At 34.9% G+C, this 57671-nt stretch carries 50 protein-coding genes (1 of these 50 running past the window's edge); 19 read left to right on the forward strand and 31 right to left on the reverse strand.

Features of this window, described 5'->3' with window-relative positions:
- Positions 1-65: 65 nt before the first annotated feature.
- Positions 66-905 (forward strand): endonuclease/exonuclease/phosphatase family protein, encoded by an 840-nt coding sequence (locus tag MJQ71_RS03260; RefSeq protein WP_238804399.1) that lies wholly within the window; start codon positions 66-68, stop codon positions 903-905.
- Positions 906-955: 50 nt separating this feature from the next.
- Here the strand turns inward: MJQ71_RS03260 and MJQ71_RS03265 are convergent, their stop codons facing one another.
- The 11 genes from MJQ71_RS03265 to MJQ71_RS03315 all read right to left on the reverse strand — a co-directional run bounded on the left by MJQ71_RS03265 (position 956) and on the right by MJQ71_RS03315 (position 15363).
- Positions 956-1462, reverse strand: a complete 507-nt coding sequence (locus MJQ71_RS03265) for a GNAT family N-acetyltransferase (protein WP_238804401.1) — start codon at positions 1460-1462, stop codon at positions 956-958.
- Positions 1463-1493: 31 nt separating this feature from the next.
- The gene (locus MJQ71_RS03270) at positions 1494-2366 is read right to left on the reverse strand and encodes a transglutaminase family protein (RefSeq protein WP_238804403.1); all 873 of its coding nucleotides are present in this window, start codon (positions 2364-2366) and stop codon (positions 1494-1496) included.
- Positions 2356-4923 (reverse strand): circularly permuted type 2 ATP-grasp protein, encoded by a 2568-nt coding sequence (locus MJQ71_RS03275; RefSeq protein ID WP_238804405.1) that lies wholly within the window; start codon positions 4921-4923, stop codon positions 2356-2358. Before MJQ71_RS03275 ends, MJQ71_RS03270 begins: the two co-directional genes overlap by 11 nt.
- A 143-nt stretch (positions 4924-5066) precedes the next feature.
- Positions 5067-8468, reverse strand: coding sequence for a transglutaminase family protein (locus tag MJQ71_RS03280; protein WP_238804407.1), 3402 nt, complete (start codon positions 8466-8468; stop codon positions 5067-5069).
- Between the two features lie 317 nt (positions 8469-8785).
- On the reverse strand, positions 8786-9739 hold the full coding sequence (locus MJQ71_RS03285) for a TIM barrel protein (RefSeq protein ID WP_238804410.1): 954 nt from the start codon (positions 9737-9739) through the stop codon (positions 8786-8788).
- 48 nt (positions 9740-9787) lie between these two features.
- The gene (locus MJQ71_RS03290) at positions 9788-10684 is read right to left on the reverse strand and encodes an SMP-30/gluconolactonase/LRE family protein (RefSeq protein WP_238804412.1); all 897 of its coding nucleotides are present in this window, start codon (positions 10682-10684) and stop codon (positions 9788-9790) included.
- 124 nt (positions 10685-10808) lie between these two features.
- Positions 10809-12986 (reverse strand): xanthine dehydrogenase family protein molybdopterin-binding subunit, encoded by a 2178-nt coding sequence (locus MJQ71_RS03295; protein WP_238804414.1) that lies wholly within the window; start codon positions 12984-12986, stop codon positions 10809-10811.
- A 5-nt stretch (positions 12987-12991) separates the two neighbouring features.
- Positions 12992-13480: a (2Fe-2S)-binding protein gene (locus MJQ71_RS03300; protein WP_238804416.1), complete on the reverse strand. Its 489-nt coding sequence runs from the start codon at positions 13478-13480 to the stop codon at positions 12992-12994.
- 45 nt (positions 13481-13525) lie between these two features.
- Complete coding sequence (locus tag MJQ71_RS03305; RefSeq protein ID WP_238804417.1) at positions 13526-14185, reverse strand: NAD-dependent epimerase/dehydratase family protein; 660 nt, start codon at positions 14183-14185, stop codon at positions 13526-13528.
- On the reverse strand, positions 14182-14745 hold the full coding sequence (locus MJQ71_RS03310) for a TetR/AcrR family transcriptional regulator (RefSeq protein WP_238804418.1): 564 nt from the start codon (positions 14743-14745) through the stop codon (positions 14182-14184). Before MJQ71_RS03310 ends, MJQ71_RS03305 begins: the two co-directional genes overlap by 4 nt.
- Before the next feature lie 75 nt (positions 14746-14820).
- Positions 14821-15363 carry a pyridoxamine 5'-phosphate oxidase family protein gene (locus MJQ71_RS03315; protein ID WP_238804419.1) on the reverse strand — a complete coding sequence of 181 codons (543 nt, stop codon included), beginning with the start codon at positions 15361-15363 and terminating at the stop codon, positions 14821-14823.
- Positions 15364-15477: 114 nt separating this feature from the next.
- Between MJQ71_RS03315 and MJQ71_RS03320 the strand changes: the two genes are divergently transcribed.
- Positions 15478-16551: a GNAT family N-acetyltransferase gene (locus tag MJQ71_RS03320; protein ID WP_238804420.1), complete on the forward strand. Its 1074-nt coding sequence runs from the start codon at positions 15478-15480 to the stop codon at positions 16549-16551.
- Positions 16552-16648: 97 nt separating this feature from the next.
- Positions 16649-18289, forward strand: a complete 1641-nt coding sequence (locus MJQ71_RS03325) for an ABC-F family ATP-binding cassette domain-containing protein (protein ID WP_238804421.1) — start codon at positions 16649-16651, stop codon at positions 18287-18289.
- Between the two features lie 109 nt (positions 18290-18398).
- Here MJQ71_RS03325 and MJQ71_RS03330 read toward each other — a convergent pair whose 3' ends face one another.
- The 3 genes from MJQ71_RS03330 to MJQ71_RS03340 form a co-directional block, all read right to left on the reverse strand.
- Positions 18399-18776: a hypothetical protein gene (locus MJQ71_RS03330; RefSeq protein WP_238804422.1), complete on the reverse strand. Its 378-nt coding sequence runs from the start codon at positions 18774-18776 to the stop codon at positions 18399-18401.
- Positions 18777-19009: 233 nt separating this feature from the next.
- Positions 19010-21187: a xanthine dehydrogenase family protein molybdopterin-binding subunit gene (locus MJQ71_RS03335; RefSeq protein WP_238804423.1), complete on the reverse strand. Its 2178-nt coding sequence runs from the start codon at positions 21185-21187 to the stop codon at positions 19010-19012.
- A gap of 21 nt (positions 21188-21208) precedes the next feature.
- Positions 21209-21697: a (2Fe-2S)-binding protein gene (locus tag MJQ71_RS03340; protein WP_238804425.1), complete on the reverse strand. Its 489-nt coding sequence runs from the start codon at positions 21695-21697 to the stop codon at positions 21209-21211.
- A 96-nt stretch (positions 21698-21793) separates the two neighbouring features.
- Here MJQ71_RS03340 and MJQ71_RS03345 point away from each other — a divergent pair, with 96 nt between their 5' ends.
- Both MJQ71_RS03345 and MJQ71_RS03350 read left to right on the forward strand, forming a co-directional pair.
- Positions 21794-22816, forward strand: coding sequence for a threonine aldolase family protein (locus MJQ71_RS03345; protein ID WP_238804427.1), 1023 nt, complete (start codon positions 21794-21796; stop codon positions 22814-22816).
- Positions 22817-22911: 95 nt separating this feature from the next.
- The gene (locus tag MJQ71_RS03350) at positions 22912-23691 is read left to right on the forward strand and encodes a DUF3575 domain-containing protein (protein ID WP_290370154.1); all 780 of its coding nucleotides are present in this window, start codon (positions 22912-22914) and stop codon (positions 23689-23691) included.
- Between the two features lie 62 nt (positions 23692-23753).
- Here the strand turns inward: MJQ71_RS03350 and MJQ71_RS03355 are convergent, their stop codons facing one another.
- From MJQ71_RS03355 to MJQ71_RS03365, 3 genes are all read right to left on the reverse strand, one after another.
- The gene (locus MJQ71_RS03355) at positions 23754-25742 is read right to left on the reverse strand and encodes a hypothetical protein (RefSeq protein ID WP_238804431.1); all 1989 of its coding nucleotides are present in this window, start codon (positions 25740-25742) and stop codon (positions 23754-23756) included.
- Positions 25743-25812: 70 nt separating this feature from the next.
- Positions 25813-26814: a FecR family protein gene (locus MJQ71_RS03360; protein ID WP_238804433.1), complete on the reverse strand. Its 1002-nt coding sequence runs from the start codon at positions 26812-26814 to the stop codon at positions 25813-25815.
- A gap of 4 nt (positions 26815-26818) precedes the next feature.
- Positions 26819-27403: an RNA polymerase sigma-70 factor gene (locus MJQ71_RS03365; RefSeq protein WP_238804434.1), complete on the reverse strand. Its 585-nt coding sequence runs from the start codon at positions 27401-27403 to the stop codon at positions 26819-26821.
- Positions 27404-27625: 222 nt separating this feature from the next.
- On the opposite strand from MJQ71_RS03365, the gene MJQ71_RS03370 reads away from it, so the two are divergent.
- On the forward strand, positions 27626-28345 hold the full coding sequence (locus MJQ71_RS03370) for a head GIN domain-containing protein (RefSeq protein ID WP_238804435.1): 720 nt from the start codon (positions 27626-27628) through the stop codon (positions 28343-28345).
- A 39-nt stretch (positions 28346-28384) separates the two neighbouring features.
- On the opposite strand, the gene MJQ71_RS03375 is transcribed toward MJQ71_RS03370, so the two are convergent.
- On the reverse strand, positions 28385-29035 hold the full coding sequence (locus MJQ71_RS03375; protein WP_238804436.1) for a hypothetical protein: 651 nt from the start codon (positions 29033-29035) through the stop codon (positions 28385-28387).
- 74 nt (positions 29036-29109) lie between these two features.
- On the opposite strand from MJQ71_RS03375, the gene MJQ71_RS03380 reads away from it, so the two are divergent.
- The 3 genes from MJQ71_RS03380 to MJQ71_RS03390 all read left to right on the forward strand — a co-directional run bounded on the left by MJQ71_RS03380 (position 29110) and on the right by MJQ71_RS03390 (position 34361).
- A complete protein-coding gene (locus tag MJQ71_RS03380; protein ID WP_238804437.1) occupies positions 29110-31455 on the forward strand; it encodes a TonB-dependent receptor in 2346 nt (781 codons plus the stop codon).
- A 35-nt stretch (positions 31456-31490) separates the two neighbouring features.
- Positions 31491-33449 carry a M1 family aminopeptidase gene (locus MJQ71_RS03385; RefSeq protein WP_238804438.1) on the forward strand — a complete coding sequence of 653 codons (1959 nt, stop codon included), beginning with the start codon at positions 31491-31493 and terminating at the stop codon, positions 33447-33449.
- A 66-nt stretch (positions 33450-33515) separates the two neighbouring features.
- Positions 33516-34361, forward strand: a complete 846-nt coding sequence (locus MJQ71_RS03390) for a sugar phosphate nucleotidyltransferase (protein ID WP_238804443.1) — start codon at positions 33516-33518, stop codon at positions 34359-34361.
- 47 nt (positions 34362-34408) lie between these two features.
- Here the strand turns inward: MJQ71_RS03390 and MJQ71_RS03395 are convergent, their stop codons facing one another.
- On the reverse strand, positions 34409-35647 hold the full coding sequence (locus MJQ71_RS03395) for an MFS transporter (RefSeq protein ID WP_238804445.1): 1239 nt from the start codon (positions 35645-35647) through the stop codon (positions 34409-34411).
- Between the two features lie 199 nt (positions 35648-35846).
- Here MJQ71_RS03395 and MJQ71_RS03400 point away from each other — a divergent pair, with 199 nt between their 5' ends.
- Genes MJQ71_RS03400 through MJQ71_RS03410 form a run of 3 tightly spaced genes read left to right on the forward strand, consistent with a single transcriptional unit; the run spans position 35847 to position 39169 of the window.
- Positions 35847-36953, forward strand: a complete 1107-nt coding sequence (locus MJQ71_RS03400) for a plastocyanin/azurin family copper-binding protein (RefSeq protein ID WP_238804449.1) — start codon at positions 35847-35849, stop codon at positions 36951-36953.
- On the forward strand, positions 36950-38476 hold the full coding sequence (locus tag MJQ71_RS03405; protein ID WP_238804451.1) for a DUF7133 domain-containing protein: 1527 nt from the start codon (positions 36950-36952) through the stop codon (positions 38474-38476). Before MJQ71_RS03400 ends, MJQ71_RS03405 begins: the two co-directional genes overlap by 4 nt.
- A 45-nt stretch (positions 38477-38521) precedes the next feature.
- Positions 38522-39169: a hypothetical protein gene (locus MJQ71_RS03410; protein ID WP_238804456.1), complete on the forward strand. Its 648-nt coding sequence runs from the start codon at positions 38522-38524 to the stop codon at positions 39167-39169.
- A gap of 67 nt (positions 39170-39236) precedes the next feature.
- Here the strand turns inward: MJQ71_RS03410 and MJQ71_RS03415 are convergent, their stop codons facing one another.
- From MJQ71_RS03415 to MJQ71_RS03430, 4 genes are all read right to left on the reverse strand, one after another.
- Entirely contained in the window at positions 39237-40760 is a 1524-nt protein-coding gene (locus MJQ71_RS03415; protein WP_238804457.1) for a lytic transglycosylase domain-containing protein, read from the reverse strand.
- Positions 40761-40919: 159 nt separating this feature from the next.
- Positions 40920-42338 carry an Asp-tRNA(Asn)/Glu-tRNA(Gln) amidotransferase subunit GatA gene (gene gatA / locus MJQ71_RS03420; RefSeq protein ID WP_238804458.1) on the reverse strand — a complete coding sequence of 473 codons (1419 nt, stop codon included), beginning with the start codon at positions 42336-42338 and terminating at the stop codon, positions 40920-40922.
- 128 nt (positions 42339-42466) lie between these two features.
- Positions 42467-42643 (reverse strand): Sec-independent protein translocase subunit TatA/TatB, encoded by a 177-nt coding sequence (locus MJQ71_RS03425; RefSeq protein WP_064197905.1) that lies wholly within the window; start codon positions 42641-42643, stop codon positions 42467-42469.
- 251 nt (positions 42644-42894) lie between these two features.
- Positions 42895-43323: a YkvA family protein gene (locus tag MJQ71_RS03430; protein ID WP_238804459.1), complete on the reverse strand. Its 429-nt coding sequence runs from the start codon at positions 43321-43323 to the stop codon at positions 42895-42897.
- Positions 43324-43689: 366 nt separating this feature from the next.
- On the opposite strand from MJQ71_RS03430, the gene MJQ71_RS03435 reads away from it, so the two are divergent.
- Complete coding sequence (locus MJQ71_RS03435; RefSeq protein ID WP_238804460.1) at positions 43690-44634, forward strand: malate dehydrogenase; 945 nt, start codon at positions 43690-43692, stop codon at positions 44632-44634.
- A 150-nt stretch (positions 44635-44784) separates the two neighbouring features.
- Positions 44785-45522 (forward strand): hypothetical protein, encoded by a 738-nt coding sequence (locus MJQ71_RS03440; protein WP_238804461.1) that lies wholly within the window; start codon positions 44785-44787, stop codon positions 45520-45522.
- Positions 45523-45567: 45 nt separating this feature from the next.
- On the opposite strand, the gene MJQ71_RS03445 is transcribed toward MJQ71_RS03440, so the two are convergent.
- Positions 45568-45960, reverse strand: coding sequence for a DUF2141 domain-containing protein (locus MJQ71_RS03445; protein ID WP_238804471.1), 393 nt, complete (start codon positions 45958-45960; stop codon positions 45568-45570).
- A gap of 61 nt (positions 45961-46021) precedes the next feature.
- Between MJQ71_RS03445 and MJQ71_RS03450 the strand changes: the two genes are divergently transcribed.
- The gene (locus MJQ71_RS03450) at positions 46022-47728 is read left to right on the forward strand and encodes a PHP domain-containing protein (protein ID WP_238806398.1); all 1707 of its coding nucleotides are present in this window, start codon (positions 46022-46024) and stop codon (positions 47726-47728) included.
- A 65-nt stretch (positions 47729-47793) separates the two neighbouring features.
- Here the strand turns inward: MJQ71_RS03450 and MJQ71_RS03455 are convergent, their stop codons facing one another.
- The 3 genes from MJQ71_RS03455 to MJQ71_RS03465 are packed head-to-tail and all read right to left on the reverse strand — an operon-like array spanning position 47794 to position 50922.
- On the reverse strand, positions 47794-49185 hold the full coding sequence (locus tag MJQ71_RS03455; protein WP_238804472.1) for a TlpA family protein disulfide reductase: 1392 nt from the start codon (positions 49183-49185) through the stop codon (positions 47794-47796).
- Between the two features lie 13 nt (positions 49186-49198).
- The gene (locus tag MJQ71_RS03460) at positions 49199-50296 is read right to left on the reverse strand and encodes a hypothetical protein (protein ID WP_238804473.1); all 1098 of its coding nucleotides are present in this window, start codon (positions 50294-50296) and stop codon (positions 49199-49201) included.
- Complete coding sequence (locus tag MJQ71_RS03465; protein ID WP_238804474.1) at positions 50293-50922, reverse strand: ABC transporter ATP-binding protein; 630 nt, start codon at positions 50920-50922, stop codon at positions 50293-50295. The genes MJQ71_RS03460 and MJQ71_RS03465 overlap by 4 nt, the downstream gene beginning before the upstream one ends.
- A gap of 479 nt (positions 50923-51401) precedes the next feature.
- Between MJQ71_RS03465 and MJQ71_RS03470 the strand changes: the two genes are divergently transcribed.
- Both MJQ71_RS03470 and MJQ71_RS03475 read left to right on the forward strand, forming a co-directional pair.
- Positions 51402-51815: a hypothetical protein gene (locus MJQ71_RS03470; protein ID WP_238804475.1), complete on the forward strand. Its 414-nt coding sequence runs from the start codon at positions 51402-51404 to the stop codon at positions 51813-51815.
- Positions 51816-51886: 71 nt separating this feature from the next.
- Positions 51887-52294, forward strand: coding sequence for a T9SS type A sorting domain-containing protein (locus MJQ71_RS03475; protein ID WP_238804476.1), 408 nt, complete (start codon positions 51887-51889; stop codon positions 52292-52294).
- Positions 52295-52392: 98 nt separating this feature from the next.
- On the opposite strand, the gene MJQ71_RS03480 is transcribed toward MJQ71_RS03475, so the two are convergent.
- The 3 genes from MJQ71_RS03480 to MJQ71_RS03490 all read right to left on the reverse strand — a co-directional run bounded on the left by MJQ71_RS03480 (position 52393) and on the right by MJQ71_RS03490 (position 53965).
- Positions 52393-53187, reverse strand: a complete 795-nt coding sequence (locus MJQ71_RS03480) for a thymidylate synthase (RefSeq protein ID WP_238804477.1) — start codon at positions 53185-53187, stop codon at positions 52393-52395.
- A 118-nt stretch (positions 53188-53305) separates the two neighbouring features.
- Positions 53306-53488, reverse strand: a complete 183-nt coding sequence (locus MJQ71_RS03485; RefSeq protein WP_238804478.1) for a hypothetical protein — start codon at positions 53486-53488, stop codon at positions 53306-53308.
- Positions 53489-53545: 57 nt separating this feature from the next.
- Positions 53546-53965, reverse strand: a complete 420-nt coding sequence (locus MJQ71_RS03490; protein WP_238804483.1) for an OsmC family protein — start codon at positions 53963-53965, stop codon at positions 53546-53548.
- Between the two features lie 371 nt (positions 53966-54336).
- Between MJQ71_RS03490 and MJQ71_RS03495 the strand changes: the two genes are divergently transcribed.
- Entirely contained in the window at positions 54337-54627 is a 291-nt protein-coding gene (locus MJQ71_RS03495; protein ID WP_238804485.1) for a hypothetical protein, read from the forward strand.
- Between the two features lie 233 nt (positions 54628-54860).
- Positions 54861-57488 carry an ATP-dependent chaperone ClpB gene (gene clpB, locus MJQ71_RS03500; RefSeq protein ID WP_238804486.1) on the forward strand — a complete coding sequence of 876 codons (2628 nt, stop codon included), beginning with the start codon at positions 54861-54863 and terminating at the stop codon, positions 57486-57488.
- 49 nt (positions 57489-57537) lie between these two features.
- Here the strand turns inward: clpB and MJQ71_RS03505 are convergent, their stop codons facing one another.
- Positions 57538-57671, reverse strand: partial view of a DUF6503 family protein gene (locus tag MJQ71_RS03505; RefSeq protein ID WP_238804487.1) — the final stretch only. It continues 580 nt past the right edge of the window; the window shows 134 of its 714 coding nt (coding positions 581-714); its start codon lies beyond the right edge, outside the window; the stop codon is at positions 57538-57540.

Consider the following 57671-nt stretch of genomic DNA (forward strand, 5'->3'; position numbering starts at 1 on the left):
AATTATTTTACATTTGCAAAGAAAAAACTTCGACAAAAAATTATTTAACAAAACCCTCTAAAACTATGAAATTTTACTTCATTTTAACGCTAAATTTTTTGATAGCGACCCAAGCCTTTTCTCAAAAACATAACCCAATAACCATTGCTTCGTATAACTTGAGATTTAATACAAATAATGATGGAATTAACGCTTGGCCAAATCGAAAAGAACTTGTAAAAGGATTGATACGTTTTCATGAATTTGATATTTTTGGAATTCAAGAAGGGCTACGTGACCAACTTGATGATATTGCCGAATTGACGGATTTTACTTTTGTTGGAAATGGTCGTGATGATGGTAAAAAAGGGGGCGAACATTCATCTATTTTTTACAAAAAAACTCGCTTTACACTCTTAGAATCTGGTGATTTTTGGTTGAGCGAAACGCCCGATGTACCAGGAAAAGGTTGGGATGCAACTTGTTGTAATCGTATTTGCTCTTGGGCAAAATTCAAAGATGTAACCACTAAGAAAAAGTTTTATGTTTTTAACGTACATTTTGACCATCAAGGTGTAGTTGCTCGTCGTGAATCAGGAAAATTAATGGTAAAGAAAATTCAAGAAATAGCAAAAGATGCAATGGTTATTTTGACTGGTGATTTTAATTCTACGCCAGAAACTGAGCAAATTCAGCACATTCAAACATTATTGAGCGATGCAAAACAAGTAACACTATCACCAGCTTATGGCCCAGAAGGAACATTCAACGGCTTTAAGTTTGACGCACCACTAAAAAACAGAATTGATTATATTTTTACGAGCAAACAAGTGAGTGTTTTGAAATATGGTGTTCTGACTGATTCTTATGAACAACGTTATCCATCTGATCACCAGCCAGTTATGGCAAAAATAGTGCTTAATTGATAAAGTTATTTTTCAAAAACTCCGTAGCACAAAAGTGGATGTTACGGAGTTTACTTTACTTTTATGCTCCAATTTATGATTGTCCCTGATTCGCCGATTTGGGCAAAATTATTTTTTCTAAGAATGCTATGTGAACTGGTATTTATCTTTTCGGTAGAAGCTAAAACTTTAAGTACATTTGGTTGATTTTTAGCCCATTCCAGCATTCCGCCAACGGCTTCTGTCATATAGCCTTTTCTCTGAAAAGTGGGGTAGGTGCCATATCCAATTTCGATTTCCCCATCAATATTTGGTTCACCCATAAAGCATAAATCACCAACCATTTTGTTTTGTTCTTTCAAAATGAGCGTCCAAAGCGTTGAATAAAGGTAATTTTTATTAAAATCTGCTACGTTTGGAATAATTGCTACTTCGAGGGCTTCTTTGAGTTCGGGTGGAATAGTTCTTGAAGTTTTATTTAAGTTTAGTTCAATTTCTAAAGAATTATCTGCTTTAATGTATTTTAATAACTGTTCGTAAGTTAAAGGCATTAAAGTTAATCGTTCGGTTTCTATCATTTTTATGATGAAATTAAAATTAATAGTTTAGTCAATTTTCTTTCCCAATTACATCTACTTCGACGCTCACTTTATGTTCGCCCGAACTAAAAATGACACCTTTGAGAGGAGCAACATCGGCATAATCTCTGCCATAAGCTGTAATAATGTGTTTTTCTTGAGGAATAATATTATTAGTAGGGTCAAACTCGCACCAGCCCATTTCTGGAATATAAACCGAAATCCAAGCATGAGAAGCATCCGAACCTTGCAGTTTTGGCTTTCCTTTGGGAGGAAGAGTTTCGATATAACCACTCACATAACGTGCTGCCAAACCCATGCTTCGTAAACAGGCGATGGCTAAATGAGAAAAATCTTGGCAAACGCCTTTTTTTTCTTTAAGAACTGTTTTGAGCGGCGTATTTACACTTGTAAAACCAGATTTAAACTGAAATTCCTTGAAAATCTTAGTTGATAATTGACTTACTCCTTCAAAAAGTGGCTTAGTAGGAGCGAGACAATCTTGGGCAAAAGATTTTATTTCTTCGTCCCAATCAATAAAATGGCTTGGCAACTGAAATTGTAAAAGTTCTATTTTTAAACTTTGCTCATTTTTAAATTTTTCTCGTGCTTCCCCGCAAGTAATCGAACTTATTGGCGGCAATATTTTAGGCAAAACCTCAATATCGCTCGTTGCCACGACTTTCAATGTTTTATGTGGTTCATGGAGCGAAAAATAGTGTTGGATATTCCCGAAAAAGTCTTTTCTTGGATAAACTTTTGTTGGACTCGGCTCAATACTTAAATCAAAATTATGGCAAATTTGGTTTGGCAAAGTTTGGGGTTGCAAACAGAGGACACTGTGGTAATTATCAACAGAATTTACATAAGAATAGATGGTTTGATGCCTTAGCTTATATCTCATCAGAATTTATTTTTTCTATTGTTTCTAAAAACGAATGTTGTATGACTGAATGATTAAAATAGAGACTGGTAAGATTGCTCGTAACTGCCGAAATTAAATCGAAAACTTGTGCTAAAGTTTGGTCTAATTCTGGTCTATATTGCGTGTCTCCGTCTGCCTTGATTAAACTTTCAGCATCAATTAATTTTATTTTTGTACTTGCCTCTAAAACTGTTTTTTCGGCTAAGTTCAAGCGGTTTGGTTCAATACTTTTAGGTAATTTCGATAAGCAGTTTGAAAGTGTATCCAACAAAAACGATAGCGTATAAGGCAAGTTTTTTTCCAAGAAAATCATGTTCAAAACTGTCACCAAACTAATATGAGATTTGTAAATATTGCGATATTGGGCTAGCAAATGGTGATTTTCTAAGACCGCTTCCATCAGTACGTTTTCTACCTCTTCATTATTTTTGAAGCTAAAAGCCGAACGCAAAACTGACACAAGCGAGAGAATCCGTTCGATGTTTTTGCCTGCTTCGAGTAAATAAAATCCGTTATCTCTTGGCAAAGTTTCAAAGATATTTCCGTAAAAAGCAAAAAGGCGTGTATAAAGCATATCTAGCCCATGAGTGGCTTGATTGATGTTTGCAGAGCTAGAACTTTTAATGGAAATCAAGCTTTCTTCTATCAAATTAATAATTCTACGGGTATCATAGTTCCATTTCTCACTGACTTGTTGGGTTGTACGGAGCAAAGTCTGAATATCATAAGCCACAGAACCTCTTTTTTTAACATCACTAATCAAACTGAATAATTCGGTTGTTGGGTTTTCAAAAATTGAGGTATCTTCTTCTTCCGTAAAACCTGGATAAGTGAGCGTTAAATGCGTTAATGATTTGAACAAAACCACCAAGTATTCAGGCTGTTTTTGTCCTTTGTCATTTACATTTTCGTTGAGTCGGTCAAGAATAATTTTCAAGAAACTCGTTAAGGCCATGGTGCGTTCCAACAAACGACCTACCCAAAAAAGATTTTCGGCATTCCGACTTGTCAATGAGTTATTATGTTGATTGGAGGTGTTTTTACGCACCACAATTCGTTCATAATGCTCTGTTGGAGTGTCGGTTACAATCCAAGTATCTTTTGATAAACCACCTAATTGATTTGAAATTACAAATTTATCTTTGACTGGAGAACTGCGAGTAAGCCCACCTTGCATTACTTTATAGTCATTGCCATCCGAAACCAAAAATGCTCGCATGGCAGCAAAACGAGGTACCAATTTGCCATCTATGAACGAAGGTGTGGTTGATAAACTTACTTCTTGTTGAGCTACAAAATCTTTTGGATTTCGTCGAATCATCGTTTGTAATTCGAGCAATTGGTCTTTGGTCAACATTCTACCATAAATTGACTTGAAACCTTGTTTTCGATTGGCTTTTTTGATGATTAACTTCGGAATATTCTCAAGAACAAAATTTAATTCCTTGGGCTGACCGCACCACCAAGTTGCTACCGAATTCATTAGTAATGGTTCATCTAGCAAAAATTTACAAGCATTTTGCATAAATGCCATCAAACCATAATTTTCTACTACGCTCGTTCCAGGAGGATTCAAGACCGCCACATTTCCCAAACGCATCACTTGTAATAAGCCTGGAACGCCTAAAAGTGAGTTTTCTTTCAATTCAAGTGGGTCACACCATTCGTCATCTACTCTTCGGATAATCACATCTACTCGCTCTAATTGGTCAATTGATTTTAGCCAAACAAAACCATCCCTTACCATCAAATCGCTGCCTTGAACGAGCGTATAACCAAGATAAGAAGATAAATAAACGTGTTCAAAATAGGTTTCATTGCCTGGCCCTGGCGTGAGGAAAACAACATTTGGATTTTCGTTTGAAATATTTCCAAGTGTAGCAACAGTTTGCTGTAAATGATTAAAATAGGGTGAAAGCCGATTACGGTAGATATTTTTGTTTAATTCTGGAAAAACCTTGGCCATTACAGTACGGTTTTCAAGTGCATAACCTGAGCCAGATGGCGATTGCGTGCGATTATCCAATAACCACATTTTTCCATCGGGGCCACGAGCCATGTCACAAGCGTACAAAAGTAGTTGATTTTGCAGTTTTTGCTTTATATCAAAACATGGCAAAAGAAAGCCAGAATTATCAAAAACTAGCTCGGCAGGAATAATAGATTTTTTTATTAATAACTGTGGGCCGTAAATATCTCGTAAAATAAGGTCTAACAAATGAGCTCTTTGTTTGAGCCCTTTTTCAATGGTTTGCCATTCTTTTTGATGGATCAAAAATGGAATCGGGTCAAGTTTCCAAGGTCTGTTTATTCCGTTATTATTATCATAAACGTTATAAGTTACGCCATTTTCTTTTAATTTATTGATGATTTCTTGGTTACGCACTTCAAGTTCTTCAATGCCAATTGACTCCAAAGTATCAAAAAGACTTTGCCAATAAGGTTTCACCAGACCATTATGGTCGATTACTTCATCGTAAGAGTTAATTACTTTTTTATATGAATTAAGAAGGCTCAAAGATATATCTTTCGTCATTTGTTGATTTTATAGGGTTGATGCTCCATCTTTCACAAAATAATGCTTTTTAACTGTAAAAACCCAATAAATTCTTGAATTAAGCGTAAAAACTAATCCCCGATGCTTTAAGTATTTTTACTCAAAGCATCGGATTGAAAATTTCAGACTTTGGCTTTCCAATAGTGTCTTAAATCTAATGTACTCGGATATTCAGGGTTTACTAGCTCAATAGGTGTGTCAGGCTTGAGGTCTGATTTATTTTGAGCCACAAATCTCGATACCGTTGGCGTATTAATAACTGGAGCAGTTTGCTCAATGGTGCTTGACGGCGTATGACCAAAATCCCAAAAACGGCTGATTTTTCTAGATTCTGCTTCGTAGCTATTTACAGGATAAGTATCAAAACTTCTACCTCCAGGATGAGAAACAAAGTAAGTGCAACCGCCTAAAACCCGATTATTCCAAGTATCAACAATGTCAAAAACAAGTGGAGCATCAACACCAATATTTGGGTGCAATGCCGAGGGCGGATTCCATGCTTTGTAGCGAATTCCAGCCACATATTCTCCTTTTGTTCCTGTACTTCTCAACGGAATTCGGCATCCTTTACAGAGCAAAATATGGCGTTCTGGAATAATTCCCGAAACTTTTACTTGTAATCTTTCGAGTGATGAGTCAACAAAACGAGCCGTACCCGAATTTGATAATTCTTCACCCAAAACGTGCCATGGCTCGATTCCTAAGCGAATTTCTAGCTGAATATTATCAACCGTGATTCCGCCATGATGTGGAAATCTGAATTCAAAGAATGGATCAAACCACGAAATATCAAAGTCATAACCAGCATCTTTGAGGTCATTTACCACATCAACCATATCCAAATAAGCAAAATGTGGTAATAAAAATTTATCGTGTAATTCTGTTCCCCAACGGATAAGCTTTTTCTTATAAGGGTTTTTCCAGAATTTTGCCACTAACGCCCGCACCAATAAGGTTTGTACCAAATTCATGTGTTTGTGAGGCGGCATATCAAAAGCTCGCAATTCTAAAATTCCTAGTCGCCCAGTTGATGAATCGGGCGAGTAAAGTTTATCAATACAAAATTCAGTTCGATGTGTATTTCCTGTAATATCTGTCAATAAATTCCTAAAAATTCTATCGACTAACCAAAAAGGAACTTCGCCTTTTTCTGGAATTTGGTCAAAGGCTATTTCCATTTCATAAAGGCGTTCATCACGCCCTTCGTCAATGCGTGGAGCTTGACTTGTTGGGCCAATAAATGGTCCTGCAAAAAGATAGCTCAAAGCAGGATGATGTTGCCAGTAAGTAATAAGGCTACGCAATAAATCTGGACGTCTGAGCAAGGGACTATCTTCTGGTTTTGATGCTCCAAGTGTTACGTGGTTGCCTCCGCCAGTACCAGTGTGACGCCCATCAACCATGAACTTGTCAGTTCCAAGGCGAGCAAAAAAGGCCTCTTCGTACAAAGCAGAAGTATTATCAACGATTTCTTGCCACGATTTGGCAGGATGAACGTTTACCTCAATAACTCCAGGGTCTGGGGTTACCATCATTTTCTCAATCCGATAATCAGATTTTGGCTGATAACCTTCAATTCTCACGGGAATTTGCAATTTTTCAGCAGTGGTTTCAACTGAGGCAATTAAATCGAGATAGGTTTCGAGATAATCTGTTGGCGGTAAGAAAACGTAAATAATTCCGTCACGTTCTTCAACACACAAAGCTGTTGCAAATGTATCAACTTCAAAAAGTAAATTTTCTTTTTCAGCAGTTTCTTCTTCTGCAACCTTTTTTTCAGGTGCTTTATAATTGGGTGAAGTTTTACCATATCGCTCCTCAACAGTTTGAGCATAATCACCCAAAGGAGGTAATTCTTCAAATAAACTTCTTTCTACTGGATATTCACGTTTTTGTTTTGAAGTTTTGGGCAAAGACTCTAAAGGTAAACGTAAACCGATTGGTGAGTTTCCAGGAATTAAATAACATTGCTGACGGCGGAATTCCCAAACACAACTTGTCCAATTGGCAGTTTCATGTATCCATTTCAAAGGCAGAACAAACCCTGAAGGGTTATTTAAGCCTTTTTCAAGTAATTTTGCTAGTGTATGTCGCTGAACAGAATCTTTTAAATTTACCGCTAAAGGGTCGAGATTAACAGGTAATTTACCTTCTTCCAATGCCCAATAAATAGGGTCTTCGTAAGTAGGAGTAATATTTTTTATGTCGATTCCAAGATACTTTGTAAGTTCGATAGCGAAGCGTTCGGCATCATGGAAAGTAAATTTTGTTTCGCCTTCTTTTGCTACTAAATCATCGTTTTTCCAGATTGGTAGTCCATCTTTTCTCCAATAAAGTGCATATTGCCAACGAGGAAATAATTCGCCAGGATACCATTTGCCTTGTCCAAAATGTAATAATCCTCCATGTGCAAAACGTTGTTTTAATCGTAGAGCTAAATCATACGCAAGTTTGCGTTTGAGTGGGCCATCTGCAGTTGAGTTCCATTCTGGCGACTCAAAATCATCAATCGAAACGAAAGTTGGTTCTCCACCCATAGTAAGCCTTACATCGCCTTCGATTAAGTCTTTTTCTACCACATTTCCTACTTGCATTACCTTTTCCCATTGTTGTTCGGTATAAGGTTTTGTCACTCTTGGGTCTTCATGAATCCGAAAAACACTATTATCGAACTCAAAACTTACTTCACAAACATCGGTTGCTCCTGTAATTGGTGCAGCACTTGCATAATCAGGTGTGCAACTAAGTGGAATATGTCCTTCACTTGCAAAAAGTCCTGATGTTGGGTCAAGTCCAATCCAGCCTGCACCTGGAACATAAGTTTCTACCCAAGCGTGTAAATCAGTAAAGTCTTTTTCGGGGCCAGACGGGCCGTCCAATGATTTTATATCCGAAGTGAGTTGTACCAAATATCCCGATACGAATCTTGTTGCTAGGCCAAAGCTTCGTAAAATTTGTACCAAAAGCCACGCAAAATCTCGACAAGAACCGCTTCCAATAGTTAGGGTTTCTTCGCAATTTTGAACACCAGTTTCTAATCTAATATTGTATTTGAGTGCATTGTAAACTTGTTGATTGGCATAAACCAAAAAATCGACAATATTAATATCTTTTTTGATAAACATTTGGTCGATGAAATGCTTGGTTTTTTCACCAACATCTTTTACTTCTAAATAGGGAACAAGCTCTTTTTGAAGCGTTGTTTCGTATTTAAAAGGAAATTTTTCAGCGTATTCTTCTACAAAAAAATCGAAAGGATTAATTACTTGCAATTTGGCAATAACTTCTACTTCGATGCGTAATTCGGTAGTTTTGTCAGGAAAAACAACCCTTGCTTGGTAATTACCGAAAGGGTCTTGCTGCCAATTAATAAAATGGTTTTCGGGAAAAATCTTGAAAGAATAACTTTCAATTTGTGTTCGTGAATGAGCAGCAGGTCTTAACCGAAAAATATGAGGTGAAAGATTAACACTCCTATCAAATTTATAGGCTGTTTTATGCGAAATGGCAACTTTTATAGACATAAGTATTTTTTAGCTTAGAATCAACTATCCTAAATATAGAACTAAAAAAAATATTTTGTAACAGTAGTTTAAATTAAATCATAAAAACCCTTGAAAAATAAAATTTTTTGGTGGATTAATGCAAGAAAATAATTTTAATCTCTGAATACTTGGAGAGAACTTTTCAGTCGAAGAAAAAATGTTTTATGAAAGTTTCGTTTTAACCTTACTATATTTTCAGCAAATATTAATCAGCAAGAATGAAATAAAAAATTCTTGGTAGAACTGCCATATAATGACTTATCTACCAGGAAAATAATGATTTTTTTTGCAAAAAATTAAGCTCCAACAGCTTTTGCAACCGAAGCTTTCATTTTCTCAAGGCCGATTTTCGCAGCGTCGAAAGCAGGCATTTTCCAATAATCTTCGTTGAAAAGCTCTAAAGAAAGCACAATTGGGGTGTTTTTTTGGTTTAAAATCTGAAATATTTGGTCGAGTGGAGCAACGCCATCACCTGGGAAAACTCGGTAACTGTCATTGATTTTTTCTCGTGAAAGGTTGGCTGGATAATCATTGACGTGAAACATCTGCATGCACTCACCGTTGAGCATTTTTAAGGCATTAAAATCCGAACCGCCTTTGTATAAATGATAAACATCTGACAACACAACTGCTTTTGGGTGTCCAGTTTCTGAAGCAACAAAAAGAGCTTCACCGAAAAGATGTAAATTTGCCGAAAATCCCCACATTTCTAATTGTGGTAACACGCCCATTTCATCACCCAAGTCGAGCATTTTTCGGTATCTTGCAGCAGCTTTTTGTAAGTCAATACCCGATTTATTGGTTGCCCCAAATGGTGGAGCGGCAATGCGTTTACAACCGATTTCGGACAACATTCCCATTTCTCTTTTGGTTTGTTCTAAAGCTTTAGCACGTTGATTTGGGTCATCAACAATCCAAGTCGCAAAACCAATGGCATCCTCAATTTGAATACCTAAATCTTTGACTTTTTGTCGAACATCTTTCAGATTACCACCTTTGGCAACGTAAGATTCTAGTGTATTTATCCAAATTTCAATGCCAGTGTAGCCAACTTTTGCTGCTAGTTCAATTTCGGCCATCAAACCGAGATTTTGCTTACGAATTGTACTTGTATTGAGACAAAAACTAAAATTATGTTTAGCAGCATTTTGTGGTTTAGCGGTTACACTTTCAAGACCAAGTGCCAAGCCCGCTCCAGTTGCTAGGGTTGATTTAATCAGATTTCTACGAGAAATATTGGAAGATTCCATGAGTTATGAATGAGATTAGAGATAAGATGATTCAAAGAAAAATGCTTATTAATTGCCTTTTACTTTCATTTTTAAAGTATAAACTGACTTTGAAGCCGTAATAAATAATGTTTTTCGGTCTTTTCCTCCGAAAGTAATATTTGCAGTCCAAGGTTCATTAACGTCGATATGCTCTATTTGAGTGCCATTTTTATCGAAAACTGTTACGCCTTTTCCTACTAAATAAACATTTCCTTGGCGGTCAACGGTCATTCCATCCGAACCCATCGAAGCGAAGAGTTTACGGTCAGTCAAAGTACCATCGCTATTGATGACGTAGGAGTATGTTTTGCGGTCGCCAATGTCGGCTACATATAAATTTTTACCATCTTTTGTTCCGATGATTCCATTGGGCATCACTAATTCTCTGGCTGCAATTGTCACAGTTTTTTTATCTGGAGATAAATAATAAACTCGTTTTTCAGGCAATTCCATGGTTGTTCGAGTCCAGTATTTTCTTGGATAAAAAGGGTCAGTAAAATAAATGCCACCTTTTGGGTCAATCCATAAATCGTTTGGTCCATTGAATTTTTTTCCTTCAAAATCATTGACCAAAACCGTTACATTTTTATTTTTATCGATTTTCCAAAGCTGATTTTCTAAATCAGCACAAGCAAGAAGGTTGCCATCATGGTCGAAATAAAGCCCATTTGAGCGACCAGTTTTGTCCATATATACTGAAATTATACCGTCGTTGGCTGACCATTTGTAGATTTTGTCATTAGGTTGGTCGGTAAAGAAAACATTTCCTTCGGCATCAGCGGCAGGGCCTTCGGTGAAAGCATATTCTCCCGACAGTTTGGTTAAAATTGCTCCTTTAGCAATAATTTTACTTTTAATTTCTTGGGTATAGCCATTTAAAATAAAAAGTAGCAAAAAAAAGATACTCGTTGAAGTTTTTTTCATAGGGTGAATAGAGGTTGTATTAAAACGAAAAAGGTTATTTCGCATGGCAAAATAACCTTTTTTAAAGCAAGCCCCAAATGAAGAACGATAATGTTTGACTAAAGGCAAAAAAATATCGACTATTTCAACTTAATCGTAGCGGTAATGAGCGTAACGCTTTACCTGTCAAATCCAAAATTGCACCTGCAATGGCTGGAGCAATAGGAGAAAGTGGAGGCTCGCCAACGCCATAAGGAATATCATCTCCTTCGAGGATAAATACCTGAATTTCAGGAACATCGGTTAGCATTGCCAATGGATATTGACTAAAGAAACCTTGTTCAATTTGTCCATCTTTTACCGTCAATTCTTCGTGAAGAGCAGCACTTATACCCATCATAATTGCACTTTCGACTTGTTGTTTGATTCCTTCTGGATTGATACTTTGTCCAACATCCATTACGTGGGTAACTTTTTTTACTTTGATTTTGTCTTCAAGAATTTCTATTTCTATCGCTGCGGCTGCAATAGTTTTTCGGTCATTTGCGATAGCAATTCCTCGCCCGACACTTTCAGTTTTTTGATTTTTCCACGCACTTTTTTCTGCAAGCGTTTCTAAAACTTTCTTGCTACGTTGTGCAATTTTATCCTCCTTGTCATGGAGCATATCGGTACGGAAAGTGATTGGATCTTTGCCTACTTTCTTTGCCAATTCGTTGATAAAACTTTCAATAGCAAAAGTATTGGGAAACATGCCAACGGCTCGCCAAATACTTATTGGCACAGGCACATCGGTATTCCAAACGGACGTTGCTTTGTTAGGAACGTTATACATAATACTTGCTCCGTGTCCTGCCGAAATAAAGTCCGAACCTAGCAATTTCAATACAATATCATTGCCATTAAGCAAAGTTTTAAGAATCATATCAGGCGTAGCTTGGTCGTGGGTAATGGCTTCTATTTGGCCATTTTTGTCGATTTTTGCTTGTAAAACATGATGTGTATTTGGTCGATATACGCCATTTTGAAACTCTTGCTGACGGCTATTAAACAATTTTACGGGTTTCCCAACTGCTTTTGAAATTAAGGCGGCTTCAACAAAATTTCCTTTGGTTGCTTTTCGTCCAAAACCTCCACCAACTAATGGCGTATGTACATCAATGTTATCCTTTTTTAGTTTGAGAGCTTTCGCAACCATATCTCTCACTTGACTTGGCCCTTGAGTACCTACAATGATTGTAGCTTTATCCGCTTCGACGTGGGCAATGGCCGCATTTACTTCCATTTGAGCGTGAGTGGCCATTGGCGTTCGGTATTCTTGCTTGAAAACCTCCGCCTGATTATCTTCAATAATACTACGGGCTTTGCCTTCTTTCTGCACATTTACTTCTTTTCCATTGCCAACAGTTACAAGTTTAATTAAATCTGCTTGTTGTGTTTTATTTGGCGTATTCCAAGAAACATTTATTTTCTTTACTGCACTATCAGCCGCATAGAAAGTTTTGGCTACAACAGCTACTAATTCTCCTTCATGAATAATTTTTATTACACCCGATGATTTGGCCGCTTCGCTAGTGTCAATCGTTTTGATAGTACCATCAATATAAGGAGATTGTAACAAAACGGCATAAAGCATATCAGGCAACTCGCTATCCATTGTATATTTAGCTGTACCCATTACCTTGGGTTTCAAATCAATACGTTTGACCGATTTACCAACATATTTGAAGGCCGATTTTGGTTTTAAAGCAGGCGTTTTTGGTATGTCCCATTCTTTGGTTGAACTGGCAATTTCTGCATAAGTTATTTTTTTATTGCCAGATGAAAGTACGCCATTTTCTGCTTTTATTGTGCCAATTGCTACGCCCCATTGTTTGCTTGCTGCTACTTTAAGCATTTCTCTCATCGTAGCTGCTACCTCTCTTATTGGTTCATAAAGGCTTGCTGTTGAGGTACTTCCACCCGTATTGATATTGTCAATTAAGCCACTGCTAGTACTGGCGTGTTCAACTTTTATTTGTTCAATGGGTACTTCTAATTCTTCGGCAGCTAGCATGGCAAAACCTGTCCAAATGCCTTGTCCCATTTCAATTTTAGGTGACTTCAATAAAATGGTGTTATCGGCTAAAACTTCAAACCAAAAATCAGGTTGAAACGAAGAAATGGAAGCTGGTAAATCCATGTTTTCGGCTTTTTGTGCCGTAAAACGACGCATCGGCGAGCAACCCAAATAACTGGCTACCACCGAACCTCCCAAAACAATTGCTCCTCTTTGTAAGAATTTCCTGCGAGAAAATGCTTTCTTATTTGTATCTGTTGACATAGTTTTTAAGGTTTTTGATTTTGAAGTTCAGCAGCTCTTTTGATGGCTTTAATGATGCGTGGATGCGTTCCGCATCGACAAATATTGGTGATACCATTTTTGATATCGTCATCACTCGGATTTGGATTATCTTTAATCAGCTTCGCTGCCGCCATCATAAACCCAGATTGACAATACCCACATTGTGGCACTTGTTCCTCCATCCAAGCTTGTTGAATTGGATGAAGTTGCAAATCTCCATCGGTGGTTTCTTTGCTTTTTGATAAACCTTCAAGAGTTGTGATTTCTTTACCAGCCACAAATTCGGCTGGGATTGAGCAAGAGCGAAGTGCTTCACCGTCAACGTGGAGCGTACAAGCTCCGCACATGGCTTGCCCACAGCCAAACTTAGTTGCCGTAAGTTTGAGTTCATCCCTAACCACCCAAAGCAGTGGCATATTTGGGTCAACGTCGATACTCGTTGGCTTACCATTTATTTTAAAGTCAATTTTCATCCGTTTTATAATTGTTAGTTTGAATTAATTATGAAGTTAGTTTGCCTATTTACTCATCACCAAGATGTCTTTTACTTCAAGAATTGATTTTGAATAACCTTTGATTGAGGTGTTAATCATGGCTAAACCTAACTCTCTTAAAGTACTGAAATAATTAGGGAAAATACGATGCCCAAGTGGGTACATCCAAGAAATATATTTGTAGTAAACGAGTGTATTTTTAAGACCTTTTGTGGGTAACATAAATGCTGGACGGAAATTAAAAACGGCCTTGAACGGTAATTTTATCAAATCGTTTTCGGTTTTTCCTTTCACTCTTGCCCACATAGTTTTTCCTTTTTCGGTACTGTCGGTTGACGAGCCAGAAATATAACAAAATATCATTTCAGGATTAACACTACTCAATTTTTCTGCAAAATTGAGCGTAAGCGTATGTGTCAATTTAAAATATTCGGCTTCTTTCATTCCAACTGACGAAACACCCAAACAAAAATAACAAGCATTATATCCCGAAATTTGACCGAGAATTGGTGAAATGTCGTAGAAATCAGCATGAATAATTTCTGTTAATTTTGGATGACTTACCCCGCAAGGTTTTCTACCAATAACCAAAACCGATTCTACTTCCGAATGGCTGAGTGCTTCGTGTAAAACACCTTCTCCAACCATGCCTGTTGCACCTGTAATAATTGCTTTTATTTTCATTTTTTTAATGCGATTAAATCCCAAATCATTTCAAAGCCTTGTTCTATAATTTCGTGTTGTTGTGTAGGTGGTTGGGTTAAAATGTATTGATAAATACCTGTAATTTGACTATTGACCAACGTGAAAATAAAATCGGTTGGCATTAATTTAATTGCTCCTTTGGCTTTTCCAAGCTCAATAAATTCTGTGTGCATTTTGGTTTGTTCAAGCGAAACATCCGAAGGAATCTGAGCCAAGTGAGGCGAAAATTGTACTTGCTGAATGTAATGAAACTTGTCTTTATTAGCCAATGCCCAAAGTATTGTGTTGGAATAAAGCTTTTTTGCAGCAATTTTTATCTCATCATTCACATCAAGTTTAGCCATTAAAAGTTGATTCAATTCATTTTTTATGCTCACATAAAGTTCCTTTATTAAAGTTTCTTTGGTGGCAAAATAATGGAAAAGTGTTCCATTGGCCACACCTGCTTCTTTCGCAATTTTGCTGGTTGGTGTTCCATGAAACCCAAATTCAACAAAAAGCTTGAGGGCAGTTTCGAGTATTTTTTGCTCTTTATTCATTGTAGATTGACTAATCACTCTACAAATTTAGAAAAATATAAACTCTAACCAAAATATTTTGTATTTTGTTAAAACTTATTCAAAAAGTCCAGTAGGATGACCGTCAAAACTAACCGTATTTTTCTTTTGCCAATAATCATTGATACCAGCTTCACCTTGCTTTTCGGCCCAATTTTTCAGCTCATCTCTTTCATGGCGATAATCCATAAAAGGTACGGCCATTCCGCAAGAAGTTTGTACAATTTCAACATCAACATCGAAGATTTGCCTTGCTCCAACCATATCAGGAAAAATACTGATATATTGATTCCATTCAGCATTGCGAGGATGATAGGTTTTTGCTTTACCGTAGAGTCTCAAAATGAGAGGTTTACCTTCAAAAGCACAAAACATAATGGTTATTCGGTTATTTTCCAGTAAATGAGTGGCAGTTTCATTACCGCTACCCGTTACATTCAGCCACATTACCCGATTTGGATTAATAATTCGGAAGGAATCCATGCCTTTTGGTGAAACGTTTACATTGCCCGAACTCATGGCAGTTGCTACAAAAAAGATTTTTTGTTTTTCAATAAAATCCTTTATTTCTGGCTGAATATGCTCAACTTTTTTACCCATATTATTTTGTGTTTATGTGATAAAAAAAGTTTTTTTCGAGTAAAAAAGTTCACCATTTGTTTTTAGTACTTCTTTTCCCCAATTTGCCAATGTTTTCACCATTGTCCAATACGAATGTTTGTAGAATTACATTACCCAGAGTCATTAACTGCACAAGAACTTGATATTTGCCTTGCCAATGGATGGTTTAGAATGGGGCAATCAATTTTTACAACTAATTTTCTCAGATTTCAAGATATAATTTATAGTTCAATTTGGCTGAGAATTGGCTTATTAAACCTTCAAGAAAGTAATTTTCAAAAAAAAATAAGCAAGCAAAATGCCAAATTCAAGGTAATTATTCAACCTGCAAAACCAAGTGTTGAGCATGAAATGTTGTTTAGCAAATACCGAGAAAAAATGACTTTTGAGCCTGCACCAACAGTTTATAATTTGCTTTATGGACAAAAAGAAGAACGAGCTTCACTACAACTTTTCAATACTTTTGAAATAAATATTTACGACCAAAATAGACTAATAGCAGTTGGTTTTTTTGATTTAGGAAAAGATAGTGCGGCTGGAATTTCTTGTTTTTACGACCCCGAATACAAAAAATATAGCTTAGGAAAATATTTGATGTATTTAAAAATGGATTTCTGCAAAAAAAGTGGCTGTAAGTTTTTTTATCCAGGTTATTTTGCTCCAGGATATCGCTTATTTGATTATAAATTAGATTTAGCAAAACCAACACTTGAATACCTCGATTTGGTTACTGACGAATGGCGTCCGTTTGAAGAATATGACTCAACCAAAGCTCCATTTGATGTGATGTGCTTGAAATTGAGAGAATTAGCCAAAAGTTTAGATAAAAGAAATGTCAAAAATCAATTCAAATACTACGATTTTTTTGATGCAGACATGATAAGTAACCTCAATGGTTTAGGCCTTTTTGATTTTCCTGCCTGTATTTTTTGTTTTGAATTCAAAGAATCGGAAACGCTCATTCCAATGGTGGTTTTTGATGTTCGTGACAATCAATTTCATTTGATAGTTTGTTCTAAAGTGTACAAATCTATTTTTGAAGAAAGTCCAGTTGAGCATTATAATACTTATTTGTTGCAATTAACCCGATACTTATACACGGGCGAATCGGTTGATGAAATGACAGATGTGATTGAAATGTATGGGCGTGAATTAATGAACATTTAATGAGTAATGAACGCTATTCCTTATTAATTAATCGTATAATTCTTGAAAATCATCTGAATCATGTCATATCTTTGCACCTCAATTTTTAAAAAAGAGCATGATTTCAGTCGATAATGTAGCAGTAGAGTTCAATGGTGGAACGCTGTTTAGTGATATTACTTTCAATATCAACGAAAAAGATAAAATAGCCTTGATGGGCAAAAACGGAGCAGGAAAATCTACTTTGCTTAAAATTATTGCTGGAGCAGACAAACCCACTCGTGGAAAAATTTCTGCCCCAAACGATGCCGTAATTGCTTATCTGCCTCAGCATTTACTTACGCAAGACGATAGCACGGTTTTTGAAGAAGCATCGAAAGCTTTTTCGGTGGTTTTGGATATGAAAAAAGAGATGGATGAACTTAATCACCAACTCGAAACTCGAACTGACTACGAATCGGATGCATACATGAATATCATTGAAAGAGTTTCCGAATTGAGCGAAAAATATTATTCGGTTGAAGAAGTAAATTATGATGCTGAAGTAGAAAAAACGCTTTTAGGAATGGGTTTTACGAGAGCTGATTTTACTCGTTCGACTAGCGAATTTAGTGGAGGTTGGCGAATGCGAATCGAATTGTGTAAAATTTTGCTTCAGAATCCAGATTTGATTCTGCTCGATGAACCAACCAACCACTTAGATATTGAGTCGATTCAGTGGTTGGAAGACTTTTTGATGAATAATGCAAAAGCTGTTATCGTGATTTCACATGATAGGGCTTTCGTTGATACAATTACGAATCGAACCATCGAACTAACAATGGGACGAATTTATGACTACAAAGTAAATTATACGCAATACCAACAACTCAGAAAAGAACGACAAGAGCAGCAGCAAAAACAATACAATGACCAACAAAAAATGATTGCCGACACGCAAGAATTTATTGACCGTTTTAAAGGAACTTACTCAAAAACTTTGCAGGTGCAATCAAGGGTAAAAATGTTGGAGAAATTGGATATAGTTGAAGTTGATGAAGTAGATTCTTCTGCATTAAGTTTGAAATTTCCACCTGCTCCACGTTCGGGAAATTATCCAGTAATTATTGAAAATGTTAGTAAAAGCTACGGAGACCATTTGATTTTTAAGGATGTTTCGATAACAATTGAGCGTGGGCAAAAAGTAGCTTTCGTTGGTCGAAATGGAGAAGGAAAATCGACTTTAGTTAAGGCAATTATGTCGGAAATTGAGTTTGAAGGAGATTTGAAATTGGGACATAATTCGATGATTGGCTATTTTGCCCAAAATCAAGCCTCGTTATTAGATGAAGATTTGACTGTTTTTCAAACCATTGACAATATTGCGGTTGGAGATGTACGTACCAAAATTAAAGATATTTTGGGGGCATTTATGTTTAGAGGCGAGCAAATCAATAAAAAAGTGAAGGTTTTATCAGGCGGAGAAAAAACTCGTTTAGCTATGGTGAAATTGTTACTTGAGCCAGTAAATTTATTGATTCTCGATGAGCCAACTAACCATTTGGATTTAAAAACGAAAGATATTTTGAAAGATGCACTGCGTGCGTTTGAAGGAACAATTATTCTGATTTCTCACGACCGTGATTTCTTGGAAGGATTAGCAACGAAAGTTTTTGAGTTTGGTAATAAACGTGTAAAAGAACACTTTGAGGATATTACTGGATTCTTGCGTAATAAAAAGATGGAAAATCTTCGAGAAATTGAGCGAAAAGGGAAGTGATTTTCTAACAAAAAAAGACTCGTTTGGAATAATTCTATTGAATCACCAAACGAGTTTTAACAATATACCTTCAGGATTACTAAAATTCTTTAACTATGGATTATTGGGATTAGCACGTAAAAGTGCGAAATTTATGTTCAGCCAAATTGAGACGTTCTGAATCGAATCTAAATCTACGACGTACTCTTATTTTGCGTTTGATGAAAGCTCCTTTTTTAAGATTTAAAGAAACTTCATACGATTTTTTAAATTGAAAATAATATAGCTCATGGCTTAATTTGAATTCAGGTAAAATATCTGAATTAAGCTCTGAAACACTTTCTTTTTGAGTCGAATCAATGGCCGAGATGTTTTTCAAAGGTTTTTCGATACCATTGTTCGATTGAACAGATACGATTGAATTATCTAAAGACTGAATGCTATTTTGAGAATAAATAGTGCTTATTTGTGAAAAAACAAATAAAAAGGTCAATAGTGAATTTTTCATTTTTTTTGTGTTTTACTTTTTTTATTCAAAGTAGCAGAAAAAACACTATTCAGATTTTGAATTCTCGACAAACGGTAGCATTTCAGAACTTTTCTGTCGAAAATGACATTTTTTGGTTTTAACAAAATGAACCGTTTGATAATAAAATAGCGAGTACTTAAAATAAAAGCGTCTAAAAATAAGGTTAAGCTTATCTTTAGACGCTTTTAAAATAATTGGCGTTTATCTAATTTTTATGCTAAATTAGTAATATCAAAAGGTAATTTTCGCAAACGTTTACCAGTTGCTGCAAAAATAGCATTTCCAAGAGCAGGTGCAACTGGGGGTAAACCTGGCTCACCAACACCTCCAGGGTTTTCACCGCTATCAATGATATGAATTTCCATTTTTGGAGCTTCATTTAATCGCATAACATTGTATTGATGAAAATTCGATTGGTCGCAAACACCATTCGTAAATGTAATTCCTCCTTTTATTGCTGCTGTAATTCCCATCACGATATTTCCTTCGGTTTGAGCTTTTACGTGGTCAGGATTTACATAATAACCGCAGTCAAGTACCGAAACAACCTTGTCGATTTTAATGCCATCACCGTTTTTAGAAACTGTAATACAACATGCAGAAATACTCCCAAATGATGCAAAAACTGCTAAACCTTTGCCTTGCCCAGCACTAAGTTTCTCTTTCCAATTGGCTTTTTCAGCGATTGTTTCCAATACTTTTCGGTAACGAGCATCTGTGATTAAATCTAATCGAGCTTCCAAAGGGTCTTTTCCAGCTAATTGAGCCAATTCGTCGATAAAACACTCTTGTCCCCAACCCATATTTGACGCATAAACCGAACGCCACCAAACAATTGGAATATCAGTTTTTACATTTGTCCAACTTATTTTAGATACAGGAAATTCATATTTACTATTTTCTGTACTGATTTCTCCTGACAACCACGGGTCAGATTCATCAGGAGCTAAACCATTAAATACTTGACCAACAATTGATTCACCAATAGCGTGATGATGATAGCCTGTAATTTTGCCACCATCAACAAAACCTTGCATGTGGCTCAACATTCCAGGTCTGTAAGGCCCTTGCGTGATATCATCTTCACGAGTCCAAATCATTTTTACTGGTTTTTTTAGTGCTTTTGCCAAGAAACATGTTTCATTTAGATAATCGTGGTAGGCTTTTCTGCCGAACGAGCCACCCAAAAGCGGAACATTGAATTTAATTTTATCTTTACTGATTCCTAAAGCTGCCGAAACATCGCCCAAACCACCATCTGGACCTTGTACGTGGGCCCAAACCTCAGCCGTTCCGTCGTCTTTTACATGAACAACTGCACATTCTGGTTCAATTGGAGCATGAGCCAAAAATGGAGTTTCGTAATTTGCTTCTAATTTTTGCTTGGCGTTAGCAAATTTTGCGTTAAAATCGCCTTTTTCTTCGTATCTGATACCTTCTTTTTTTGCTGCTTCATAGGTTGCGGCAAAATAGTTATCGGTTGACATCGTTTTGGCCAAATCGCCATTGTCCCAAGTTACTTTTAAGGCTTTTCTTCCTTTCAATGCTGCCCACCAATTTGTGGCAATAATCGCAACTGCATCAGATTTGCGATGAGGCATTTGTCTTTCGCATTTCATTACTTGTAAAACGCCTTTAACTTTGAGTGTTTCGCTATCATCAATCGAAACTATTTTTCCGTGAATGGCTGGCGAATGTTGAATACACGCATAAACCATATTTGGAATATCGATGTCAATGCCATAAACGGCTTTTCCAGTTACTCGTTCAGGAACATCGAGGCGTTTATTATATTTTCCAAGAATTTTGAAATCTTTCGGGTCTTTGAGTTTAGGGTTTTTCGGAACAACTAATTTTGAAGCTTCATCAACCAATTCACCATAAGTGAATGATTTATCCGAGTTTTTTAAATAAATTTTTCCATCATTAGCATAACAATCAGCTATTGAAGCATTCCAACGTTTAGCAGCTGTTTCGATGAGCATTTCTTTGGCTGCTGCACCAGCTTTGCGGAGAGAAGTCCACAAACCTCTTACGGTACTACTGCCACCCGATTGTTGGCTACCGTATTTTGATTGTCCGTCCGACTGAATTAATCTTACCTTATCCAAACTTACCTCTAATTCTTCGGCAATTAGTGAAGGAGCTGCTTGCGTTGAACCTTGACCCATGTCAGGGCGAGGGTTTATTAGGGCAATACTTCCGTCAGTACTTATGATAATGAAAGGATTGATTTCAAGGTCTAAAACCGTCGCTTTGTTTGGATTGGTATGCGAAATGTTTTTAGGATGTTTTTCTCTTGCAAAAGAGCTTACGCCAATTATTAAACCAACGCCTGTTAGGGAAGTAGTTTTGATAAATGAACGGCGAGATGTATTGATGTTTTCCATAGTTTCGAGTTGAAATTTTGATTATTTACCGCTTCCAGTATTGGTATTTTGTAAACTATCGGCTGCACGATGAATGCCCTTGCGAATACGGTCGTAAGTACCACAACGACAAAGATTACCGCTCATTGCTGCGTCAATATCAGCGTCATTGGGTTTTGGATTAGTTTTTAGCAATGCCGCCGCAGACATAATTTGCCCCGATTGACAATAACCACATTGAGGAACTTGTTCTTCAATCCAAGCTTGTTGAACTGCGTGTAATTGTGTTTCTCCAATACCTTCAATAGTTGTTATTTTTGCATTTTTAGCAAGCGATGATACTGGAATTTGACAAGAGCGAGAGGCTTCACCGTTCACATGAACCGTGCAAGCTCCACACATGGCCATTCCACAGCCAAATTTTGTGCCTTTTAAACCCACAAAGTCACGTACAACCCAAAGGAGGGGCATATCGGGCTCAACATCGACTTTTGTTTTCTTTCCGTTTACAGTAAGGTTGAATATTGCCATTGTTTTTTAATATTTAATATAAAGTTTCTGTTCTTTTTAACGTAAAATTTCGTAAAAAGTTAGACTTTTGCAAAGAAAAATCCATTTATTCAAGATATGTTTATTGATTTAAGAAGCGACACAGTTACGAAGCCTTCAATGGCAATGAAAGAAGCCATGTTTTTGGCAGAAGTTGGTGATGATGTTTTTGGTGATGACCCAACAGTACTTGCCCTCGAAGAGAAGGCCGCCAATTTGTTTGGAAAGGAAGCTGCCTTGTTTTGTCCATCTGGCACGATGACAAATCAATTGGCAATTAGAGTGCATACTTGGCCTGGAAGCGAGGTTATTTGCGATAAATATTCACATATATATTTGTACGAAGGGGGAGGCGTGGCTTTAAATTCTTTTTCTTCATTAAAACTTTTGGATGGAGATAGAGGCCGTTTGAATGCACAGCAAGTGCGTGATGCAATCAATAATCCCGAAGATATTCACCAACCAACTACGAGTTTGATTTCGCTCGAAAATACCATGAATAAAGGAGGCGGTTGTTTTTATCAATTGTCTGATATTCAAGAGATTAGAAGTGTTTGCGATGAAAAAAAACTCCCGCTACATCTCGATGGGGCAAGACTGTTTAATGCCTTGGTCGAAACGAATGATTCGCCTTTGGTGCATGGACAATTATTTGATTCTATTTCGATTTGCTTATCGAAAGGTTTGGGTTGCCCTGTTGGTTCATTGCTTTTGGGCAAAAAAGATTTTATCAAAAAAGCTCGACGTTTCAGAAAAGTAATGGGTGGAGGTTGGCGTCAAGCGGGATTTTTGGCAGCAGCAGGAATTTACGCTTTGGATAATAATATTGAACGATTAAAAGAAGACCACGCACGAGCCAAACAAATAGGGAAAATATTAGAAGGCTTACCTTTTGTTGAAAATATCTATCCGATTGATACAAATATTGCTATTTTTCAATTACCAGAAACCATTCTTGCAAGTGATTTTGTGGCAAAAATGAAAGAACAAAATATTGGTTGCGTGGTTTTTGGCAAACATTTAGTTCGATTTGTTACACACTTAGATTTCACGGATATACATTTAGAAGAATTTGAAAAAAATATCAGAAAAACAGTTTGAGTTCGTTATATCCTTACGAAAGTAAAAATCATACACTTTAGGCATAATTTTTTTATAAAATTATTTTAACTGCCTTTTACCAAATCTGAGTTATTGTGAAAAAAAAATTGAAGCTTCTTTTCTTTGTCGTTATTCCAATGCAAACTTTTGCACAAGAAGCAAAAACAGAATCCATAAAACTTAATTTATCTGCGGCGGCTTTAGGAGCTGCCACCATTCAATATGAAAAGGTTTTAGGTAACCATTTTTCGTTGGCAATTGGAGCTGGGTATCGACTTAAGAAATTAATTCCTTACGCCCAAAAATTAGAAAAATATGTTGATTTTGCTGATAATAGAATAGATTATATAAGTTTTGATAACGTAAAAAAGACAGAATCTAAAATTGGGTTGTTTCATGTTACACCTGAACTACGTTTTTATTTCGGAAAAAAAGGAGCTCCCATTGGCACATATTTGTCAATTTTTGGTAAGTATAATAGTTTTCATGGCGATGTGCCCGTTTTTATTGATATTGATTATAAAGGTCTTCCTGTGAGGCTTGAATTGCCAGTTAATACAAAATTACAATCGTATTCTGGAGGTTTAATGCTTGGACGACAATTTAGATTGGGTAATCGTTTTACTTTAGATTGGTACATTATTGGTGGTCATTTTGGCACTGCCAAAGTTCATGGGGAATCAAATCAAAATCTTGAAGGTTTTGATGATGATTTTCGTACCAGATTGAGAAATAAAATTATTGAGACATTCAAAATTAATGAAAATTATTTGGGATTAGTGGTTGATAATCAAGGTGTTAGAATTGATAATGTACGACAGTTAAATTATTATAACCTTCGTGGGTTAGGTTTTAATTTAGGTTATCGGTTCTGAGTAATTGTAAACAAAACCCGTAGTTTTAATATTTATTTATTACGGGTTTTGTTGTTTTATCATTAATAAATTCTAATCCCACCTTGTAATCCAATCCAAGAAGTTAGTGTGGCTCTTTCACCGAAATAATAGCCCTGTTTTTCTGAAATCTTCCAATTATTTAGTTTACCCAAATCTAAATCAGTTTCGTTGCTAGCCAAAAAATTAAGGGTTGGTCCCACAAAAAAAGCAAAATGTGGTGTAGCATGAATTTCTAAATTAAAATTGGCTTTTGTATGCTGATTGAGATGCCAAAAAGTAGAATTTTGCTGAATATGCGACGAAACGGCGTCTAAATTTAACCAAAATGTACGATTTAGCTGCCATGCAGTGCCAATTCCATAACCAAGAGAAAAATTTGGTTTATCTGAAAAACCAAAATTATAGCCTGCTGTTAAGATATTATAGAAGCGTTTTACACCAGTTTTGAATGTCAAATTAAACCAATTCACTTCATCAGAACTTAATTCTAACCTTTTATAACCACCTTTTCCGACGAAACTTAATAAACCAATCGGAATACTATTGACATTTTCCATAGCAAAATTTAGTACACCAATTTGATAACCACTTTTTGCTTTTTGAGCGTAATTGAATGTCGCAATTTGTAATCCACTAAAAGTTCCGCCTACAAAATTGACTGTTCCCGACGCTTGAATTCCTTTGAAATCTTTTCTTACAAAATTTCCAAACCCTGCTGCTTGGATTCCGCTTCCGTTACCGATTACAGCATTGGCGAATCCTGCAGCTTGAATGCTGGCTCGTGTATTTTGGAAAACTAAGTTCCCGAATCCAGCCGCTTGAACACCGCTAAAACTTTTAAAAGTGGTATTTCCAAACCCTGCTGCCTGAACTCCTTCAGTGTTTCCAATGTTAAGATTTCCGAAACCTGAGGCTTGCACACCATAAAAGTTACGTCCAACCAAGCTCGCAAAACCTGCCATTTGGATGCCTTTTACATCTTGGCCAACCAAATTTGCAAAACCAGAGGCCTGAATGCCATAAACTTTTCCACGAACAACATTTAGAAACCCTCCAATTTCTAAGCTACGAATGCCCAAAGAGTAGCCGCCTAAAATATTGAATGAAAGCGTATTGATAACATTGCCACTGAGGTAATGATTTGTACCGACAAAAGGAATAAATGAAATCTGTACAGGTCGATAAATAGTGTCTCTCACATTGTCTAAATGTATAATTTGTTTGGTGGTAATAAACCAATCCGTGAGGCGTCTTTGCGTAATGAGTATTTTTTCTTTTGTAGTTGCCCAATAATCTAAATAATCAAATTTTTGAGGCTCAAAAATGACTGAATCTTTGGGTTCAATTATCTCTATTTTTGCAGTTGAAGGTTGAAAAATTGGTAAGCTATCTAATTTTTTATTGGGAAGAGAGTCTATTTTGAATGAAATTAATCGAGCAATTGTATCAATTTGTAATATTGGTTTGATAGCTAATAGCTTGATATTGAGATTTTTATCTTGCTTGCTTCTAATTAATATTTTCTCATCTTGATAATTTTGTTTTCTGACAAGTAAATTGATATTATTGAGTTCACGAGGAATTTTTAGACGATAATAACCATATTGATTGGAGACGGCAGAAGCAAGCGTAATTGGTTCGTAGATACTTGCTTTTTCAATTTTTAAGCCCGTTTCCCCGTCTGAAACGTAGCCCATCACGAAAAAATCTTTTTGCGGTTCTTCGCTGATTTTCTTCAAAATTACATAGTTTCCTCGGTGCTTAAATTGAGTTGTATTTCCGAAAATATCAGACAAAATTTCTCTTACAGATTGATTTTGAGCGTTAATCGAAACTTTTTTTTCGATAGCAATCTCGTCAGGATTGTACGAAAAACTAAAACTTGCGGCATTTGCAATGTTTTTTAAAGCATTATCTAAGCGTTCGTTTGAAATTTTGATAGAAATAATCCGTTCGAGCGGCGGTCTATTTTGGGCAAAAATCAGATTTGCCCAGCAAAATAAAAAGATGAATGTTAATAGCTTTTTCATATTGAATAATTAAATATTTTTGAAGCTATGACATTTCATTTTTGTTTTTCCCCTACGTTTTAAAACTTATTTATTCTTCGCAACCTGCACCGTCAATAATATATTTTCCTGCAGTTTCACTAACTTTTAAATTAAGGGTTTCGGCAATAATATTGAGAGCATTTGGAAGCGTTTCATTATTGAATGTTGTAGTCAAACGACAACTTTTGATGTGGTTATTTTTCAATATAATCTTAGTATGATAGCTTTCTTCTAAGATATTGATAACGTGTTCAAGACTTGAATTCTCAAACGTAAAAATTTTGGTTTTGTAGGAAAATACATTTTTATCAACCATTGTTATTTTTCGAATGGTATCCATTTTGGCTTCAAACTGAGCTTCCTCGCCTTTGATTAATAGGGTTTGTTGTGTCTTGTTTTTAAATTGTACTTTTCCTGTTTCTACACTTACTTTTACATTTTTATCATAAGCACGTACATTAAATGAAGTGCCTAGAACTTTAATATCAGAACCATTTGCTTGAATAATAAAAGGTTTTTTGTCGTTATGTTGAACTTTGAAAAATGCTTCACCAATGAGGTTTACATTTCTTGTATCTTGTTGAAAATCAGTTGAATAATTCAATGAAGTATTGGCATTTAAGAATACAACGGAGCCATCGGGAAGTGTTTTTTCTAAGGTATTATTTTGGGTTTTTAAGGAAATAGTTTCTACATTTTTTTGATTGAGCAAAATAGCCAATATGCCCATTCCAATCAACAACGTGATGCCAGCAGCAATACTTGTTGGGGTGAAAAACTTAGATTTTTTCGGAATAAAAGTTGCCGTTTTGGCCTCTTTTGATGAATTTATTTTTGGTTTTATTTTATTCCAGGCAGCATCAACATTTACCGTTTTTTCTTCTTTTAGTGAAGAAACTTGTTGCCAAATAAATCGGTAATCGTCGAGTTCCTTTTGGTTTGCTTCGTTTTGTTTCAACCAATTTTCAACCAAAGCAGATTCGTGAGCATCAGTTTCTTGAGCTAAAAATTTGCCTAAAAGGTCATCGTTTATTGGTTGATTTCTGTTCATTCTTTTACTGCACAACATGAAATGTCGTGCCACAAATAATAATCAAAGGTAAATATTCAGCTAATTCAACTCGCAATAATTTTAGAGCTTTTCCAATTTGATTTTCTACAGTTTTAGGTGAAAGCCCTAATTGTTCGGCAATTTCATGGTACTTTAATTCATCAAATCGACTCATTCGGAAAATCAAGCGACATTGCTCTGGTAATTTTCTAATTGCCTCTTCAATTTTTATTTCTAATTCATTTTTTATTACCGTCTGACTCACAGATTCATACGAACTATCATAAAAATTAGTTGCGTATTGTTGGTAATCTTCTCTGATTTTTAGGTGCTTAATTCGGTTCAAACAATGGTTATGAACAGCTCGATAAAGATAAGATTTCAAAGAAATACTTATTTCTAAATCGCTACGTTTTTCCCAAATACTCAGAAAAAGATGCTGTACAATTTCTTCTGATTCATCCATTTCTTTCAAAATCGAATTGGCATAGTTGCACAGACTTTGGTAATATTTTCGAAAAATAGATTCAAAAATACGCTCATCGCCTTGCTTTATTGCACTAACTATATCTTGTTCAGATAATTGCACCGATTGAAAAATGAATGTTATAGTGCAAACTTAATATTTTAAGTTCAATTTTTTATGAGTCAAAATGACAAAAGGTTTATTAGAAATTTGAAGTTCTCAATTTCTTTTATTGAAGACAGTTCTCAACAAAAATTCCCCTACATGCAACAAAAAAAAAACTTTAAAAATAATAGGGGAAACATTTTCTGGTTTGTCATTAGGCAAACACAAACATTTAATATTATGAAAAAACTAAATTTATTGGCCACTTTATTGATTACAATGATGGCTTTAGCAACCATTTCTTGTGGAATTTTGCAACAAACAATTGAGCCTCAAAATGAAGAAGTAAAAACCTTTGAGGTAAAGGATTTTGATCGCCTTAATATGGGAAATGCTTTTCATGTTAGGGTGCTAAAAGGAAGTACTTTTAAGGTAAGTGCGGCGGGAGATAACCGAGATATTGACGACTTATTGGTTGAAGAGCGTAATGGAACTTTGGAGATTTCTTTCCGAAATAATTGGCGAATTCGTCGCTATCGTATGAATGTTGATATCGAAATGCCAAATTTAAAAGAAGTTGATTTTTCGGGGGCAGCAACTGCAAATATTAAAGGTTTTGATGACCTTTCTGCCTTAAAAATCAAATTGTCGGGTGCTTCCAAAGGAACTATTTACACGAATGCAACAAATTATGACATTGACCTTTCGGGAGCATCAACACTCGAATTAGAAGGAAAATCTCAAAAAATTTATGCTGAACTTTCTGGTGCTTCTACTTTGAATGCTTTTAGTTCAGAAACCGACGAAGCATCGTTAAATCTTTCGGGTGCGAGCAATAGCCGCGTAAATGTGAGCAAACAACTAAAGGTAAGAGCAAGTGGAGCGAGCAAAGTGCGTTTTCGAGGCAATGCAAAAGTTGATTCAAGTCTTTCGGGAAGTAGTAAAGTTGAGAAAGAATAACTTAGATAAAGTCATTGAACCTTAGATGATTGACGAAGTTTAATTGGCATTGTAATGGTGCAAAAAAGTGATGAGTCGCTCATAATTGATTAATTCTTCGTCAGTCCCATTTTTGAGCAAGAATTGACGATAAATGTTAGCTATTGTCGTAAAGTTCTGATTATCAGTTAATTTTGCGGCAATAGCTCCTTTAAAACATCGATGAACTTGATTATAAAGATAACGACAAGGCATTGTTGGCGAATCATTCAAAATTTCTTCAATAAATAGTATTGTTTCTGCTTTTTGAAGAAAATCAAAACCTCTTTTTGTGAAAAATAAAATTATTTCTTCTACTATCCTGCCAAAATCAAGCTCGTCAGTAACTTTAAAACGGAAATATTTTAACTCTTGAAATTTTCCAATACTAATTACTAAAGTATTAGCTGATGGACGATAGCCACGAGCATTATTAAGAAATTGCTGAGCTATTTGTTCGACGAATTCATACCTAACGCCAAAGTTTACTTCAATCCAAAAAACCTTTTCTGTCTCCGTTACCGAAAATATTATATTCTGAAAACCATTTTGCGTAGATTTGCGGAATTGTTTTTGGTCCATTAGCAAACTGAAGCCGTTCGATTGGAAAAAGCTTTCTAATCGTTGATAAAATTTCACTTCAAATTTACTAAGTATCATATTATGCTTCATTTATATGTAAACTTTTGTTGTATATAAATGTTTAAATATATTGATAATTGTATTATTTCTTAACATTTAAGCACATGTTTAAAAGTTTATTCAGGATTATTTTTTTTATTTCAATTTATTGTGGAGGGTTTGCTCAATCGACAAAAAATGAAATAACTCCTGCCGTTCAGACGATTCGAGGGAAAGTAATTGACAATATTAACGAAAAACCTTTAGCAGGGGTTTCATTAGTTATTTTAAGTACTCAGAAAGGAGTGCAAACTGATGCAGAAGGCAATTTTTTATTCGGACAAGTGGCTATTGGTCGCTACCAAATACAAGTAAGTTCGGTTGGTTATGAAACACAGAAGGTTTCAGAAATTTTACTCGAATCGGGTAAAGAAATGATTTTAGAAATAAGATTAAAACCAACTATCAACCAGTTGGCAGAGGCAGTTGTGAAGGCTCAATCGTCTAATCTTTCGGGGGCAGTTACAAGTATTCAAAGCATTACAACCGAACAGATTTTTCGTTTTCCTGGCACATATCTTGACCCAGCTCGTTTGGCTACGGCTTATGCGGGAGTAGCAAATTCAAATGACCAAGCCAACGGAATGGTGGTTCGAGGAAACTCGCCTAATGGTATTCAATGGCGTTTGGAAGGTGTTGAAATTGTGAATCCAAACCATTTAAGTAATGCAGGAACTTTCAGTGATAGAATTACGCAAAATTCGGGTGGAGTAAATATTCTTTCTGCTCAATTATTAGGCAATATGAGCTTTTTGACTGGGGCGTTTCCATCGGAATATGGTAATGCCCTTGCAGGTGTAATGGATATGAGGCTACGAAATGGGAATAATAAAAAGCATGAATTTACTGCTCAAGTTGGGCTGATTGGTATTGATGTAGCCGCTGAAGGCCCACTTTCTAAAAATAGTAATGCGAGCTATTTGGTCAATTATCGTTATTCATTCACAGGGCTTCTTGGTTTGATGGGCGTGACTTTTGGTGGAGAAAGTATTACTTTTCAAGACCTTTCTTTCAATTTTAATTTTCCGACCAAAAAAGTAGGAAATTTTACGTTTTTTGGCATGGGAGGTTTAAGTAGTAATACATTTGCTGGTTTGCGTGACACAACTCAATGGGTGGTGCAAAAAGATGGATTTGACATAAATTATAAAAATAAAATGGGAGCAATTGGCCTAACTCATCGCATGAATTTAGGTGCAAAATTGCTTTGGAAAACTGTTGTTGCAGCATCTGGACTGAAAAATGAGAGAGAAGCTTTTATTTTGAGTAAGACTAATTTTCAGAGATATTTATCTCAAGCGGATTCGTCTTTGAAAAATAAGATTTCATTTTCAACCAATTTGAATTATAAAATCAATACTCAAAATAGCTTGAAAATTGGCGTGCTTGTAACCCATCAATACGATGAGTTTTTGGCTTCATCAAGTGATTTGAAATCCGTTGGTCATGCACAAGGTTTGATTGTTCAACCTTATTTTAACTGGCAGTTTTCACCGATTCCAAAATTGACAACTAACGTTGGTTTACATTACTTAAATTATACCTTTAATAAAACAAAATCTTTTGAACCAAGACTTTCGTTGAACTATCAACTTACTAAAAATCAGTCGATTAGTTTTGCTTATGGTTTACACAGTCAAATACAACCGCCACAACTTTATTTCGCTCAAGATAATATTAATAGCAATTTTTTGAGAAATGCTTTGCTTGATTTTACGAAATCACATCATTATGTTTTGAGCCATCAATTTGCATTGAAACGAGGCTCTTATTTCAAAACAGAATTGTATTATCAAAAGATATTTAATGTGCCTGTGATACTTTTTAATCCAACTTTTTCGGCATTGAATTTAGTTGAGGATTTCACAAATGAACCATTGCAAAATCTTGGAAAAGGAGATAATTATGGCATTGAATTTACGTATCAGCAGTTTCTAACGAAAGGTTTCTATACGCTAGCCAATGCTACTTTGTACAATGCTACTTATACTGGGTTGGATGGAATCAAGCGAAATAGTAGATACAATGGCAAATATATTTTTAATTTAACAATCGGAAAAGAATGGGAGCGAAGCAAAAACCGAACTTTGGGAACTAGCCTCAGATTGGTTTGGCTTGGCGGTTATTACGAACGAGCAATCAATGAAGAAGCTTCGATTGCAAACAAGCGTTTGATTTACAAAAGTGCAGATGCTTACACAGTAAAACAACCCGATTATTTCAGACCAGATTTTCGTATATATTTAAAGAAATCGAAAGACAAATATTCAAGAACACTCGCATTGGATATTCAAAATATTGCGAGTTACCAAAATGTTTCGTACAGTTATTATGATATTTTGCAAGGAAAAGTTATCAGGCAATATCAGCTTGGTTTGATTCCAATTTTGAGTTATCGTTGGGAATTTTGAAAGCTGTAAAATCAAGGATTTTCTATCATTCAACCATGAAAAAACTAATTAATTTACTTATTACCGTTTTACTTTCTTTGAGTGCTTTTGCTCAAGAAGATGGTTCGGATGTTTGTTCGGATGCCAAAATAAAAAATCTAAGCCGTTTTAAGAATGCCCGAATTGCTTATGCAGGAGATGAAAAAATAGATGTAACTTATTATAAATTAAATCTCAACATTTCCTATTCACAGCAATATATCAAAGGAGAAGCAACGATAACTTTTAAAACCAAATCAAATATTTCGACCTGTTTTTTGGACTTGAAAAGTCTATTACGCGTTGATTCGGTTAAATTAGGGAGTAAGAAAATTTCATTTATTCAGGAAGCAAATAAAGTAAATTTAACGCTTGATAAACAATATATCCAAGGACAGGCAATTGGAGTGGTAGTTTATTACCAAGGTCGCCCGAATAATTCTGCATTTGGCAGTTTTGCGTTTAGTACGCACGGTAGTAATGGACAACCTGTGGTTTGGAGTTTGAGCGAACCTTATGGAGCTCCTGATTGGTTTCCCTGCAAAGATACACCTTCAGATAAGGCTGATTCATCGGATGTTTGGATAACGATGCCTAAAGAATTTGTGTCAGTTTCTAACGGAATTTTGACCAAAATACTTGAAAATAATGATAATACTCGTACATATCAATGGAAAAACCGTTATCCAATTGCCCAGTATTTAATTTCTATTGCGTGTTCAAATTATGTTGAATACAAAAATTATTTCAAATATTCTCCTACCGATTCAATGATGGTGACGCATTATATTTATCCAGAATCATTTACTGCATCGGTAAAAAATCAACTCGACCAAACACCATTCATGCTCAAATTATTTTCTGAAAAATTTGGTTTATACCCATTCATCAAAGAAAAATATGGCCATGCACAATGTGGATTTAGCGGAGGAATGGAACACCAAACTTGTAGTTCGATGGGTAGTTTTGGTGTAAGTTTGATTGCCCACGAATTAACGCATCAATGGTTTGGAGATAAAGTTACTTGTAAAAACTGGGAAAATATTTGGCTTAACGAAGGTTTTGCCACCTACGGTGATGTGATGTACTCGGAGGCAATAGGCGGAAAAACAGCTTATGATACCAAAATAATTGCCAACGCAATAAAAGCAAAGCAAGCCATTGGAAGTATTTATGTGCAGAATATTAATAGTGAAGATGAGATTTTCAACAGCAATCGTTCTTATGCAAAAGGTGCTTTGGTTCTGCACATGTTACGTGGAATAGTTGGTGATGAAAAGTTCTTTAAAATTCTTCAAAATTATTTAGTTTCAAATGTTGCCTTTGATGCGGCTGTGACTGAAGATTTTCAAAAAATTGCTGAAGAAACGACTGGTTTAAAGTTGGACTATTTTTTCAAGCAATGGATTTATGGTGAAAACTACCCTAAATATTCTTATAGTTGGACGGTTTCAGAAGCAACATCTAGTATAAATTTGAATGTAACTCAAGCCCAAAATACGACTCCAGCCTATTTTTCAATGCCTGTTGAATTTAAAATTGTTATGAAGGATGGTTCTAGTTCAATAGCGACGGTGTTCATCGACAAAGCATCGCAGGTGATTCAGCTTATTAAACCAAAGGGAGACGTTTCTCAAGTAATTTTCGACCCAGAAAATAAAATTTTGAAAGATGTTACTGAGCTAAAAAATACTCTTACAGCAAATGAACCAGCCAACGCTCTAGTTGAGTGGACAATTTCGCCAAATCCAGCAGAGAATCAGGTAATTATTGATTTTTCTTTGAAAAAATCGGCAGTTATTCAAGTAGCTATTTTCGATAAATTGGGAAAAAAAATGAAAGAATTAACGGCTGAAAATCTTACTAACGGAAGTTATTCTAAACTTATTTCTTTGAATGACTTATCAAGTGGCATTTTTTTGGTGCGTTTAGGAATTGATGAAAAATCATTTGGGAAAATGCTTGTTGTAAAATAGGTTTTTTCATCTTCCAAAACCTTAAATATTGAACTAACAATACGATTGTTTATTAAAAATTAGCATATGAAATTATTGATTTTAGCAGGTGGGATGTCATCCCGAATGAAGAAAAATATTGAAGGCAATACCAATCTTGACCCAAAACTTATAGAACAAGCCAATACATTACCAAAATCAATGATTGGATTAGGTAAAGATGGTCGCCCTTTTTTGGATTATGTGTTGTTTAATGCAGCCCAAGCGGGTGTAAAAGAAGTGATTTTGTTACTGAATCCAAAAGATACAGTTTCTCAACCATATTATGAAAAACTGATGCAGGTGGAGAAAAATTGGGGTCTAAAAATAAATTTTGCACGCCAATTAATTCCTGAAGGACGAGAAAAACCGCTCGGAACAACTGACGCAATTGAGCAAGCATTGGCACAATTTCCTGCATGGAAAACTAGTCGATTTATTACTTGTAACGGAGATAATTTATACCCAATTGAAGCATTTAGGTTACTTTTGGATGAAAAATATCCCAACGCAATGCTCGATTGGGATACCGATGGATATACGGTCGAAAGGGTAAGAAATTGTGCCATCGTCAAGAAAGATGAGGATGGATATTTGGTGGATTTGATTGAAAAACCTAATGACGAAGAATGGGTAAAAATAGTAGAAACAATGCCTAGAATTGGTATAAGTTGGAATATTTTTGCCTTTACTGGTGCAGATGTTATGCCTTTTTTAGAAAAAACACCCTTACATCCAATCAGAAATGAGAAAGAAATTCCTGTAACGGTACGTCTTTTTGCAAGTGAAAAACCGAAAAGTATTTATGCCATTCAAATTTCAGATTTTATTCCAGATTTGAGTAGTAAGCAAGATATTGCCGATGTTATGCAAGCTCTGAACTATGAGATTTAAGTAAAACTCTACATTTGCAAGTGCTGAGTTTTACACAGAACTCAGCACTATGCACTAATTTCTTTTGTTGGGTCAATAAAAAACCAAAGGCTTGAAGCAACCAATAAACAACCTGCAATCAAGAAAAGTGGATAATTGAAGTTGCCCGTTTGTTGAACAATTGTACCAAATATAATAGTAATAAAAAATCCACCCATTTGTCCTGCAAAATTCATTGCTCCCGTAACTGTTCCCGAATTTTTTTTGCCAATATCCACGCAAACTGCAAAAGCAACTGGAAGCGTTAGGTCTTTTAATAACACACAAAGTGCTAATAAATAACCTGCCATTGTATTATCGGTTGTGAGTCCTGCACCTAAAAAGCAAATACTCGATGAACCCAGACCTGCCACACCAACGATGCGACGGCCAAGTTTTAAACCAAACTTTTTACTCAAAATATCACTCGCAAATCCACCAACAATACAGCCAATTGCTCCTAAAAAATAAGACAATGAAACAAAGTTTTTGGCTTGTTCTTCGCTCATGTGACGTCCCTCTTGAAAATAAGTTGATGACCAATTCGTGAAAAAATAAGACGCATAAAAAAATAAGTGACACATCAACATCAAAATCCAAATATTAGGATTTCTAACGATTGTTTTCCAGTCGATTTTGTGATTTGTATTTGTTTGTTTTCGGGCGGTTTCTATTTCAACAATTTCTTGTGGTGTAATACCTTCATGTTCCGAAGGAGTATCTCTAAACCAAAAGAACCAAGCAGCTGCCCAAATTGAACCGACAATTCCGAGAATAAAAAAAGCGTACCGCCACCCAACAGCATGAACCAAAGGAATAACTAAAAGCGGCGTTAATGCTCCGCCTATTCGCCCGGCAGCCCAAATAACAGATTGAGCTCGACCAACTTCTACTGCTGGAAACCAACGTGATATTACAATCGAAGCGTTTGGATATGCTCCTGCCTCACCAACACCAAACATAAACCGTACGATTAATAAATAGACAAACCCAAAAGCTGTACCTGTGAGTGCGGTAAAACCCGACCACCAAATTACCACACGAGTTAATACTTTACGTGGGCCAATTCGGTCACCTAAAATGCCAGTAGGTAACTCAAAAAGAGCATAAGCCAATGAAAAAGCACCTAAAATATAACCAAAAGATTGATTATCGAGTCCTAAATCTGCTTTGACATATTTACTAACCACATTCATACAAACACGGTCGAGAAAAGTAATAATCGAAAGTAGAAATAAGAAAAAAAGTACTTTGTGGCGAATTTTCATAAGGCTTTTTTTAGGTAAGAATAATGATTGGAAGGTAAAGGATTAATCGTTTTCAAATATATAAAAATTAGCATTAAAAATGGTAAACTACTGCAACGAAACAAAAAAATGAATTAACATGAAGGTTATTTGATTTATCATTCTTACTTTCATACTCAAATTTTTTCTTGAAAAAGTCTTATACCATCTATTCTAAAAAATGCTAAAGCATAAAATTATTTCTCGTTTTAAGTTATTTAGTGTAGCGTTTTTGTTTATTAGTCTTCAGGGTTATTCGCAAAAAGATACAACAATAACAATCAAAATACTGGGCGGTTTACAATATGATTTGCCTCGCTTTTCGGTTGAACCTTATACCCGTGTAACGATAATACTTGATAATCATGATGATATGGCTCATAATTTGGTTGTCACAAAACCCAATTCACGCCTTAAAGTGGTTGAAGAGGCGTTAAAATTGGGCGATAAAGGAGCAAAAATGGATTATGTGCCAAACTCTACTTTGATTATAGCCAATACAAAAATTCTTGACCCTGGTCGGATGGAATCAATTACTTTCTTGGCAGATAAAGAAGGGATATTCCCGTATGTGTGCACGTATCCTGGGCATGGATATGTAATGTTTGGGGCAATGTACGTAACAACAAAACCTTTACCGCCACTCGAAAAAGATACTAATGTTCCTGAAATGCAACGTCAAAAAAACGTAATGCCTGCCAACCATTCGGGAAATATGAGCCACACAATGTCAATGCCTTCACCACATCCTTTTGCTTTAGAATATCCTTTATTGTATCGAACATTTATGCCAGATTGTGGCCCTGCGGCAATAGTTGTGGCATTGAATGAAACGGAATCTTATTGTTTCGATGCAGGAAAATGTTATTTACGTTATGCTTGGTCAGGTGGTTTTGTTGATAATTCGGAGCAATGGAAAGGTAACGGTAGCAAATTATCAAAAGTTGTGGGCGATATTTACTGGAGAGATATAACGGGATTTCCTTTTAAAATAGGCAATACTGAAACAATTCCCCAAGTTGATTTTAAAGGGTATCGTTTGATTAATCGATTACCAACTTTCAAATATATGATTGATAAAGTTGAAGTGAGCGAAACAATCAAATTGTTGCCTAATGGAGCTGGATTAATCAGAAATTTTACTTTTAAAAATAATAACCAGCCATTATTTTTTCAAATACAAGCCAATGAAACGACTAAGTATCAAAGTTCAATTGGCAAATTTAATAATGGAATGCTCAAAATTCCTGCTAATGTTCAACACCTAAGCATCACGATGAAAAAATGAAATATTCAACCAAATACCCTTTATTAGAATCAATTTTTTATTTGAAATATTACTTTCTTTTTTTGCTTTTAAGTGCTTTTGTTTCTCAAAATTGTCAAGCACAAAATGTAGCTCCACGAGATTCAGCGGCTAATTATTATGACGTGCAAAATATTGATTTGCCTGATGGCTTAGTTGCTGAAACTGGAGCAATTGGTTTCATGCCTGACGGCCGTTTTGTTGCGTGTTTTCATCGTGGAGAAGTGATGATGTATAACCAAAAAACCAAGAAATGGAAGAAGTTTGCTGAAGGTTTACATGAACCTTTAGGGATGTTAATTGTCAATAACAATGAGATTTTGGTCATGCAACGCCCCGAACTTACTCGAATAAAAGACACTAATGGCGATGGTTTGGCTGATGAATATCAGACCGTAACGGATGATTTTGGCATGTCAGGAAATTACCATGAATTTGCATTTGGGCCAATTGCTGATAAAGAAGGAAATATGTTTATTGGACTAAATTTAGCCTCAAACGGAGCAGGAATTCGCAATGAGATTCGAGGAAAATACGATTCACTTTCTCGACCAGGAAGAATGTATTCTTGTGTTCCATACCGAGGATGGATAATGAAACTTACAAAAGATGGAAAACTGAAACCTTTTGCCGTTGGCTTTCGCTCTCCAAATGGACTTGGTTTTGATGCTCAAGGGCGTTTATTAGTGAGTGATAACCAAGGTGATTGGCTTGGTACGAGTAAATTGTATCATGTGGAAGAAGGTAAGTTTTATGGGCATCCCGCAGGGTTAATTTGGCAAGAAGGTTTTCCTAGAGTTGTCCCAATAAAATTGCCAGTTTCAAAATTAGATAGTATGCGAACAAAGGAATCTATTCAATTTCCTCATGGTTATTTTGCTAATTCGCCAACACAACCAATTTTGGATAATACTGGTGGTAAATTTGGCCCTTTTGCTGGACAAATGCTTATCGGAGACATGGACCATAAGTATGTGATTCGTTTACTTTTGGAAGAAGTAGGTGGTGATTTGCAAGGAGCTTGTATTCCATTAAACTTTGGGTCTAAGATGAGAATAGGTAACAACAGATTGGCTTTTGCACCCGATGGAAGTTTATGGGTTGGGCAAAATGATCATGGTTGGGTAGGAGCGAGAGGCATTCAACGCATTGCTTGGAATGGTAACACACATTTAGATATTATGTCGATGAATCTTACACCAAATGGTTTTGATTTGACATTTACTCTACCGCTTGACAAAAACATTGCTCAAGAACTAGCGAATTATAAATTTAGAAGGTTTTATTATGAGTACCATCAAGCTTATGGTTCTAAACAATTTGATGTGAAAGATATTGCCGTAAAGTCAGTGAAAATATCGGATGATGGCAAAAAAGTTTCCCTCGAATTAGCCGAAATGAAAGCTGGATATATTTATGAATTAAATGTAGGAGACCTCAAAACAGCCGATAATAAATACTTAATAAATAAGATTTTATGTTATACCTTAAATAAATTGAAATAAGATTGGTAGTAAATTTTAAAATTGACCTTTTGTTTTTAATCTAAAATGACAACTTTTAATTATAAATTTTCCAAAACAGCTTATATCAAAGGCTTGCAATGTGTCAAGCAATTGTACCTTTATAAATATTACTATCAATTACAAGACCCCCTCACAGCCGAAATAAAAGAAAAATTTCAAGGAGGACATGATTTTGAAGATGCTTATCGAAGTAAATTTTTCCCATTTGCAGTTGATATTGAAAAAATTGCTAAAAATAGAAATGCCTATCCTGCTCTTACTCAAAAAGCCTTACAAAAGCAAGTGGCTGATATTTTAGAGGCGACTTTTGTTTTCCAAGAAGTGCTAGTAATGAATGATGTTTTGACTAGAGTTAATGGAATTTGGGAAATTCAAGAAATTAAAAATAGTAAAGAATTGAATCTTACGCATATTCAAGATATTGCTTTACAATATTTTGTTACAAAAGGTGTTTTGCAGAAAGATATGATAGCGACAATTGTTTTGCCTGATGAAAATGAAGGCTATAAATTAATTGACGTGACGAAGGAAGTTAAAGGTTTACAACAAGAAATTGCAGGAAATATCAAGCATTTTAAAGATGTTTTAGATGAAAGCTTTATTCCAAATATTGACATAAGTAATCATTGTGAAATGCCTTATAAATGTAGTTTTTGGGGATATTGTCACTAAAAATCATAAATATTAATCATAAAAAAAGCGGAATTTTTAAATTCCGCTTTTTTTATGATTGGTAAAATTAGCCAACAATTATTTTTAATTTTTGTCCTTTTTTAACTGAATTCGAACGTAAACCATTGATTTTCTTAATTTTCTCAATTGAAATTCCACCATATCTTTGTGAAATACTCCAAAGAGTATCTCCTCTTTGAACTACATGATATTTAGGTTTTGTTTTCTCAATTGCCTTTTTAGATTTTCGTTCGCTTTTAATGGTCTTTTCTATTTCAACAACTTCTTCAACATCATCTAAAATTACAAGTCTTTGACCAACCATAATTTTTGATGATTTTAAGTTGTTCCAAACTTTCAAATCATAAGTATCAACATCAAATTTATCAGCAATTTTATTCAGCACATCTCCTTTTCTAACTTTGTATGTTCTCTTTTTTACTTTTCTGATTTTATTAATGTCGTCCTCTTCTTTTGCTGGTTTATCGAGGTCTTCAACAATTGTTTCTTCATTACCACCTTCAATCGATTTCGGATTTGCTCCAATAACAACAATTCCTGATTCAGTATTATTTGATGCTAAAATAACAGGATAAGTACTACGTTTTTGAGCAGAATCCAAAATCATTTGTCGATTTGCATCAAAATAAGCATAATTATCAGCAGGTATTTTTAACTCAAAACTTTTGGTTGTAGGAGGTAATATCCCTTTCAAAATTGATGGATTATGTTTTCTAATTTCATCAATACTAATTCCACTTACGTTTGAGAAAGTTTCAATATCCAAAAAACCATCAATTAAAACAGTCTCTGTTGGCACAGGTTCCATTATTTCCTCAGGGAAAATTCCATATTCGTCGGCGTGGTTCATCATGTACATGATTGCCGTAAATTGTGGAACATAGGCACGTGTATCTCGGTGCAGATAAGGGTGTAATTGCCAGTAATTGGTTATATTTCCTGCACGACGAATAGCTCTACGAAGATTTCCTGGACCAGTATTGTAAGATGCTAAAACTAATTCCCAATCACCAAAAATATTATATAACTGTTTAAAATACTTACAGGCAGCTTCAGTCGATTTTTCAATGTCCATACGGTCATCAACAAATTCATTCACACGTAGTCCAAAATCTCCACCTGTGGGCTTCATAAATTGCCAAAGTCCTACGGCTTTTGCATGAGAAATCGCTCTCGGATTAAGTCCTGACTCAAGCATCGAAAGATACTTGAGTTCGTCAGGCATATTATATTTTGCTAAATATTTTTCAAAAATTGGAAAATAGAAGTTTTTCCTTTCAAGCATCGTTTTTGTAAAACTCGGCTTTTTATAGATAAAATAGTCAACAAAACTATGTACGGTTGAGTTATATTGTAGCGGAATTGAGCGTTGCATTCGCTGAAAACCTTCTCTAACTTTATTGACGTCGGCAGTAGGGATGAATGCTTCAACTGTAGGCAGTTCTTCAATGAGCGAGTCTTCGGCTGCAACTGTAATAGCCTCTTCTGGAATAACTGACTGTGCATAAGTAACCAAGCAAGCACAGCTCCAAAAACTCGTTAGAATAAGAATTTTTTTAGATATCTTCATTATTGATACTTTTTAGCGAAGGTATTTTACGCTGGATTATGGTTTATAAGAAAGCAAACTGTTTCCAAAAATAAATGATTCCCACTTTTTTGTCAAGCAAATCTCAATTTATTTTTATATTTTCAAATATTTCTGAAAATATAATTTATATAGAAATATTTATAATTCTAGAGATTTTGCAAATGCCAACATTTCATTTTCATCAAAATTCTTGCCAAGAATTTGAATTCCAATGGGTAATCCTGCTGAATTTTGGCCATTTGGAATCGATATACAAGGATTTCCGATAACATTTGCCTGAACAGTGAAAATATCCATCAAAAACATCTGTAATTGGTCATCCGATTTTTCGCCAATTTTAATAGCAGGTGTTGGTGTCGTTGGTGAAATCAAAAAATCATATTTTGATAAGATTTCATCAGTCGATTCTTTTATTAAACGACGAACCCGCTGTGCTTTCGTATAATAGGCATCATAATAATCTGCACTAAGTACAAAAGTGCCTAAAATAATTCGTCTCCTTACTTCTGCACCGAAGCCTTCCGCCCGTGATTTTTTATAAAGCTGCTCTAAATTTTTCACCCCAACTGCCCGATGTCCATAACGAACACCATCAAATCTTGAAAGATTTGAACTAGCTTCAGCAGTTGTTAAAATATAATAAGTAGGTAATAAATATTTCATCAAAGGATAATCAACTGCTTCTACGATATGTCCTTGTGCTTTCAGCCATTCGATTTTTTCGGAAGTATTGTTGCGTACATCTTTGTCTAAACCTTCACTTTCGAGGGCTTCACGCATATAGGCAAGTCGATATTGTTTTTTGGGAGAGAGATTTTGCGAAAATTCAGGAACAGGTAAATGAGAAACTGTGCTGTCATGTTCGTCTGCACCCGCAATAATTTCTAGTAAAAGAGCTGCATCTTCAACGTTTTTGGTAATTGGACCAATACAATCAAAAGAAGAAGCATAAGCAATTAAGCCCCAACGAGAAACCCTAGAATATGTTGGTTTTAATCCAACAACGCCACAAAATGCCGCTGGCTGACGCACTGAACCGCCAGTATCAGAGCCTAATGAAGCCAAACACATATCTGCTTGCACGGCAACTGCCGATGCACCAGATGAGCCACCAGGAACACGAGTTGGGTCTGCAAAGTTTAAAGTCGGACCAAAAGCAGATTTTTCGTTGGAAGAACCCATTGCAAACTCATCGCAGTTTTGACGACCAATGATGATTGCGTCTTCCGCTAAGATTCGCTCCACAGCCGTAGCGGTAAACTGTGATTGGAAACCGTTTAATATTTTACTCGAAGCTTGTAATCCATGATTTTCGTAGGCCAAAACATCTTTCAAACCAATGACCATTCCTGCCAAACGGCCTGCCGTTCCATTTTTGAGCTTTTTGTCCACTTCAGACGCTTGTTGAAGTGCTTCAGAAGCATAAACTTCAAGAAAAACATTGAGGTTTCTATTTGCTTCAATTTGTTCTAAATAGTGCTTTACCAAAGCTTCGCAACTGATTTGCCCATTGGCTAAGGCTTGCTTTATTTCTTTGAAAGAATTGTATTTGGCCATTTTTAATCGTATTATGTAAAAACAAAAAAACAACAGCCACTCAGTTTTAGGCTGAGTGCTGTTGTTAAGGATGTTTCTAAACGCTATTTGAGCGAAGCCAATTATGTGTTCAGAAACAATAAAATTCCTTATTTTTCTTCAGATGTTGCTTTTTCGATGTTTTCTTTCACTTCACGTGAAGCATCTTTAAATTCACGGATGCCTTTTCCTAAACCACGAGCTAACTCAGGTAATTTTTTTGCACCGAAAAAGAAAAGAATTACAACCAAAATCAGAATCATTTCTGTACTTCCAAGACCAAACATAATATTATTTATTTAAAGTGTTTATGACAATATCGAACAATAAGTTTTAAAACTCCTAGATGAAAATTTTCGTTACTTACTTTGTTTCTTTACTACAAATGTAAAAGTAAATTGGTAATTAAAAAATTAATTTGTTCTTAAACTTTTGAAATACTAAGCCAATTATTAGTGATAAAAAAGCAATGTTTATAGCTTAAATGGTTGATTATCAGCTAAAATTAGTTTTTTGTCTATTGATTAGCAGGCATTGTCTATTTCTTGCTTTTCCATTGGTCAAACTTTATCAATTCTTCGTCAATACTTTTTATGATAAACATTAACAAAGCAACATCATCGCTCAAACCAATATACGGCAGGAAATCGGGAATTAAGTCAATAGGGGAGATAAAATATATCAGTCCCGCAATTATTTTTAATAAATTAGGTAATTCAACTTGTCGATATTGGCCTGTGGCATAGGCTTTTATGAGACTTCCAAGAATGGTCACTTTTTCTCGTATTACATCAAACACACCACCAACGCCCATTGATTGCGTTTTGAGAAGTGCATTGCGTAAGAGTTTGAGTAAACTTTCAGCATTTTTTGCAATTCTTGGTGCTTTTCCCAAAGCACTTTTATAAAAGGTGGAGCTTATAACTTTAGACAGCAAATCTTTTGCGGAATTAGCAATGGTACTCATTTTTGTGTTAGCGTTGTTTTTAAGTAAAACTTTGAAGTAAAAATTGGGTCTTAATTCTTAATCTAATGTATGGAACATCTTATGAACGTAAAAAAATAGAAAAATTATCCATTAAATATAAAAAATGCAAAAAAAACATTCAAATAGATTGTTTTGTATTAGTTTTGTCCAATAAATTTGTTCTTAATTTACAACAAAGCCAAATTAGTCATTCTTCCAAAAAAATGTCTAGTTAGTACTGTTCAAATTTATCTAAATATTCATAAAACTTTCATGTCTAGCATTAACCCCAAGACATGAATTAATTTTTAAAAAATCCTCTTTCAGTGCTGGGGTCGCACATGACTTAGGGGGCTTCAAAATAATATGAAAGTAACAGTAGTAGGTGCAGGTGCGGTTGGTGCAACCACTGCCGACAATATTGCTCGTAAGCAAATTGTAGATGAAGTTGTATTGCTTGATATTAAGCAAGGTGTTGCTGAAGGAAAAGCAATGGATTTGATGCAAACAGCGTCATTGGAAGGCTTTGATACAAGAATCATCGGTTCAACAAACGATTACACAAAAACTGCAAAATCTGATGTAGTTGTAATCACTTCTGGATTACCTCGTAAACCTGGTATGACACGTGAAGAGCTAATCGGTATCAACGCAGGAATCGTTAAAGGTGTTGTTACGCAAATTTTGGAACAATCACCAAAAGCTATTTTATTAATCGTTTCTAACCCAATGGACACAATGACTTACCTTGCGTTGCAAGTAGCTCAGTCGATGGGTGTAAATAAAAAACGAGTAATCGGTATGGGTGGAGCATTGGATTCTTCTCGTTTCCGTTATTTCTTATCGCAAGCAACTGGTTTTGCTCAAAATGATATTCACGGACAAGTAATCGGTGGGCATGGCGATACAACCATGATTCCGTTAACTCGTTTGGCTACTGTAAACAGTATTCCAGTGAGTCGTTTCCTTGGAAAAGAAGAACTAGCTAAAGTTGCTGCTGATACAATGGTTGGCGGTGCTACTTTAACAGGTTTGTTAGGCACTTCGGCTTGGTATGCCCCAGGTATTGCGGCTTGTTCGGTTGTAGAAGCAATCGTTCGTGACGAAAAACGTATCATTCCTTCTTGCGTTTATTTGAATGGAGAATACGGTCAAAAAGATATTTGTTTAGGTGTTCCAGTAGTTTTAGGAAGAAATGGTTGGGAAAAAATCATCAACTTACGCCTAAGTCAAGAAGAACAAGCTGCTTTCTCAAAATCAGCAGATGCAGTTAGAAACATGAATTCTGTATTGGCTACTTTGTCAATTTAGTTTCAAAATATATCGAATCAAAAGCTCGAGTGAATTTTTAATTCATTCGAGCTTTTGATTTTTAAAGAACATATTATTCGTAATTTGTTTTACTTTGTGAATCGAATTGCTTTTTCTAATGCACGTCAACTTATGAGAAATCTACTATTAATGTTTTGCTTACTATTTTTTGTGATTGAAATCAATGCACAATCTTCGGCTGTATTGAAACGAAAATTGGCTGAATGCAATCAAACTAATCAACAGTTAAAATACGAAAATTCCAATCTTCATGATTATCAAAAGAAACTAATCACGATAGTTTCAAATATTAGAGATTCGCTCAATTTCGAGATAACAGCCAATAAAAATATGATTCAATACTTGCAAAAAACAAGCGTTGATTCAAAACGAACCCACGAAGATAATGACTTAAATCACATTAAGATTCAAAAATTGACCACAGAATTAAGTACAGCCGAGCGAAAAAATGCGGCATTAATTTATGAAAATGAATTATTATCAAGCCCAAACATTGCTCGAATTTATAATGCCACTTTGGAAGAAGTAAAAGCAAAGTTTATGGAGAAAATGGAATCTAAAAAGTTGGATTTTAAATTTGAGAAAAAAGAGGAGAATAGCTACAAAATCAATAAAATATTTGACGGCGATAACGAAATTTGGTGGATAACTGATAAAAAAACGGTAATTGAGCTTGAAATGACTCTAAAATTTCAAACACATAGATTTGACAGAAATCGCACAGTAATGACTGTTAACACGCATATTTTAGAAAAAAGTCGAGGAATCAATAAAACATTAAACCAAGAAACCGACTTCGATAAAATACAATTGTACCAACAAAAAATCATCCGCTCGCTTGAAGATAATTTGAAATTTGGAAAATAAACCAAACAAGTTTGTATGGAAAATTATAAATTTCTTGAATCCTGATTAATGTAATTTAATCGAAATCTCCTTATTAGCTTTAATTTCAAAAATCATGTCATCCCATTTTGGTGGCCCTAAAACTGCTTTTATGTTGTTTGATAAGCCCCAAGGTTCTTTTGGAATTCCGAACATTCCTGTATCTAATTTTTTATTATTGTTTTCGTCCTGAAAAACTTTGACAACATATTTTCCTGCCAATAAATCTTTTGTTTCAATCACAACTTGTTTATTATCAATTACTTCAGAAGATTGTTTGATGATTTTTTCTTTGGCGTCAAGCAGCTGAAAAAAGAGTTTTCCTTGATTATTTTCAAAACCAACAACAGAAACTTTTAATGTAAATTTTTGTGCTACGACCACGTTGGCAAAGAAAAACAAGAACAGGATTTTTTTCATATTGTTAAATTTTATTTGACCCGAATTTACAGTAATTTGCACAAAATTTAAGAAAAAAATGATTTCAAACGCCGATATCGTTGAAACGATTGAACTGACCGCAAAATTGCTCGAACTCCACAATGATGATGAGTTTAAGATAAAAGCATATACCAACGCCGCCTATAATTTAGACAAATATATAGGCGAATTGGGTCAATTGGATTTTCCACAATTGACCCAAATTCAGGGTGTTGGAAAAATGATTGCAGGGAAAATTTTGGAAATTGTAAGCACTGGTCAATTGCGTGATTTACAAGAATTACTCGCCAAAACCCCTGAAGGAGTCATTGAAATGTTTAAAATTAAAGGTTTAGGCGTAAAAAAAATCAAAATTTTGTGGAATGAATTGGGACTTGATAACCTCAATGATTTGCAAATTGCTTGCGAAAACGGCAGCATTTCTCAAGTAAAAGGTTTTGGTGGAAAAACGCAAGAATCAATTTTAGAATCATTAAAATTTATCCAAAGTCAAGCAGGGAAATTGCGAATGGATAAAGCAGCGTTTTTAGCAGAAGTGATTTTAGTAGAGCTAGAGAAAAGCTTCAAACAAGTAGAAATTTCGGGACAAATTAGGCGTAAAAGTGAAACGGTTGATAATTTGTTGTTTTTAGTAACTTATGAAGGAAATTTACCAAACTTTGAATCTGAAGGTTTTACCCAAGACGAAAAAGCGTCTTCTCCATTTGTGTGGAGAGGAAAATTTTTAGAGAATAAAATTGATATTGAAATTCGTTATGTGCTTGAAAATGAGCTACTTAGTAAGCAATTTGTTTACACAGCTAACGAAAATCACCTAAAACACCGCAATGAAAATGGCGTTTCGTTGTTAAGTGTGGGCTTATCTTCAGGTATTACGGATGGATTAAATCAATTGGAAGCAGAAGAAGCAATTTATGGCAAGTTTGGTGTTCCTTACATAATTCCAGAAATGCGAGAAGGCGTTGGTGAATTTGATTGGATTCAGAAAAATAAAAATGAAGATTTAGTTACTTGGGATAGTTTGAAAGGGATTTTGCATAATCATTCGACTTATTCAGATGGACAGCATTCACTCGAACAAATGGCCACATACTGCAAAGAATTGGGCTTTGAATACCTCGGAATTGCAGACCATTCGCAGTCGGCAACGTATGCAAGTGGGCTTTTGATTACGAAGGTGCAACAACAGCATGCTGAAATAGAGCAACTCAATAAAAAACTTTCGATTGACCGTCCATTTAAAATTTTGAAAGGCATTGAATCCGATATTTTGGGCGATGGTTCACTTGATTATCCTGATGAAGTTTTAGCAAGTTTTGATTATATCGTAGCGTCGGTTCATTCTAATTTGACAATGAATCAAGCTCGAGCAACCGAGCGTTTAGTGCGAGCTATCGAAAACCCATATACAACCATTTTGGGGCATCCAACTGGGCGTTTACTGCTTTCTCGTCAAGGCTATCCGATTGATTATAAGGAAGTTATTGATTGTTGTGCTGCAAACGGTGTCGTAATCGAAATCAATGCCAGTCCTTACCGATTAGATCTTGATTGGCGTTGGATTGCGTACGCTTTAGAACGAAATGTGATGTTAAGTATCAATCCTGATGCCCACGAAATGGAAGGTTATCATGATATGCACTATGGCGTTGCTAGTGCAAGAAAAGGTGGTTTGACCAAAAATATGACATTTAACGCCCTTAGTTTGGTTGATATGGAAGCCTATTTGAATCGAAGAAAAAGATAATAAATATTGTATAGCGAGTTTGCGATATTAGTTATTTCTCAAACTCGCTACTATTGGTTTAAAATTTATTTTCTGGATAATACTTCCTCAATTTGCTTGATTAATTCCTGTCCTTCCTCTTTACTTGGGTCGCTTACTTGCGAAACGGCAAAGGTACCTTTTTTATCAATCAAAAAATAAGCAGGTATTCCTGTCACGCCATAATTTTTCGTAACACTACTATTTTCATCAACACGTAAATTGATTCCTTTTATGTCATACATTTTTACGGATTCTCTCCATTCTGTTTCATTATCTAATGAAATTTGAATAAAAACAATCTCATCTTGAAACTTAGCTTTTATCGCATCCATAAATTTCATATCATATATACATGGCCCGCACCAACTAGCCCAAAAATCTAAATAAACAGTTTTTCCTAGAAAATCTTTGAGAGAAACCTCTTTTCCATCAATATCCTTTAATTTGAAAGCTTTTGCAGGAGAACCTTTGGTGAGTGTTTTGGAGAAATTTACTTTTTTGGAAATATAATTTTTGAAATCTCGATTAGTAGCTGTTTCCAAAAAATCATCGACTAAAGCCTGAATTTTAGGTGTAATATTTTCAGCTTCAATCATATTTTTGAGTTTGAATGCAATTGTTCGCTCAATCAATTGAAAAGAAAAAAGAAGTCGGTTATAAGAAGATTTTACAAGGTTAATTTCTTCAGTTTCGGTCAAATCTTTCTTTTTTCTAAACGCCGATTTAGCAATAAATAAATCCATCAAATTTTGATACATATTTCCATATTCAAGCGAATTTGCTTGTACCGAATCTGGCAGTTCAGTTATTTTCAAATGACTATTTACTTGTTCTTCGGTTAAATTGGCAAATTTGGCATTCGATAAAAAATTGACTTTATAGTTTTGAATCGCTCCAATAATATCTGCTTTTCTTGCTTGAATGAAATCTTCACTTAGGTTATTAGCTTTTTCTAAAAATGCAATTTGTACATCTTGTTCATTATCCAAAAAATCAAAATATTGTTGTTGCGGTGCTTTATTTAGCATACCAGCTTCTTTTTCCCAATCACGATTTTCTTCAAAATTACTTCGGTGGTGGGTATAATAATGCCATTTTTCGTGGCCATTTCCTGAAAAAAACAATGATTCCCAAAAATTTGTGGGGTTGAATTTTATCGAAATTTCATCGTTTGGTTCAATAATCCAATAATGAAAACCTTGGTCAGCATAATAAAAATCAATATACGCCAAGTGATTTAGGTTGGTACTAAAACTAAATTGATTTTTATCGTTGAGCTTGATTTCATATTCTTCCTCATCGCCAACCCAATCTCGATAGAGCGTAATCAAAATTTTTCTTTCGGTCGGATTTTGTACTTCACCGTTTAGCTTAAATTGACCTTGAGCAAATGTGGAATTCGAGAAAAAAATAAGAATAATGAGTAGGCGAAGCATGATTATGATTGTTTTATGAAGATTGGCTTTCGTAGTAATTTTTACTGAAAACGAAAGTCGCAATCGTAAAATTGACTAATCCCATCAAAATTACTGGAATTTTGAACATAATCAATAGTAAAAACAGAAGACTTACAAAAAATAATCTCTGCATAAAAGCGTCGTTTGAAACGCCATTGATATACTGCACATGGTGGTTGAGTGATACCATCGAAAGAATAAAAATCATTAATTGCCATGCGAAAAAATAGCCAACACCATCAGGCAGATTACGGAATAAAACGATTATTTCTGGTATTAAAAGAATCAAATAAGCAAGCAAATAAGTTAATAATCGTTTTTTAGTAGGTATTGGCAAATTTCTAGTAAATGCTAAGTTTTGATTTTCAAAGTAAAAAAATTGTTGACAAAATACTGTATGTCCTACAGCAACGAAAAGTCCACCAAGAGCTAATAACCGTTCGTCATAAGCATCGGTTGGATATAGATTACAAATTCCAATCAAGATTAATGAACTGAAAAGTTTAGTCAACAATAAAAGAACAGGTTGTTTGGCAAATAAATACCTAATAAAGAAAAGATAAACAGGGGTTTGATATTTACTAAGTAAATTTTGAATTGGTTTTGATATGATTTGTATTGAATTTGGGCGTTTGACACGAAATTCAAAAGCAATGATTCCAGCAATGATTAAAATGATATTAAATCCAAAAATTGCTAAAATTGCCCAAATCTGATGCTCTTCAATCCCAATTTTTATCATCCAAAGTGAATAGAGAAATGTCAGTTGAATTAATGAAAACTGCATCAATCCGAAAGCAATGAAACGTTTTATTGGTGAAAAAAGCCTGATATGATAGAGAAATTCGTTGTTTTTGGATTCAAGCATTCTGAGTGAAAAAAGAATGACTTTTATGGTGTGTAATGTCCAAACCAAAAAAGTCAATGCTAGCATTGAAGGTAATTTTAGTACTAACTTAATGATAGTGGTATGCTCTTGGGCTCTCAAGAAACCAAATGAAAACATCAAAATTGCAAAGATAAAAACGGCATTTTGGCGGTAATATTCTTGAACAATGGTAAGGTTCAAAATCCGAAAGATACTTTTCATAATTGAGTAATGGCTTGATTTTGAACATGATACATATTTTTAATCGCTAATTTTTCAAAACGAAAATCTTGATGTGATGAAAGTAAGAAGCTTACACCGCTATTTTCAGCATATTCTTTTACTAATTCATAAACAATTTGTACCGAACGGTCATCAATAGTAATGAGTGGTTCGTCAAGCATAATCAGTTTTGGTTGGCCAAGAAAAGCTGTTAATAAAGAGATTTTCTTCAACATTCCACTTGAATAAGTGCCTAAAGTATTTTTCCAATAAATATCAACGCCCAATCTTGTGGCCAAAAGATTAATTTGATTTTGGTTAGCTTTTTTTGCGTCTGCAATAAATTTTATCAAATCATAACCTGTTAAGTAATCTGGATAAAGCGGTTCTGCTTCACTCATATTTACTTGCATTCTATAAGCTATTGCATCTTTGCGAATGTCGAGGTTATTCCAAGAAATTTGTCCTTCAAAAGGAATAATTCCAGCAACTGAACGAAAAAAAGTTGATTTGCCTGAGCCATTAACGCCTTTAAACCAATGAATTCCTTCAGGAATTTCTAAGTTTTCGACCGCAATAATTGTGTGATTATTATAACTTTTTGAAAAATTTTGGATTTTTAACATCGTATTTAAAGGGTTTTGTCAGGTAAAAGAAGCAAATTTTCGAGAATTATTACAAATGATTTATATAAAAGGAGTTTTATAATATTTCGGATTACTTTTTTTTCAGAACAATTTGTGAAATATATACTATATACTCTAAAAAAAATAACATTTCAGAAATTATCCCAAAAATGGTCAAACAATGCTTTTTTGTACTATTGCAAGGAAGTGTTTAATGCTTACTCAGAATAGTGAAATTTTGTCAACTATTTAGTCTATTTATTTAATAGGATTATTCAAACTTTCTCTTGAAGTATTCCAAAAATCATGGTATTATTCCGATATTGAAGTATAATTTTAGAACAACTTTTACGAATTAACATTTTCTTAATTGACTTGTGTTCAAATACTTACATACATTTGCAACACAAAGGTTTTCGACGGAGACGAATAACTGATATGACTTTTTTTAGTTTTAACTTTTTTAAAATCTTACTCCAATGGAAACGAAAACAAAGAAAATTATGAAAAAATTAGCATTAGTATTAGCATTAGCTTCGGCAATTGCAACAGAAGGAATGGCACAGACGAAGGCTGCTTCAGGAAAAGTTAGCTCTTCGGACAAGGTAAGCAAATTGAGCGTTCAAGACTTAGGAAGTCTTCGTTTTAAATTAGCTTTTGAAAACCCTTTGCGACAAAAGACTAAGATATATTTACAAGATAAAGACAGCAATGTATTTTTCAACGAATATTCGATTGGTGATACTCAATATGTTAGAGCTTTTAACCTTTCTAATTTAGCCGATGGCGAATACACTTTCGTAGTTGAGTCTGGTAATGAAAAACTCAAAAAAGATTTTGTGATTTCTACGCAAACATTTCGTGGAATTGCTTTGGCAAGCAACCTTAAATAATTAAGTAAAATTGCATTCAAATTAGTCCAAATAACTGTTATAATTTTTTAAACATTTTAATACTCACTTCAATGAAAACGAACACAAAAAATATCATAAAAGCATTAGCAATCGTATTGACATTAGCAACTGCTACAACAGAAGGCATGGCACAAAAAGCTGCTTCAGGAAAAGTTAGCTCTTCTGCAAAAGTTAGTAATTTGAGCGTTCAGGATATGGGAAGCTTACGTTTCAAATTGGCATTTGAAAATCCATTGAGACAAAAAACGACTATTTACTTAGTTGATAAAGAAAATAACGTATTTTTTAATGAATATGCTGGTGGTGATGCTCAATATGTCAAAGCATTTAACCTTTCAAACTTATCGGATGGAAAATATACATTCGTTGTAGAGTCAGGTAATGATAAATTGACAAAAGACTTTGTTATCAAAACTCAAACATTTCGTGGAATTTCATTGGCAAGCAACCGTAAGTAATTATGGAAAACTGCCAACAATTTCATCACTAACTTCGTCAGAATTAAAAACCTTTGTAATAATAACGAAAGGCGTTGCATTGCAACGCCTTTACGTTTTTATATAGCAACTGGTGCTTTGATACCTGGATATGGGTCGTATTCTTCTAATTTAAAATCTTCGTATTTGAAGTCGAAAATACTTTTTATTTCGGGGTTAATAACCATATTTGGCAATTTTCTGGGTTCACGAGAAAGTTGACGCTCGACTTGTTCTAAATGGTTTGAATAAATATGTGTATCTCCACCCGTCCAAATAAATTCGTGGGCTTCAAGTCCGCATTCTTGGGCAACCATCATCGTAAAAAGAGCATAAGATGCAATATTAAACGGAACTCCCAGAAACACATCAGCACTTCGCTGATAGAGTTGGCAAGAAAGTTTGTTATCCGCCACATAAAATTGAAAAAAAGCGTGGCAAGGCATCAAAGCCATTTGTGATAATTCGCCAACATTCCAAGCTGAAACGATGATTCTACGTGAGTCAGGCGTTTTTTTTAATTGATTCAATACATCTTTCAATTGGTCAATGACTTGGCCATTCGGTGCAACCCAACTTCGCCATTGTTTACCATAAACAGGGCCCAAATCGCCATTTTCATCAGCCCATTCGTCCCAAATCGAAACACCATTTTCTTTCAAATAAGCGGTATTTGTTTCTCCTTTAATAAACCATAGAAGTTCGTGAATGATAGATTTTGTATGAACTTTTTTGGTTGTAACCAACGGAAATCCTTCTTGAAGATTGAAACGCATTTGATAGCCAAAAACACTAATGGTGCCTGTGCCAGTGCGGTCGGTTTTAGTTGTTCCGTTTGCGAGAATATGTTTCAGTAAATCGTGGTATTGTTTCATTGGGTGTTTAAGTCTTTCGGAAGATTTTTACAAATATAGCTAGAAAACAAAAAAGGTCAATAAATCATTATTGACCTTTCTCGAAAATTCTTATCAAATTACACGTTAACGCGTAATATTATTTTTTATCGCAACACAATTTTGCTTCTTTTTTGCATTCTTTTGCCATTTCTTTATCACAGCATTTCATTTCTTTTTTTGCAGCTTCTTTGCGTGCTTTACGCCCTTTTTCTTTTTCAGAAGCCAAAACTACCGTTGCCGAAGAAACGATAACTGCTAATACAACAATGAGTTTTTTCATGTTATTAATGTTTTAATATTGATTTTTTATTAAACATAAACAAATATTGTACCAAGCTTAATTGATTGAAAATGAGTGAGTTATCTCTGCTGTTGGACTCAACTGGGCTGTTGCCGAACAGTATTTTTCCATTGAAAGGTTAATGGCTCTTTCAATCTTAGCGGCATCTAAATCACCTTTGAACGCAAAATGTACATTGATTTTACGGAAAGGACTCATTTCTGTTCCTTCGATTTTTTCACGGTCTCCATCAACCGAAATTCTAAGGTCTTCAATAACTTGACGTTGTTTTTTCAAAATCAAGATTACGTCGATTGCAGTGCAACCGCCTAAACCCATCAGTAGAAGTTCCATTGGGCGAGAGCCTAAATTATGCCCACCAATATCAACATTGGCATCAATATGATTAGCAATTCCTGAGGCACCAATCGCCTCGAAATGAAAGGCATCATCAACTCTAATTAATTCAACTTTCATAATTGCGTTTTTGAATTGTTTTATGCAAAAATAATATTTTTTTAACATTAACAACTCTAGTCAAAGTTTCAATTGATACTTCATATTTTACGAATCTTGTAAAAGTTATATTTATAGTTAAAATAATTTAATACGTATTTAAACCTATTTTTTTAATTTTAATAAAAAATATTCTAATAATGACTTATTTTGAAACCTATAAAACCAAAAAATAAATATTTTTATTGTATTATTCTAATATTTTAAATTAATAAAAAAAGAATATTGACAAAATATTATTTGGTAATAGTCCTATTTTGCAAAATAAATTAAAAATTACTTGACAAATATCCAATAATCATATTATATTTGTGTCATAAAACAACAGAATCATGAGAAATAACATAGACAAAGAAACTTACACATGGGCTTTTAAAGTATTTGCCCTTCTTGGAATCCTACTTTTGTTAGTAAACATATTTTTATTTTTCTCTCCAGAACCGAATCATGTAATGGCATTAAGATTTGCGAGTTCTACATTTTGTTTGTTATTAGCAGTTGGAATTTGGATGCGTTTAGAGTATTTAAAAGTGTTCAAAGTTGCGGTTTACAAAGCACGTCGTGTACCGATGTGGGCTTCGATATTTGTATTTGTGTTTGCCGCTTTTTCAAGATTTTTCTGATAATATAGCCATCTAATTATATTAAGTAGAGCAGGATTTTATAATCCTGCTTTTTTTTTGGAATGATATTTAAAATGTCATATAATCTGCCTTTTTGTCTATTTTATTTGTAATAAATAGCCTTTTTTCAGCCATTTTTTCCGAAAAATCACTCTCTGCATACTTTTTGAGGAATGTATATTTGTAAAACATTTACATAATAACAATGCTACAAAATACAACAATAAAAGACCATGAACTTTAATCAATATACAATCAAAGCCCAAGAGGTAATTCAAAAGGCTTCGGAAATTGCCACAGCTAATGGGCAACAGGCAATTGAAACAGGACATATTTTAAAAGCAATTTTGGAAGAAGATGCCAATACGGCTATTTTTTTATTGAATAAATCAGGAGTAAAACAAGAAACTTTTCAAACAAAACTAGCATCAATCATTGCTACGTATCCAAAAGTTTCGGGTGGAACTGGGCAAGTTTATTTGAGCAATGATTCGGCTCAAACGCTCACTAAAACGACAAACTTACTAAAAGAATTTGGCGATGATTTTGTAAGTGTCGAAATGCTACTTTTGAGTTTAGCAACAGGAAAAGATGCCATCGCTAACTTATTGAAAGACAACAACTTAAACGAAAAAAAACTAAAAGAATCCATCAAAGAACTTAGAGGAAACAACGCAGTGAAAGACCAAAATGCCGAAAACACTTATCAAGCCCTTTCTCGTTATAGCAAGAATCTGAATGATTTAGCACGAAAAGGCAAAATTGACCCAGTTATTGGGCGTGATGAAGAAATTCGTAGAGTTTTACAGATTTTATCTCGCCGAACTAAAAATAATCCAATTCTTTTGGGAGAGCCAGGAGTAGGAAAAACAGCAATCGTGGAAGGCTTAGCTCAAAGAATTGTTTCGGGTGATGTGCCTGAGAACCTAAAATCAAAAACAATCGTCTCGCTTGATATGGGTTTATTGATAGCGGGTGCAAAATATAAAGGCGAATTTGAAGAACGTCTAAAATCAGTAATCAAAGAAGTGACTGATTCAAACGGTGAAATGATTTTATTTATTGACGAAATTCACACGCTTGTTGGAGCAGGTGCAGGAGGCGAAGGAGCAATGGATGCCGCAAATTTATTGAAACCCGCTCTTTCACGTGGAGAATTGCACACAATCGGAGCGACTACACTCAACGAATACCAAAAATATATTGAGAAGGATAAAGCACTCGAACGCCGTTTTCAGACGGTTATCGTTGATGAACCTAATGTGACTGATGCGATTTCGATATTACGTGGCATAAAAGATAAATATGAATTGCACCACGGCGTAAGAATTCAAGATGATGCTGTAATTTCCGCTGTTGAGTTGTCGGATAGGTATATTTCGGACAGATTTTTACCTGATAAAGCCATTGATTTAATGGATGAAGCAGCTTCTAAATTACGTTTGGAAATGGATTCAATGCCAGAGGAATTAGATGAATTGAATCGTAAAATAATGCAATTGGAAATTGAACGAGAAGCTATTCGACGAGAAAATAACCGAGAGAAAGAAGCTGTTTTGAACAAAGATATTGCTGAAATGAGTGAAAAACGCAACGATTTAAAATCAAAATGGGAAAATGAAAAAGGTTCTTTAAATGAACTTCGTTCGTTAAAAGAACAAGTTGAACAACTTAAATTGGAGGCCGACCAAGCCGAAAGGGCAGGGGATTATGGCAAAGTTGCTGAGATTCGTTATGGTAAATTGATTGAAACCAATAAAAGATTAGATGAAATTCAAGCTAAAAATGACCAACAACCCGCAAATCTTTTAAACGAGGAGGTTACGGCTGAAAATATTGCAGAAATTGTGGCTCGTTGGACTGGCGTTCCTGTTACTAAAATGTTGCAAAGTGAGCGTGAAAAACTACTTCACCTCGAAGATGAACTTCGTAAAAGAGTGGCAGGTCAGGAGGAAGCAATTGAGTTGGTGGCTGATGCCGTGCGTCGTTCTCGAGCGGGAATGCAAGACCCGAAAAAACCAATTGGAAGCTTTTTATTTTTAGGAAGTACAGGTGTAGGTAAAACTGAGTTGGCAAAAGCCTTAGCCGAATATTTATTCAACGATGACTCGGCCATGGTCAGAATTGACATGAGTGAATACCAAGAACGACACGCAGTAAGCCGTTTGGTTGGTTCACCTCCAGGATATGTTGGTTATGAAGAAGGCGGACAATTAACCGAAGCAGTAAGAAGAAAGCCATATAGTGTAATTTTATTAGATGAAATTGAAAAAGCTCATCCAGATGTGTGGAACATTTTGCTTCAAGTGCTAGATGAAGGGCGTTTGACAGATAACAAAGGTCGCACTGCTAATTTCAAAAATACAATCGTGATAATGACATCAAATATTGGTAGTCATTTTATTCAAGATAAATATTTAGAGTCAAAAGGTGATGACAAAGCTTGGTCGCTTTTTTATAAGGAAGAAGCAAAAAATGAAGTAATGGCTTTACTCAAATCATCGGTAAGACCTGAATTTTTGAATAGAATTGATGAAATTGTATTGTTCGACCCATTGACTAAAATCAATATTCGTCGTATTGTACAAATCCAATTTAAACAAATACAAGGTAGATTAGCCGAACAAGGCATCACATTGGAAACTTCTGAGGAGGTTTTGGATAAATTAGGAGAAGAAGGTTATGATATTACTTATGGAGCAAGACCACTCAAAAGAGTATTGCAACGCCGAGTTTTAAACGAACTTTCGAAAGAAATTTTATCAGGAAAGGTACAAAAAGACTCAGTTGTAATGATGGAATTGGGGACTAATGGCGAAATCGTTTTTGATAATATTGCCGCTGCGGAAGTTGAGATTTAAAGCTTAAAATAAATAATCGATCAGGATTTAATATCCTGCTCGATTATTATTATTTCACAACAATATTTTTTTGTTCGATTACTGAAAGTAAAGAGTCTTTTCCAGCTAAAAAAGCTTTATCATAATCAGAGGTGCTGATGGTTGTGTCTGTGATAGCAAAGTTTTCGTAGTCTTGGAAAACAA

Source organism: Emticicia aquatica (assembly GCF_923079645.1).
Lineage (GTDB): Bacteria > Bacteroidota > Bacteroidia > Cytophagales > Spirosomataceae > Emticicia > Emticicia aquatica.

What these genes read in the sequence shown, in the direction of transcription:
- MJQ71_RS03260 (WP_238804399.1), top strand. Translation starts at nt 66, where the DNA reads ATGAAATTTTACTTCATTTTAACGCTAAATTTTTTGATAGCGACCCAA.
- MJQ71_RS03265 (WP_238804401.1), bottom strand. Translation starts at nt 1,462, where the DNA reads ATGATAGAAACCGAACGATTAACTTTAATGCCTTTAACTTACGAACAG.
- MJQ71_RS03270 (WP_238804403.1), bottom strand. Translation starts at nt 2,366, where the DNA reads ATGAGATATAAGCTAAGGCATCAAACCATCTATTCTTATGTAAATTCT.
- MJQ71_RS03275 (WP_238804405.1), bottom strand. Translation starts at nt 4,923, where the DNA reads ATGACGAAAGATATATCTTTGAGCCTTCTTAATTCATATAAAAAAGTA.
- MJQ71_RS03280 (WP_238804407.1), bottom strand. Translation starts at nt 8,468, where the DNA reads ATGTCTATAAAAGTTGCCATTTCGCATAAAACAGCCTATAAATTTGAT.
- MJQ71_RS03285 (WP_238804410.1), bottom strand. Translation starts at nt 9,739, where the DNA reads ATGGAATCTTCCAATATTTCTCGTAGAAATCTGATTAAATCAACCCTA.
- MJQ71_RS03290 (WP_238804412.1), bottom strand. Translation starts at nt 10,684, where the DNA reads ATGAAAAAAACTTCAACGAGTATCTTTTTTTTGCTACTTTTTATTTTA.
- MJQ71_RS03295 (WP_238804414.1), bottom strand. Translation starts at nt 12,986, where the DNA reads ATGTCAACAGATACAAATAAGAAAGCATTTTCTCGCAGGAAATTCTTA.
- MJQ71_RS03300 (WP_238804416.1), bottom strand. Translation starts at nt 13,480, where the DNA reads ATGAAAATTGACTTTAAAATAAATGGTAAGCCAACGAGTATCGACGTT.
- MJQ71_RS03305 (WP_238804417.1), bottom strand. Translation starts at nt 14,185, where the DNA reads ATGAAAATAAAAGCAATTATTACAGGTGCAACAGGCATGGTTGGAGAA.
- MJQ71_RS03310 (WP_238804418.1), bottom strand. Translation starts at nt 14,745, where the DNA reads ATGAATAAAGAGCAAAAAATACTCGAAACTGCCCTCAAGCTTTTTGTT.
- MJQ71_RS03315 (WP_238804419.1), bottom strand. Translation starts at nt 15,363, where the DNA reads ATGGGTAAAAAAGTTGAGCATATTCAGCCAGAAATAAAGGATTTTATT.
- MJQ71_RS03320 (WP_238804420.1), top strand. Translation starts at nt 15,478, where the DNA reads ATGTTTGTAGAATTACATTACCCAGAGTCATTAACTGCACAAGAACTT.
- MJQ71_RS03325 (WP_238804421.1), top strand. Translation starts at nt 16,649, where the DNA reads ATGATTTCAGTCGATAATGTAGCAGTAGAGTTCAATGGTGGAACGCTG.
- MJQ71_RS03330 (WP_238804422.1), bottom strand. Translation starts at nt 18,776, where the DNA reads ATGAAAAATTCACTATTGACCTTTTTATTTGTTTTTTCACAAATAAGC.
- MJQ71_RS03335 (WP_238804423.1), bottom strand. Translation starts at nt 21,187, where the DNA reads ATGGAAAACATCAATACATCTCGCCGTTCATTTATCAAAACTACTTCC.
- MJQ71_RS03340 (WP_238804425.1), bottom strand. Translation starts at nt 21,697, where the DNA reads ATGGCAATATTCAACCTTACTGTAAACGGAAAGAAAACAAAAGTCGAT.
- MJQ71_RS03345 (WP_238804427.1), top strand. Translation starts at nt 21,794, where the DNA reads ATGTTTATTGATTTAAGAAGCGACACAGTTACGAAGCCTTCAATGGCA.
- MJQ71_RS03355 (WP_238804431.1), bottom strand. Translation starts at nt 25,742, where the DNA reads ATGAAAAAGCTATTAACATTCATCTTTTTATTTTGCTGGGCAAATCTG.
- MJQ71_RS03360 (WP_238804433.1), bottom strand. Translation starts at nt 26,814, where the DNA reads ATGAACAGAAATCAACCAATAAACGATGACCTTTTAGGCAAATTTTTA.
- MJQ71_RS03370 (WP_238804435.1), top strand. Translation starts at nt 27,626, where the DNA reads ATGAAAAAACTAAATTTATTGGCCACTTTATTGATTACAATGATGGCT.
- MJQ71_RS03375 (WP_238804436.1), bottom strand. Translation starts at nt 29,035, where the DNA reads ATGAAGCATAATATGATACTTAGTAAATTTGAAGTGAAATTTTATCAA.
- MJQ71_RS03380 (WP_238804437.1), top strand. Translation starts at nt 29,110, where the DNA reads ATGTTTAAAAGTTTATTCAGGATTATTTTTTTTATTTCAATTTATTGT.
- MJQ71_RS03385 (WP_238804438.1), top strand. Translation starts at nt 31,491, where the DNA reads ATGAAAAAACTAATTAATTTACTTATTACCGTTTTACTTTCTTTGAGT.
- MJQ71_RS03390 (WP_238804443.1), top strand. Translation starts at nt 33,516, where the DNA reads ATGAAATTATTGATTTTAGCAGGTGGGATGTCATCCCGAATGAAGAAA.
- MJQ71_RS03395 (WP_238804445.1), bottom strand. Translation starts at nt 35,647, where the DNA reads ATGAAAATTCGCCACAAAGTACTTTTTTTCTTATTTCTACTTTCGATT.
- MJQ71_RS03400 (WP_238804449.1), top strand. Translation starts at nt 35,847, where the DNA reads ATGCTAAAGCATAAAATTATTTCTCGTTTTAAGTTATTTAGTGTAGCG.
- MJQ71_RS03405 (WP_238804451.1), top strand. Translation starts at nt 36,950, where the DNA reads ATGAAATATTCAACCAAATACCCTTTATTAGAATCAATTTTTTATTTG.
- MJQ71_RS03410 (WP_238804456.1), top strand. Translation starts at nt 38,522, where the DNA reads ATGACAACTTTTAATTATAAATTTTCCAAAACAGCTTATATCAAAGGC.
- MJQ71_RS03415 (WP_238804457.1), bottom strand. Translation starts at nt 40,760, where the DNA reads ATGAAGATATCTAAAAAAATTCTTATTCTAACGAGTTTTTGGAGCTGT.
- gatA (WP_238804458.1), bottom strand. Translation starts at nt 42,338, where the DNA reads ATGGCCAAATACAATTCTTTCAAAGAAATAAAGCAAGCCTTAGCCAAT.
- MJQ71_RS03425 (WP_064197905.1), bottom strand. Translation starts at nt 42,643, where the DNA reads ATGTTTGGTCTTGGAAGTACAGAAATGATTCTGATTTTGGTTGTAATT.
- MJQ71_RS03430 (WP_238804459.1), bottom strand. Translation starts at nt 43,323, where the DNA reads ATGAGTACCATTGCTAATTCCGCAAAAGATTTGCTGTCTAAAGTTATA.
- MJQ71_RS03435 (WP_238804460.1), top strand. Translation starts at nt 43,690, where the DNA reads ATGAAAGTAACAGTAGTAGGTGCAGGTGCGGTTGGTGCAACCACTGCC.
- MJQ71_RS03440 (WP_238804461.1), top strand. Translation starts at nt 44,785, where the DNA reads ATGTTTTGCTTACTATTTTTTGTGATTGAAATCAATGCACAATCTTCG.
- MJQ71_RS03445 (WP_238804471.1), bottom strand. Translation starts at nt 45,960, where the DNA reads ATGAAAAAAATCCTGTTCTTGTTTTTCTTTGCCAACGTGGTCGTAGCA.
- MJQ71_RS03455 (WP_238804472.1), bottom strand. Translation starts at nt 49,185, where the DNA reads ATGCTTCGCCTACTCATTATTCTTATTTTTTTCTCGAATTCCACATTT.
- MJQ71_RS03460 (WP_238804473.1), bottom strand. Translation starts at nt 50,296, where the DNA reads ATGAAAAGTATCTTTCGGATTTTGAACCTTACCATTGTTCAAGAATAT.
- MJQ71_RS03465 (WP_238804474.1), bottom strand. Translation starts at nt 50,922, where the DNA reads ATGTTAAAAATCCAAAATTTTTCAAAAAGTTATAATAATCACACAATT.
- MJQ71_RS03470 (WP_238804475.1), top strand. Translation starts at nt 51,402, where the DNA reads ATGGAAACGAAAACAAAGAAAATTATGAAAAAATTAGCATTAGTATTA.
- MJQ71_RS03475 (WP_238804476.1), top strand. Translation starts at nt 51,887, where the DNA reads ATGAAAACGAACACAAAAAATATCATAAAAGCATTAGCAATCGTATTG.
- MJQ71_RS03480 (WP_238804477.1), bottom strand. Translation starts at nt 53,187, where the DNA reads ATGAAACAATACCACGATTTACTGAAACATATTCTCGCAAACGGAACA.
- MJQ71_RS03485 (WP_238804478.1), bottom strand. Translation starts at nt 53,488, where the DNA reads ATGAAAAAACTCATTGTTGTATTAGCAGTTATCGTTTCTTCGGCAACG.
- MJQ71_RS03490 (WP_238804483.1), bottom strand. Translation starts at nt 53,965, where the DNA reads ATGAAAGTTGAATTAATTAGAGTTGATGATGCCTTTCATTTCGAGGCG.
- MJQ71_RS03495 (WP_238804485.1), top strand. Translation starts at nt 54,337, where the DNA reads ATGAGAAATAACATAGACAAAGAAACTTACACATGGGCTTTTAAAGTA.
- clpB (WP_238804486.1), top strand. Translation starts at nt 54,861, where the DNA reads ATGAACTTTAATCAATATACAATCAAAGCCCAAGAGGTAATTCAAAAG.